Here is a 57,671-nt window from a genome sequence, read left to right on the forward strand (position 1 = left end):
GTGAAAGTAGGACACCGCCAGACTCCCTATAGAAGAACCCGGTTGATTAGTCAGCCGGGTTTCTTACTTTGAGTACTGAGAAGTAAAACAGAAGAAAAAACAATACCGCAGCAGCCAAACGGCTGCTGTTGCTGTATCTAGGTCAGAGAGGGGAAGGCCTGCTGACGCAGTGCTTCATAGAGGACGATGGCGGCGGCGTTGGACAGGTTTAGTGAGCGGATGTGCTCTGACTGCGGAATTCGCAGACATTGCTCGGCGCGTGCCTGTGCGAATGCTTGGGGCAGCCAGTATAAATAAATTAAATTGTTATCAGATCCCAGATTAGAATAGATAGAAAAAATGTGCCAATTATTAGCACTCATTCAGTAATATATCATATCAAAATTATTATTTATTCACTTTGGTTGAAAATAATGAATCAGCAAGATAGTCAGTTCTCATCTAATCAGTTATTTCTTTCGGTTATTTTAATGGTAGCAGGCGCACATCTATGTAATGACCTGATTCAGTCGATGCTGACAGCTACTTATCCTTTATTGGAGGAAAAATATCGTTTAAGTTTCGCTCAGGTGGGTTGTATTAGTCTGGTATATCAGCTTACAGCTTCAATTTTACAACCCGCAATCGGTTATTACACAGATAAGCATCCGAAACCTTATTTATTACCCCTAGGTATGGTTTCAACGACATTTGGCTTGTGCATGCTGGGTTTTGCTAGTCAGTTTTATTTATTATTACTGGCTGCAGCATTTCTGGGAGTAGGCTCATCTACTTTCCATCCTGAGGCATCCCGTGTTGCACGTAATGCTTCTGCAGGTCGGTTTGGCTTGGCTCAGTCGGCATTTCAGGTAGGCGGTAACCTGGGTTCATCACTCGGGCCGTTACTGGTGAGTTTGGTCGTGCTGAGATTTAACCGGCAAAGTAATATTCTGTGGTTTATCGCCATTGGTGTAATTGCTATTTTGCTTTTGTGGCGCATCAGTGCATGGAGTGCTCGTCATCTGGCAGCAAATAAGCATAAGGCAGCAGTAAATTGTACTTTACCTTATGATAAAAATAAGACTATTCTGGCCTTATTTATTCTTGCCGTATTAATTTTTTCTAAATTTTTTTATATGGCCAGTATGAGCAATTATTATAGCTTTTATCTAATTGAAAAATTTGCTCTAACTAAACAGTCTGCAGTGTTATTTCTATTTTTATTTTTGGCCTGCGTAGCAATTGGTACGTTTATCGGAGGTCCGGTAGGTGACCGTATTGGTCGGAAATATGTTATTTGGTTCTCTATTTTAGGTGCTGCACCTTTTACCCTGGCCTTACCTTATGCAAATCTCTGGGGTACGGCGCTGTTAAGCTGTTTGATTGGTTTAATTATATCTTCAGCTTTTTCGGCAATTGTGGTTTATGCTCAGGAGTTGATCCCCGGACGCGTCGGCATGATTGCCGGTCTGTTTTTTGGTTTTATGTTCGGGATGAGTGGAATTGCAGCAGCAGTTTTAGGATATGTGGCCGATAAAACCAGCTTACAACTTATTTTTAAATTTTGTTCTTTCCTGCCATTACTTGGAATACTGACAATTTTGCTACCCGATGTTGAGCAGTATAAAAATTAAATGATAAAAGGCCATTGTTAATGGCCTTTTCTTTTCATTAATATTGCAGAGATTGATCAGATAGTTTGAAATTTTAAAAAAATATTTTAAATAGTATAGAGAATTCAAGTATTGTGTACTAGATTTTAATCAAATTGTTTATATAGAAAATGAGATAAAAAATATTGTAGTGGTACTTTAAACATTCTATTTTTTATAATATTATGATAAATATAATAAATTTATTTAATTGTATAGTATATAAGTATAATTTCAATTATTATGCATTATAAATAGATATTTAATTATTTTAATCCAGTAAATCGAACTTTTGTCAGTTTGCTATTCATTAATAGTATAACAATGCTATCAAATAATTTTGTCATATATGAAATATGAATTTATTTAAATTTAGTATTAATTTTTTTTATTTTGTCAATAATAATTTTGTTTGTTAAGCTATAGCTTTCTAAATTCATTAAAAATGTAAGGTTATGTTTATGAAAAAAATCCGTGAACTGATCGAAGCTGAGTTAAGTACTTTTGTTCAGCTGCGTCATGATATTCATCAACACCCTGAATTAGCTTTTGCAGAAAATCGAACCAGCGATAAAGTTGCCGCTTTGCTGGAGCAGTGGGGATATAAAGTTGAACGGGGTATTGGTGGTACTGGTCTGGTAGCACAACTTCAAGCCGGAAATGGTGACAGACGTATTGGTATCCGGGCTGATATGGATGCATTGCCGATTACTGAAGAAAGTGGTGTTGCGCATACAAGCCAGCATACAGGCAAAATGCATGCATGTGGCCATGATGGACATACTGTAATGCTACTGGCTGCGGCTAAGGTATTAGCCAGCAGAAAATCGTTTAATGGTACATTGAATCTGATTTTTCAGCCGGCGGAAGAATATGGCAAATCTGGTAGTGGTGCTATGCGGATGATTGCTGATGGTCTGTTTGAAAAATATCCGTGTGATGCCGTATATGGTATGCATAATATGCCGGGTTATCCGCAGGGACAGTTACATTTTTATGATGGCTGGATGATGGCTTCATCTGATGTGGCCACTATTACAGTAAAAGGTGTGGGCGGGCATGGCGCGAAACCGCACAATACGCATGATCCGATTGTGGCTGCATCTTCTATCGTAATGGCTTTACAGACAATTGTGTCACGTAATGTCAGTCCGCTGGATTCGGCTGTGGTTACAGTGGGTATGTTTCATGCCGGTGTGGCGAATAATGTAATTCCTGAACAGGCTGAGCTAAAGCTGACTGTGCGTTGCTTCAAGCCTGAAGTACGTAAGCTGTTACAGCAACGTATTGTGGCAATCGCTCAGGCTCAGGCACAAAGCTTTAATGTTGTGGCTGAAGTGGATTATCAGCATGGATATGCTCCTGTATTTAATACCAGTAAAGAAACTCAGTTTGCGCGTCAGGTAGCACGTGAAGTGGTAGCGGAAGAAAATATTGTCGATCAGACTGAACCAATGGCCGGAAGTGAAGATTTTGCATTTATGCTGGAAAAATGTCCGGGAAGTTATTTGTTTATTGGTAATGGTCTGAAAGAAGTGGATGCTGCTTCGGGTTTTGATTTGCATAATCCTTATTATGATTTCAATGATAAAAATATAGCTATTGGTGCGACATACTGGGTAGCACTGGCTGAGCGCTTTTTAAAATAAATCTAATTTGAATATTTTATAAAATAATTGGAGTAATGATATGAATACAGGACAAATAGCTATAGAGCATAATAAGCCACCGGCGAAAGCGATTGCGGCGGCGGTGGCAGGGAATGCATTGGAATTTTATGATTTTATTATTTATTCATTTTTTGCAGTGTATATTGCGCAATCATTTTTTCCCTCAACCAATAATGATAAATACACCAGTTTGCTTGCTGCAGTAGCTGTATATGGTGTCGGTTTTTTTACGCGACCGTTGGGTGGTTTACTTATTGGTGCCTATGCAGACAAGAAAGGTCGTCGGGCAGCGATGATGCTGACTGTAGCATTAATCACGCTGGGAACACTGGGACTGGCTGTTACACCCAGCTATGAGGTGATCGGGATTGCAGCTCCTATTATTGTGGTTATTGCACGTATGGTTCAGGGGCTGGCTTTAGGTGGAGAAGTAGGTCCAGCTTCAGCAATGCTGATTGAATCTGCTCCGCCAGATAAACGTGCTTTTTATGCCAGCTGGCAAATGGCCAGTCAGGGAATTGCGGTAGTGGTTGGTGGTTTGGTTGGTTTTACTGTTTCCAGTATTCTGACTCTGGAACAGTTGAATGCATGGGGCTGGCGCATACCTTTTCTGATAAGTCTGGTATTAATTCCGATTGCTCTGTATATTCGCCGAGCCTTACCGGAAACACTGGAAGAACCGACTCATCACAGCGGTACTCAGATGATAACAATCATATTTTCCCGTTATAGGAACGAGGTGATACTGGGAATTATGGTGCTGATGTCGACGGCTATTACCGCTCAGGTAGGTAATTATATGACTACTTTTGCTATCGATACGTTTAAACTTAAACCAAATATTGCGCAAATCTGCACTACTTCGGGTGGATTGATGATGTTTGTGTTTTCATTACTGGCAGGTATGCTGGCTGATAAATATGGTCGTAAAAGTATTATATTATGGCCACGGGTGGCTTTAATGTTGCTGATTGTGCCGATGTTTTATCTGTTGGTAAAAACTGAAAGTGTGGCGATGCTGTTGCTGGTAACAATGATGGTAACGTTGTTAACAGGGATGAGCGGTGCCAGTAGTTTAGTGGCTATTCCGGAAATGATACCGTTTAAACTACGCGCAACCGCTGTATCACTAATTTATGCAATTAGTATAACTTTGTTTGGTGGTACGGCACAATTTGTGATTACTTGGCTGATCAAGTATTTTGGTGCAGTATCGCCGGCTTATTATGTAGCAGGTACCAGTTTATTATCTGTAATAGCTATTCTGATGATGCCGGAAACACGTCATATAAATGTAAAAGATTAAATCTATCATAATGATATAAAAAATGCCGGCAAACAATGCCGGCGTTTTTTTTATATGCTCATTTAAATGATATTTTTCACTACTTCAACAACCTGTTCGATAGTGAAACCAAATTCCTGAAAGAGTTTCTCAGCTGGTGCGGATTCACCAAAACGATTAATACCAATAATGGCACCATTCGTACCCACGTATTTATACCATGAATCACTGACACCGGCTTCAATGGCAATACGAGGCAGATGAGCAGGTAAGACGCTTTCACGGTAGGCTTGATCCTGCTGATCAAAAATATGGGTATTAGGCATAGATACAACTGTTGTGGCAATACCTTGTTCAGCTAATTTGCTCTGAGCATTGATAGCCAGCTCCACTTCAGATCCTGTGGCAATAAGTACCGCCTGTGCAGCCTTTGTATCGGGTGCTTTCAGTACATAACCGCCACGACGGATATTGGCTAGCTGCTGGTTATCCCGTGGCATAAATGGTAACCCCTGACGGCTGAATATCAGGCAACTGGGGTGATTGGTTGCAGCGGCGGCATCTGCCCACGCTATCAGTGATTCGGCACTGTCACACGGTCGCCATACACTCATGTTCGGAATCAGACGCAGGGTGGCAATTTGTTCAATCGGCTGGTGTGTCGGACCATCTTCTCCCAAGCCGATAGAATCGTGTGTGAATACAAATATCGGGTTGATTTTCATTAGTGCAGCCATGCGCAAAGCATTACGGGCGTATTCACTGAACATCAGGAAAGTAGCTCCGAATGGTTTGATACCACCGTGCAGGCTCAAACCATTCATAATGGCTGCCATACCAAATTCTCGTACGCCATAATGGATGTAATTGCCGCCACTGGTGGCTGTCACGGCAGTACTGCCAGACCAGTCGGTCAGGTTTGAGGGGGTAAGATCTGCAGATCCGCCTACAAATTCAGGTAGAATTTGTGCCAGAATTTCGATGCTGTTCTGACTGGCTTTGCGGGTGGCCACTTTTTCAGCTTTGCTGCATACTTCATTTAATGCATTTTGAACGTGTTCTTCAAAATTTTCCGGCAGTTTACCGTCCATGCGGCGGATAAATTCAGCTGCTTCAGCAGGGTATTGTTGCTGATACCGATTAAACAGATTTTGCCACTGCTGTTCCAGTTGAGTACCGGCTTTAACTGCACTCCAGTCGTCATAGATTTTCTGCGGAATGGTAAATGGTTCATGTGTCCAGTTCAGAGCAGCGCGGGTAGCGGCAATTTCTTCGGCACCTAATGGTGCGCCATGGGTTTTATGGCTACCTTCTTTGTTAGCGGCACCTTTGCCGATTCTAGTTTTACAGCAGATAATCGATGGTTTCTCGGTTTCGGCTTTTGCTGCGGTAATGGCTGCGCGGATAGCGGTTTCATCATGGCCGTCTACATTGGCAACTGTGTGCCAGCCGTAAGAGGTAAAGCGTTCAGGAATGTTTTCGCTGAACCAATTGTCTACATTGCCATCAATTGAGATGTTGTTGTCATCATACAGAACAATGAGTTTGCCCAATTTAAGCGTGCCGGCCAGTGAACATACTTCATGGGATATTCCTTCCATCAGACAGCCATCGCCGACAAATACGTAAGTATGGTGATCAACAATATTCAAGCCCGGTTTATTAAATCGGGCAGCCAGAATTTTTTCTGCTAGTGCCATACCAACGGCATTACCAATTCCTTGTCCAAGTGGTCCGGTTGTGGTTTCTACACCATCAGTGTAGCCGTATTCCGGATGTCCCGGGGTTTTGCTGTGCAGCTGGCGAAAATTTTTCAGATCTTCAATACTGAGATTGTAACCGCTCAGATGCAGCAGACTATACAGCAGCATGGACGCGTGTCCGTTCGAAAGGATGAAACGGTCGCGGTTGTAAAACTTGGGGTTAGCTGGGTTGTGTTGCAGGAATTCGCGCCACACTACAGTAGCCATTTCGGCCATACCCATTGGTGCGCCCGGATGCCCTGAGTTAGCCTGTTCAATTGCGTCCATTGCCAGGAAGCGAATAGCATTAGCGAGATGTGAAGCCATGAAGTTGCCTTTTGATGAGGGGATTGCTGGTTGCAATAGCGATGTGAGTTAATGGACTGTACTCCGCCGCAAGAGACAAAGGTATCCAGTGCGAATTATCCTGAATCTGCACAAACCTTTCAAGGAAAGACTGTTTTTTGTCTGATTCTGATGGTTTGAAACAGTTGATTAATTAAGCTGAGGTATATGCTGGAAATGATTAAAAATATCGTATTTTCAGTAAATAAAATAATGATTGCATAAATTAATCTTATATTTTATGCTAGTGTCAATTCATAAGTATGATTTGATCAGGTAACTTTATCAATCAAAGGAGAATACAGAGTGCAAAAGATTGGTATGATTTTGGTACTGTTGTTTGCTATGGCTTCGGTGTGGGCTGCTGTTAATATTAATACTGCTTCTTCACAGCAGTTGCAATCATTACCGCATATTGGTGCAGTTAAAGCGCAGGCAATAATTGATTATCGCAATGCACACGGTCCTTTTCGTTCTACAAAAGACATTATGCGTGTTAAAGGTATTGGTAAAGCGACTTATGAGAAATTGCAAAATGATATTAGTGTCAGCGGTGTAACGGTTAGTTCAAATATACCGGATGCAAAATACCGTCGAGCCGTACCCGCTACTGCTGTATCCAGATAATATTAGTTAAGGTTACATATAATTAATCACTGAATATATTGGCTTTAATATGATGATAAAAATTTTCGGCCTGCGGTGACAGTTTGCGTTCTTTATGCTTGATCAGATAAATGGAACGTTCCAGATTCATGTCTCTGACCTCTCTGACTACAAGATTTTTATGTTCAAATTGAAATAATGTTAATCTCGGCACTATGCCAATGCCGTAATTAGCCGCTACCAGTCCCATCATGGTGGTGAGCTGGCTAACTTCAACTACATAATTCATTCCAAACAAATCTACAATTTTATCAACGTAATGGCGGATGCTGGTACCTTTAGTAAATCCGATCATGCCATATTCAAGTAAATCTTTTAATTCAATATCTGCTTTGCTGGCCAGTGGGTGATTGATATGACATATGAGATGGAACTTATCTGAAAAAAGAAACTCGGCAGAAATTTCAGTCAGAGAGGGAGATTTTGCGGTTAATGCCAGTTCTGCATGTCCTTGTAATAGTGCTTGCAGACACAGATCCCATTGAGTATCGAGTAATTCAACTTTGACATTGGCATGTTTATGATGAAAAGTAGCCAGCAGCTGTGAAACCCATTGCACGACGATAGACGGCATAACTGCCAGTACCAGTTTTTCTTTATGATTATTGGCATGTGAGCGGATTTCTTTGGTAGTTCGCTCATAGGCGAACATAAGTTCACGTGCCAGTTTGATGAAGTGGATTCCGTCTTCATTCAGCTGAACTTTACGGGTATCCCTGTCAAACAGGCGGTAGCCGATTTCCTGTTCCAGATTGGCAATCAGGCTACTGAATGCAGGCTGAGACAAATGGATCTTCTGGGCTGCACGGGTGAAGTTATCTTCTTCTACCAGCGCCAGAAAGGCTTTTATCTGCTTGATTGATATATTCATATAGCATTATTTGCCGTATTTTAATCCATACTGTTATCTACAATAGCATATTTAGCGTTAATACATATTGAGTTTTATCAAATTTTTCATATGCTGGAAGATTTATCGATTTTGCTTATGAATCGATTTTTATTATCGATTAGACAGGGTGTGCCGTTATGGTGAGAATGCAAAGGCTTTCTTAAATATTTATTCATTCTTTTTAATAACAACCCAAAAAGGGGATTCTTATGCTGGCTTTAATAGGCATATTAACTATTGCAACTTTGCTATTTTGCATTATGAGCAAGCGGTTATCGCCGATAGTGGCTTTGATTATTATTCCTATTCTAGGGGCTGTAATCGCACTATATATCGTACCGTTGTTTCAGGGTGGTCAGGAAGTACTGCCTCATTACACCGCTATACCGAAAATGGTGGTGACAGGAATATCCAAACTGGCACCTATGGCAGCGATGTTTGTGTTTGCCATTATTTTCTTCGGTGTGGTAAGTGATGCCGGGATGTTTGATCCGATTATCGCCAAGATTCTGAAGGTGGTAGGTACTAATCCTAAGAGAATTATTATTGGTACTGGTGTTCTGGCACTGATTGCGCATCTGGATGGTAATGGAGCAGTGACATTTCTGATTACAGTACCGGCCATGCTGCCTTTATATAACAAACTTGGTATTGATAAGCGAATTCTTGCCGGGATTACAGCACTGAGTGCCGGTGTAAATTTCCTGCCATGGACAGGACCGATGATTCGTGCTTCCGCAGCGCTGGAGGTATCTACACATGATCTGTTTACGCCACTGATTCCGGCGCAGATTTGCGGGCTGGCGTTTATGGTGTTTATGGGCTGGTACTGGGGACGCAAAGAAGAAAAACGCTTAGGTCTGGCCGGAGCTGGTGCTGGTGCGGTAATCGGTGGTGAAAATGAAGAAACAGCAACACATTTTGCGCCAAAAGAATTAACCGAAGAAGAGCAAAAGCTGCGTCGTCCACATTTATTCTGGGCGAATATTACTCTGGTGATTCTGGTAATTACGGGTATGGTAGCCACAAAAATATCACCAGTGGTTATTTTTATGGTGGCCTGCTGTATTGCGCTGACATTAAATTACCGCAAGCCTGCTGAACAATCTGCACGGATTAATGCTCATGCTAAGGGCGCGCTGATGATGGCATCTATTTTGTTTGCTGCCGGTGTGTTCACAGGCATTATGGGTGAATCCGGTATGCTCAAAGCTATGGCAAATTCAGCCGGTCATTTTGTACCTGACAGTTTGTCTTCTCATATTCCGTTTATTGTCAGTCTGGTAGCAATGCCGCTGAGTCTGGTGTTTGACCCTGACTCCTATTATTTCGGCATTATGCCGGTGGTGGCCAATATTGGTGGTTTCCCGCCTATTCAGGTGGCTCAAGCTTCTTTACTTGGACAGATGACTACTGGTTTCCCGGTTAGTCCGCTGACTCCGGCTACCTTCCTGTTGTGCAGTCTGTCCGGCGTTGATTTGGCTGACCATCAGAAATTCTCTATTCCGATACTTTGGCTGGCTTCTATCGTGATGGCTGTAGGCGCGATGTTATTCGGAGTATTCCCGATATAAACAGGTTGTTTTTAAGTTGTTGAATGTAAAAAGGGTATGACATATGAAAAAAATCAGAATTGGTTGTGGTGCCGGATATGGTGGTGACCGGATTGAGCCGGCTGTAGAGCTGGCGGAAAAAGGGGATATTCAGTATCTGGTATTTGAATGTCTGGCTGAACGCACGATTGCTATCGGTCAGCGCCAGAAAAAGCATAATCCGGAAACCGGTTTTAATGAATTACTGGCAGCGCGTATGCAGGCAGTATTACCAGCCTGTCTGGAAAAGGGAATCAAGATTGTTACTAATATGGGTTCTGCCAATCCGCGTGCAGCAGCCAAAGTAACTGCCGAAATCGCACGTTCTCTGGGCGCAAAAAATCTGAAAATTGCCATTATTGAAGGCGATGATGTTTACGAACAGGTTATGCAGCAGGATCTACCACTGGATGAGCTGCAAAAACCGGTTTCACAATGCGGTAAGAAAATTGTTTCAGCCAATGCTTATATCGGCGCTGAACCAATGGTACAGGCGCTAGACAATGGTGCTGATATTGTTATTGCCGGCCGTGTTTCTGACCCGTCTCTGTTCCTGTCAATCATGATGCATGAGTTTAAATGGGGTGCAGAAGATTGGGAGCATCTGGGTAAGGGCACTATTCTGGGACACTTGCTTGAGTGTGCCGGCCAGATTACTGGTGGTTATTTTGCTGATCCGGGTTACCGCGATGTGCCTGATCTGGCACGTCTGGGCTTTCCGATTGCCGAAATCAGTGCCGATGGTGATGCAGTAATTACTAAAGTTGAAGGCTCTGGCGGCATGGTTACTCCTGATACCTGTAAGGAACAGATGCTGTATGAAATTCATCGCCCGGATGAATATAAAACACCGGATGTCACCGCAGATTTCACGCAGGTAACCTTTACACAAGTAGGTAAAGACCGTGTTGCAGTTACTGGCGGTACAGGTCGTGCCCGTCCTGAGACGCTGAAGGTCTCTGTAGGTTATGAAGATGGTTTTATTGGTGAAGGTGAGATGAGCTATGCCGGTCCGGGAGCGGTAGAACGCGGTCGTCTGGCACTGGCCATCGTAAAAGAGCGGTTTGAAATCGCACATGCAGAACCACAAGAGGTGCGTTTTGATCTGATTGGTATCGATTCACTGCACGGTGCAACTTTGTCACAAAGCAGCCAGCCGTATGAAGTTCGTGTACGTGTAGCCGGACGTTTCGCAACCAAAGCTGCGGCAGCAGTAGTGGGTAATGAAGTTGAAACTTTATATACCAATGGTCCGGCCGGCGGCGGCGGTGCTATGAAATCTGTAAAAGAAATTGTGGCTATGGATTCAACATTTATTCCCCGTAATCTGGTGACAACCAGTATTGACTATCTGGAGGTTTGATAATGAAGTTACGTGAAATTGCACACTCTCGTACTGGTGATAAAGGTAATACTTCAAATATTTCGGTAATTGCTTATCGGCCTGAAGATTATGAACGTATTAAAGCAGCAGTGACTGCGGAAAAGGTTAAAGCGTTTTTTGCAGACATCGTGACTGGTGATGTTGTGCGCTATGAATTACCGAATATCGGTGCACTGAATTTTGTTATGTATGGTGCTTTGGGTGGTGGTGTTACCCGTACGCTGGCACATGATATGCATGGTAAAGGTTTGAGTGCAGCAATTCTGGATATGGATATTGAGTAATTAATCACTTGCCGGCGGTGCTTTTCAGGGTATCGCCGGCAAATCAAATATTGTCATAGATCTATAACAAAATCAGTTGTTATGTATTTGTCCGGTCTTTGGTTTATCTCAGGTTAGAAGAGTATGAAAACAAAACAGCTCAGTTTAGCGGATGTAAAAAATCATCTTTGGGATGGAATGACCATTATGTTTGGCGGTTTTATGGGAATCGGTACGCCCGCCAGACTGGTACAGGCTATTCTGGATTCAGGGGTTAAGGATTTAACTATTATTGGAAATGATACTGCGTTTGTAGAAACCGGTGTCGGCCCGCTGATTACGAATAATCGTGTCAAAAAAGTGATTACTTCGCATATCGGTACTAATCCGGAAACCGGTAAGAAAATGATTGCCGGTGAGATTGAAGTTGAACTGGTACCGCAGGGTACGCTGGCAGAGCGGATTCGTGCTGCCGGCGCAGGTTTGGGTGGTGTGCTGACACCTACCGGATTGGGAACAATTGTCGAAGAAGGCAAACAGAAAATCGCGGTAAACGGACAGGAATACCTGCTTGAATTGCCATTACAGGCTGATCTGGCCATTGTGGAAGCAAAAACGGCAGATAAGCTGGGTAATCTGGTGTATGAACTGTCTGCTCAGAATTTTAATCCGCTGGTTGCTCTGGCTGCGAAAAAGGTAATTGTTGAAGCAGGTAATGTGGTTGAAGTGGGTGAGATTTCACCTGATGCGGCGACTACACCGGCAGCGCTGGTTGATTATATTGTTTATCCGGAATAAAGGAAGAGTCACCATGAATGCAAAAGAATTAATTGCACGCAGAATTGCGTTGGAATTCAATGACGGGGATGTGGTGAATCTGGGTATCGGTCTGCCGACTCAGGTAGCCAATTATGTACCGGAAGATATTCATATTACTTTGCAGTCTGAAAACGGTTTTCTCGGTCTGGCTGCACTGGATCCTGAAAAAGCCAATCCTAATCTGGTGAATGCAGGTGGTCAGCCATGTGGTATCGCTGCCGGCGGTTGTACTTTTGACAGTGCATTTTCATTTGCACTGATTCGCGGCGGCCATGTTGATGCTTGTGTACTGGGTGGTCTGGAAGTCGATCAGCAGGCAAATCTGGCAAACTGGATGGTGCCGGGAAAAATGGTACCGGGCATGGGTGGTGCAATGGATCTGGTAACTGGTTCGCGCCGGGTTATTATTGGTATGGAGCATTGTACTAAAAATGGTGAATCCAAAATTCTGAAAGAATGTACTTTACCGCTAACAGCAAAAAACAAAGTTAATCTGATTGTTACTGAATTAGCTGTGTTTGGTTTTAAAGACGGACAACTGGTTTTACTGGAACATGCCCCAGGCGTTGATCTGGAAACAATTAAGGCTAAAACTCAGGCTGAATTTACTGTGGCTGAAGATTTCCGTGAAATGGCAATCAGCCAGCGTGGTTTATAGGCTGGTAACAGTCAGATTTAGGAGTTAAATATGGAAAATGCAGTTATTGTCAGTGCAGCGCGTACGCCTGTAGGCAGCTTTAATGGTTCGCTGGCCAGTGTAGGTACGGTAGATTTGGGTAAGCTGGTTATTGCTGAAGCTTTAAACCGTGCCGGTGTTGAAAGCGGGCTGGTTGATGAAGTAGTGATGGGTAATGTGCTGCAGGCCGGGCTGGGACAGAATCCGGCACGACAGGCAGCCCTGGCAGCCGGACTGGCTGATAGTGTACCGGCGTATACTGTTAATAAAGTATGCGGTTCGGGATTAAAAACGGTAGCACTGGCCGCTCAGTCTATTGCTGCGCAGAATGCAGAGGTAGTGATAGCTGGCGGCATGGAAAATATGACGCGGGCACCATATCTGCTGGATAGCCGTGCACGCTGGGGCTATCGTATGGGTAATCAGCAGGTAATTGATACTATGGTACACGACGGGCTGACCTGTGCTACCAATCATTATCATATGGGGATTACTGCTGAAAATATTGCACAGAAATATCAGATCAGCCGGCAGGAACAGGATGAGCTGGCTTTACGTTCTCAGCAGCTAGCTGCGCAGGCGGTTGCAGCCGGTGTATTTGATGCAGAAATTGTGCCCGTAACAATTAAGTCACGTAAAGGTGAGACTGTATTTGCGCGTGATGAATATCCGCGGGCAGAGGCAACTGCTGAAGCACTGGCTAAATTGAAACCAGCATTCAGTGCCGATGGAACGGTGACTGCCGGCAACTCATCAGGAATTAATGATGGTGCTGCTGCTGTGTTGGTGATGGCGGAAAGCAAAGCAAAAGAACTCGGATTACAGCCTCTGGCACGTATTCGCAGTTATGCCAGTGCTGGTGTCAGTCCTGCACTGATGGGGCTGGGACCTGTACCCGCGACACAGAAAGCTTTGCAGAAGGCCGGTCTGGCACTGACAGATATTGATTTGGTAGAGGCAAATGAAGCTTTTGCTGCACAATTCCTCGGAGTAGGTCGCGAATTGCATTTTGATATGGATAAGACCAATATCCATGGTGGTGCGATTGCGATTGGTCATCCGATTGGAGCCAGTGGTACACGCATTCTGGTAAGTCTGTTATATGGTATGCAGGCAAAAGATGTTCAGTTCGGGCTGGCTACGCTGTGTATCGGCGGCGGTCAGGGTATTGCAATGATTGTTGAGCGTATGTAATACAGTTATTTCACTGAATATCCAATTGAAAACAGACTATATATAAAACATATATGGTCTGTTTTTGCTTGAACGAAGAAAGCGCCATTAAGGCGCTTATAAGTTATCGGATCAATCATTAAAACATCGTATTATTATTTTCTGCCTGCTCTGGTACATTTTGAATCACATCCCAATGCTCAACTATTTTTCCATCTTTAACTCGGAATATATCAACTACTGCTTTACCAAGATCATCTTCATTAATTTTAGAATGGACATGTAACCATACTATATCGCCCTCCACAGATGAACGAATTATGATGGCACTTGATTGCGGATTTTGTTTAAGGAAATCTTCGAAATAAGTAATCGCAGGTGTTCTACCATTAGCGACATAAGGATTATGTTGTTTATAATCTTCAGCCAGTGTTTTTGTTGCCTCAGCAAGTTTATGTTTATTAAAGAAGTTATTATAAAAATTGATAACTAGTGTACGATTTTTTCTTCTTGAGCGATATTTCTTTGCTTTAGATCTTTTGCTGCGACAACACCTGTGAAACTCAACAAACAAATACCAATTAAAAAGCTTTTTTTAATTACATTCATACCAACTCCAATTCCTATTTTTATTTTAATTTAGATAAACTCTATCTATAATGCGTTATTAATCTATAATGCATACCGCTTGAATGGTCGCAATTAAACTAAATAAAACAATATAGTTATTTATTCGGATAAGAACTGTTGGATAGACTAATCCGGCCGTGATTATTTCTGCTGCTCTGCTATCATTTGCTGAATATCAGCCTCTGTCAGGTTATGTGTCTGATTGGCGAAAGAATAGCATTCCGGTTTGTTATCAATATAAACCTGAAGATTGAAATCCAGGGCGTCAGGCTGGTTAAGTGTCCATGCGGCTATGTAGTATTGGTCGCTATTTTTTAAGTGATAATACAGATGAGTACCGCACTCTGAGCAAAATCCGCGTTCCGCCCATTCTGATGAATTGTAATTTTTGATGAATTCTGTATTTTCAAACTGAATCTTACCATTATGCATAATTGTCATCAGCGGACCTGCACTCCATTTGCGGCAGGTGCTGCAATGGCAGGCACTCAGTGAGTGGTTATCTGTTTCCAGAGAAAATTTAACTTTGCCGCAAAGACATGAACCTGATTGTTTGCTCATATACTCCCCCTTTATTGCAGATTGAATTATCAAAATTACTTGCCAGTATTGTATTCAGATTGCAGCTATGTAAAGCGCAATGATACAGATAACGCCCACTCCCCAGATACATGAACGGGCAAAAGATTTATCTTTAATGTAACAATAAAAATAACCTAGGCGACTGAGAATAAACAATACGCTCCAGAAGTTAATGGTGAACTGGGCAGCGTTATCAGTTGCATGGGCAATAATGACCGCAGCAGCGAAAGGTGCAAATATTTCGTAACCATTTTGCTGTGCAGCATTAGCACGTGCAGCTTTACCCTGTACTTTAGCCATGAATTCACGGGGCTGATGATTATCATCAGCTTTAAAACCACCACTTTTTTTAGCATAAGATGCTGCAATCCATGGCAGAAGCATGGCTATTAAAACACACCAGTAAGCAAGAGTCATAATGTTGTACCTCGGTAGTATGTGTGTACTGCAATTAAATAAATTATGTGATGAGGCTGGTTAAGTACGGGCAGTTTTATCCTGTCTGTGACTTTACCCTATGGGTAAATTATAAGATAATTTAAAGTTTTTCAAGCTTTTTGTGATTTATAACTATTTTATCTGTTTGTGATGCGCTGATGTTGTCATTCTTTGGAAGGTACGGAGTGATATAGCAAATTTATCAGCGTTTTTTATTGCGGGAACTCAACCATGTTGTTTAAAAAGTTAGCTGATCAGGATGTGTCTGGCAAGACCGTTGTGATTCGGGTAGACATGAATGTGCCTATTAAAGATGGTGTTATTGTTGATGATACGCGTATTCGTGCTTCTTTAGCTTCGATTCGTTTTTGTTTGCAGCAGGGTGCAGCTGTTGTGGTGCTGACACATCTGGGACGACCGAAAGCCGGCGCTCCAAAACCGGAAGACAGTGTTGCTCCGGTGGCGCAGCGATTAGGAGAATTATTAGGTCAGAATGTCAGTGTGGCAGAAGACTGGCGTGAACACAAACCACAGTTGCAGGCCGGATATGTAATCATGCTGCCTAATGTTCGTCTGAATATCGGCGAGAAGGAAAATGACCAAGCTCTGGCTGCAGCTTATGCTGCGCTTGGTGATATCTATGTTAATGATGCTTTTGGTACTGCACATCGTGCAGAAGCATCTACAGCCGCAGTCGCAGAATTTGCACCGCTGGCCTGTGCCGGTATGCTGCTGACAGCTGAACTGGAAGCGTTAACTCATGCAGTACAGAATCCGCAGGCTCCGGTAGTGGCTATTGTGGGCGGAAGTAAAGTATCAACTAAACTGACGATTCTGGAAAGTCTGGCCGATAAGGTGGATCATTTAATTGTAGGTGGCGGAATTGCCAATACATTTTTACTGGCAAAGGGACTGCCTGTAGGGCAATCGCTGGCTGAAGCTGATCTGGTTGATAGTGCACGGCAGATTATGGCTAAGATAGCTGCTAAGGGCGGTGATATTCCTTTGCCTGTTGATGTGGTGGTAGCCAAACGTTTTGCTGCTGATGCAGCAGCTGAAATTAAAAACGTAGCCGATGTGGCCGAAGACGATATGATTCTGGATATTGGTCCGCAATCAGCACAGAGACTGGCTGAGATGATGAAAGAGGCAAAAACGATTGTCTGGAATGGTCCTGTAGGTGTATTCGAATTTGCTGCATTTGCTCATGGTACTAAGGTGCTGGCAAAGGCAATTGCCGATAGTAATGCTTATTCAATTGCCGGTGGCGGTGATACGCTGGCTGCAATTGCTCAGTTTGGTATTACTGATGATATCAGTTATATCAGTACCGGTGGCGGGGCATTTCTGGAGTTTCTTGAAGGTAAGACTTTACCGGCCGTTGCCGCGCTGACTGCACGAGCCTGATTGCTAATTTTATTTATCGGCATCGTTACGGATGCTTTTTTAGGCGAAATTGCTTAATACCGCAATTTCGCTTTTTTCATGTCTGTTGTTTTGATGATGATTCAATGACATAAGAAGTTACCTCCTTTCCGGCAGAAACATATTTTGTTGTATGTGAATAAAACTCGGATTGTGCTGAGATAAGTACATTATTCGGACATCCATCCTGTATTAAAAAACCGAATGTTAATTTTTTGACAATGGATTATTTAAAAGTTAATAATTTAATTTCTTTGTAAGCTTTAATATATTTATGTTTATTTAAGGTATTTTTTGTATTTATTAATTTGTAAATAACTAATTTTAAATAATTTAAAAATATTGCTGCTTGATAAGTAAAGTTTTATGTACTTTGCATGTTGGTTAGCAATATTTATTCACACATTCAGGTTAGGAGTAGTTGATGTCTGGTTCTTCAGGAAGTTGCTGGCGTAATCTGCCACGCTGGCTGCTTGTATTGATATTGCTGGCTGGCGGTCTGGCGCTAGGCTATGGCGGAATTAAGCTATTGATACTGGGCGGTTCCGGCTATTATTTACTGGCTGGTATTGCTTATCTGGTACTTGCGATAATGGTTGGTTTGCGTAAGTCTTATACTGCCTTGTATTCGCTGGCAGTGTTTGTGGCAACGCTAATCTGGGCATTAACAGATGCAACGGAGTTAACTTATTGGGCTCTGATGCCACGTCTGGTTATACCTGCACTGTTTCTTATGATGACTTTGTGGTCAGGCAGTGGCTATCAGGGTGTTTCAGCTTCCGGCCGCCGTTTTTATAATTTTAGCGGTGTTGTTATATTTCTGGCTTTACTGGCCACGCTGATTGCGTCGTTTTATCCGCATGGTCAGATTCGTAATCAGGTTAATATCAGTGAGAATGCTGATGCGGCACATGAAAATGCTCAAAATCCGTCTGACTGGGCATTTTTTGGCAGAAATCAACGGGGTACCCGCTTTGCGCCGTATACTCAGATAAATCCGGATAATGTGCGTAATCTGCAGGTAGCATGGACATTTCATACTGGCCGCCGTACTTCCGGTAAAGCAATCGGTGTAGACGAAAATACACCATTGCAGATTGGTGACAAGCTGTATTCATGCACACCGGAAAATTTGGTATCTGCAATTGATGCGGATACCGGTAAGTTAATCTGGCGCTTTGATCCTAAAGCACGTACTGCGGAGCATGTAACCTGCCGCGGGGTAGGCTATTATGATATGGATAAGGATGATAGCCTGACCAATGCTGAAAAAGCCGCTTATACTCAGTCTGTATGCCGGCGCAGAATTGTTGTATCTACAGTGGATGCACGTCTGTTTACTCTGGATGCAGATAAAGGGACGTTATGTCCGGGTTTTGGTGACAATGGTTATGTGAATCTCAAGGCTTATATGGGGCCGACTGAAAACAGTAAGCGCTATCATCCGACTTCTCTGCCGGTAATGATGGGACATTTAACTGTTGTAGGCGGCTGGGTTCGCGATATAGTTCACGGTGAACCATCTGGTGCGGTACGGGCATTTGATGTACGTGACGGTAAGCTGGTGTGGACATGGGATATTGGTAAACCTGAGGGTCTGGCTAAGCCCGGTCAGAATTACACACTTGAAACACCTAATGTCTGGACTATTCCTACTTATGATAAAGAACTGAATCTGGTCTATTTACCAACCGGCAATGGGCCGCCGGATTACTGGGGTGGTGACCGCAATCATATTAAGGAAAAATTCGGGGCAGCAGTGGTTGCTCTGGATGCCAGCACCGGTAAATTACGCTGGGTACGTCAGCTGGTTCACCATGATGTATGGGATTATGATTTGCCTTCTCAGCCTGTACTGTATGATGTTACCAATGATAAAGGCCAGAAAATTCCTGCTCTGATTCAAACTACTAAAACCGGGCAGATTTTTGTAATTGACCGGCGAAACGGGGAATTTGTCACTAAAGTTGTGGAAAGCCCTGTACCAACAGCTCCGGCAGCCGAAGGTGAACATTTGTCTGCTACGCAGCCTGATTCTGTGGGTATGCCCAATATTGGTAATGAGCCTCTGACTGAACGCAGTATGTGGGGTATCACACCGTTTGACCAGTTATATTGCCGTATTCTGTTTAAGAATTCTGTATACAAAGGCCGGTTTACGCCACCGGGTGCACAGCCGTATATTGAATGGCCAAGTCTGCTTGGCGGCATGAACTGGGGTGGTATCTCAATTGATGAATCACAGAATCTAATGTTTGTGAACGATATGCGCATGGCACTGCGTATGCAGTTGGTTACCCGTGAGGAGGCAAAACAGTTCAAGGTTTCTACTGATGAAGTACCGGGATTTATGGGTACGATTCGGCCGCAGGTTGCCGGTATTTATGGCGGTGTGAAAATCGACATTCTGCAATCTCCGCTGGGTGTACCATGTCAGCAGCCGCCATTTGGTACGCTGAGTGCCATTGATTTGAACACCAAGCAGCTAGTATGGCAGGTGCCAATGGGCACAGTTCAGGATACCGGACCTCTGAATATTAAGACAAAACAGCCAATGCCGATTGGTATGCCTACGCTGGGCGGTCCGACAGCCACTGCCTCCGGTCTGGTATTTTTTGCCGGTACGCAGGATTATTATCTGCGTGCAATAGATGCCAGAACTGGTAAGGAAGTTTGGAAAGCACGCCTGCCAGTGGGTTCAGTTGCTGCTCCGCTGATTTATGTTTCTCCGAAAACCGGTAAGGAGTATGTGGTTATTTCAGCCGGCGGTACCAGCCATTCAAATGATGTTGGCGACTATGTAATTGCTTATGCGTTGCCGGATAAAAAGTAAATCTGACCGGCACTAAAAAACAGCACCTGTCCCGGGTGCTGTTTTTTAAGGAATTAATAAAATTGTTTACTAATTAATTTCAATTATATTCATGATTTTACATACTACTATGAAATACTGTTTGTTAAATATGAATGTATTCTTAACTCAAATAACAAGGAGTTGTGTTATGAAAACTTTTATCCGTGTAGTAACGCTTGCTGCTTTGTCTTCAATGAGTATGGGTGCTTTTGCTGCTGCTGGAACAGAACAGCCGCCGACAGCAGTAGTCACTGAAACGGAAACAGTGGTTGTGCATGAGCAGAAACCGGTTTTGGGTTCGGTAAATCCACATTCAATTTTGCCTCAGTTGAATTTAAGTAATCAGCAAAGGGCACTGGTACAGAAAATTGATCATCAGTATGCCAGCCAGCGTCCGCTTATGAGCAATGAAAATCGTCAGATTCTGGCTAATTTGCAACAGGAGCGTAAAAATCTGGTAGTAAATAAGCAATTTGATGATGTTAAAGCTAAAAATATGATTGCACAGGAACAGCGTCTTTGGGCTGAACAGCAACAGGCACGTGCTGATTATGATTTTTTACAGTTAAAACGCGAACATGATATCTATCAGATTCTGACTCCAAAACAGCAACAGCAATATTGGCGTTTGCGTCAGCAACAGAAGTTGCTGCACTCCAAAGCGCGATAATTTATTGTTACTGTAGTTCGGTTTTGTGATTTAAAACCCCCGCATTGCGGGGTTTTTATTTTTCTCTAGTAAGAAATATTTATCAGAATTTAATCTGTGCCCGTGCCCACAGTGTACGTCCTGGCTCGTTAACACGGTATTGTTGTACGGAATAGGTGTCGAAATCATAAGCAGATTTATTTACTGCTTCGGCATAGGTTTTGTTAAAAACATTGTCGATACCGATTTGTACCAGCATATTTTTACCGGGTTTCCAGCCCGCATTTAATGCCAGTGTCCCAAAGCCGCTGCTCTGACCTAAGTCCATGCCAACAATGTTGCCCTGATTTTTGGCATAGCGGTGCTGACTAGTAACAACACGCCACAAGGCACCGGCGCTGAAATGCTCGTTTTCCCAGTTGAGGTAAGTACGCCATTCCAGTGGCGGGGTTTGTGCCAGTGGTCGTTTATCACTGCGGTTACTGGCATAGGTATAGGCGAGACTGCCGCCAAGATTCCAGTGTGGTGCAAACTGCCAGTTGGTTCTGGCTTCGAAGCCATAGCGGCGCGCATCTATCTGGCGGGCTGAATTTTTGCTATTAATGCTTTCAATCAGAATAAAATCATTGATTTGTCCTGCAAAAATATCAATTGAGCTGCTGATGCTGTTACCCTGATAGCTTAAACCGGCATCGATTTCATGGTTGGTTTCCTTACGTAATTTTTCGCCGTTGGCTTTACTGCGTTCCCAGTAATCAGGAGCACGCTCGGCAATACCATAGCCGAGATAGCTGGTTAGTTTATTGTTGTGGTGTTCCAGACGGATAAAGCCGGCATTCAGTCCCTGATGCTGGCGCAAATACTTTGAGGCAATGGAATTTTTCTGCGGATTAAATAGGGTACTGGTCCAGTCATGACGAAAACCGCCAAAGAGACTGTTATTATCATTTATATTCCATTCACTCTGAATATAGGCACCGTGACGTTTATAAATCTGGTTCCAGATAAAGGGCAGTTTGTAATAATTTTCTGCCTGCTGTTTATTGGTACTCATTACCATAGGCCGGGTGCTGACTTCATCATTCTGCCAGTCTGCACCGATTTCACTGTGTGTATTTCCCAGCTCTATCTGTGCTGACAATTTAGCTGATTTTATTTCACGCGAAGGATTCATTACTGAATACATGCGGCGTACCGGCATGGTGGTATGCATACCATTCATATTTGGCATATCCGATACCATTTTGCTCATACCGGAAGCCATCTTCATTGGTGCAGGAGTACGCAGACTGAAATTATCCATCACATGGTCGATTTTGCTGCGACCATATTCAAACTGTACCTGACTCAGCCAGTTGGTGATATTTTGCTGGCGCAATTTCATTGACCAGCCATGGCGGTCGAACTGGGTGCCGTCCATGCTGCGGTCGGCATAGCGGGCATGTCCGGTGCTGTGTTCATATTGTACAGCCAGCAGGGTGTCAGTAAATGGGGTAAGAGCTGCCTGAGCCATCTGATTATTGCGTTTGAATGCAGAATGAATGGTGTCTCCATTACCGTCTTTGTAATCTTTAGACTCATTGTGACTGGCATTAAGCCGCAGCCAGCCGTACTGATTACCCAGTGTACCGTCGATATAAGCATCACTGCGCCCGAATGATCCTTTTGTAAAGGCACTGTCTAATTTGGCAGTAGGCTGAGATAGTGGTTTTTCATCACGGATAAAACGTACAGAACCGCTAATCATTCCCGGCCCCTGATTAACTGCTTGTGGTCCCTTGGTAATAATGACTCTGTCGTAACTGGCCGGAAACAGATAGGAGGTAGGCGGGTCCATGCGTCCGGGACAGCCGCCCAGTACAAACTGGTCGTCAGCACTGATCAGCAGGCGTGAACCGCCCAGACCGCGTAGCAGAGGATCACCTGAGCTGCCACCTTTACGTGTGACACTCATTCCTGCAACTGATTTAAGTAAATCAGCACCGTCCTGTGCCGGTAAAGGCTGAAGGGCTGTTTTGGGGTTGATTATTTCAACACCCGGTGTATTTTGTTTTGAAGCGACCACCACTATCGGACTTAATTCTGCTGTATGCGGTTCTGTGTTTTCTGATTGTGGCTGGGCACGAACTGTAGAAATAAGACAGGACAGGGCTAAGAAAAAAAGAGATTTGTCACGATAATGCATGGGAGTGCCTGAATGACTGAAATAATGTAATTTATTATATCTTAAAAAATATAAATAAATCTTTGAATAAATTTAATTTTTAACTCAATGTAATTTTATGTATGTTCAGGCGGCTATCCATTGAGATGCAATATAAATAAGCAGACCGATACAACCGCCAACAAGCGTGCCATTGATACGAATGAACTGTAAATCACGTCCGACACTCAATTCGAGTTTATCAACCATCTGTTTACTGTCCCAGCTTTTGACTTTATCGGCAATAAACTGACTGACACGATTTTTATACTGGCGAGTGATGAATTTTGCATACAATGTAATCCGGGTATCCAGTCGCTGCATAAATCGCGGATTTTGCATGGCTTGCTGCTGTATATGGGTAGATAACCGGCCAAGCTGCTGCTGCCACCATGAATTACTCTGGCTGGTATCGTGTTCACTCCATGCCACAAAACTATCCCATAAATCCATTATGCTTTGTTGCAACGCTGTAGAGCGCAGCAGTTGCTGCCGTCCAGCCGCAAGCCGTCTGTGCCAGCTCCGGCTGCGACGTAATTTGCGTTCAGTAACGAGAAGCTGTTTTCGGCAAGCGCGCCAGAAAGAATGCTTCGGGTTCGCCAATACCGCATCTATATAGGAATCTGCCCAATCGAGTGCTTTGCCGGCGACCCAGTCATCAATACGTGCAGTCAGTGTCGTTTTCAGCGAAGCCTTGAATTTATCCCAAGTACTGGGGTCGCTTTTTTCAATTTTACTTACCCATGACAACAGACTCTTTTCAAGTTGTGCCCGTGTCTGTTCGTTTTGCAGCCATTGGCGTATTTGTTGCAGTAAAGATTGTACCAGCAGTGTATCGATACCCTGTTTATGGATTAAATGAAGAAAGTTAGCCAGCGTTTTGCCCAAACGGGCGCCGTTGTACTGGGTGTTTAGCAGCTGACTGCAAAATCCGGCTACTTCACGGGCACTGGCGGTATTTAACAGCAGCGGAATCTGGCGGGTCAGAACAGGCAGCCATTTTTGCTGATTTTGTGGAGCACACAGCCATTGCAGGGTTCTGCTGGCCGGATGCATACGGTAGATGCGTCCGGCAATTGCTTTATCCTGCAAAAAATTATTTTCAATAAAACGTCCGAATTCATTGGCGATTCTTTCCTGTTTCTGAGGCAGAATTGCGGTATGAGGAATAGGCAGACCAAGGGGATGGCGAAACAGGGCAGTAACTGCGAACCAGTCTGCCAGTGCACCTACCATGGCGGCTTCGGTAAATGCTTTAAGATAGGCCAGAGCCGGATATTGTTTTTGCAGCAGGCAGCTTAAAACAAATAAAACACAGGCAATAATCAGCATACTGGTAGCCAGTATTCGCATGCGTCGCAGACGCCGGCGCTGTATCAGGCTGGTAATGGTGGCTGTGTTCATAATATTGATGTGTTTTAGATATCCGGATAAAATTTTTCAGTATATAAGCTTACTGGTTAATTGGTCTTATTGCCGGTGTGATTTCCTGAATTTACTCAACTGAATGAAAGTATCAATCTTAATAAGGGAGAAATAACCGGCAGTTAAAGGTTGGCTATCGTTAGCTGGATTTGATTTTATAATAAATTTTTTACCCGGACCCTATATTGAATAATACATATTATTTAATATTACATGAATATTTTATTAATATGACATTATGCTTTTTTGAATGCTTTTACCGGCAGAATAATGAGTACAGCAATATAATTTAAAATAATATAGAGCGAATAGTTGATCAGCCATACTATTCCGAATTGTTCTCCGGCTGTTGTACCAGATAATTCGCCTGTTAGCGGATATAAAATAGTGAGTGCCAGTAAATAATAGACTGAGCTGTAAATTAAATAATTGAATAAACCGGACCATGTAACTTGATTTTTTCGGGTAACACTATCTTTAATAGCGAGAGCAAAGGCCAGTAATATATCAATCCAGTAAAGTATAAAGCACAGAAACATTACTACAGAGAGTATATCAAGTATATTACCTTCAAAATAAGGAGTCATTAATCCTTTACCAATTATGCTGTTACTGCAAGTCAGCACAAATAGATAAACTGCCGCGAAAATGAGCAATTTTTTAATACTGAATTTACCCGTGCCGGCTTTTTGATCAGTGTTAGCTTTTTTGATGGTTAATGAATTATCGGAAGCAGAAGCTGTTTTACAACGTTTAAGTGATAAAGCCTGACAGATAAGTTTAAATATCAAAATAATAAAAGCACCAATGCTATTAACAAAGGCATAAGTAAAAACAGGATAGCTATTAAAAATAAAGAACATGGGATGTGCGTTTTGCCCTAAGGAAAAGGATAAGGCAAAAATCAGAAAATTACTGATTGAATAACACAATAGTGTAACGGTTGATGGTGTCTTATTCGGACTATTTATATCATTGAAGTATGAAGAAAATATCTGTGTTATTGTTAGCCCGAATACCCATATTAGTAAAAGACCGCAGACATATAAGCAGCCATAAATTAATAGTGATTCAATAAAAGCTATTATGCCATTATTAAAATCGGGGTACCACAAAGGTGGCGGCAGAAGCTTCCAGAAAAGATGAAAAATAGTTAAACAAATTAACGAAAGTTTCAGGGAGTTTTTCGTATTAAAAAATTCAATAAATTGATTTTTTTTATTCAATTTGTTCAGCTCCTGGCGATAACCTTATTTAATTACCTGTAATTTCATCAATCCGGAGTTTTGCATTAATTGTATTTATACAATATGTATAGACCATCTCAGGTAAATTGCAACCTCAAGCCGTAACTTGTGGTTTACGGCGTTTATGCTGCCACCACTTGAATCCGTAACCGGCAATAACCGGAATCAGTGCGTAAATAATCAATGCTGTCCAGCTGCCGTACCAGTGTACAAGTTCAGTGGTACTATTGTCGTTGTTAAGAATAATTTCAGTAGAAGCGTAGTAAATAGCACGCCACCAGCACATAACCAGAAGTCCCAGAAAAACCGGCCAGATTTTGCATGTACGCCCGCGCTGCCATAATAGGAAAAACACCAGAGCCCATATCAGTGTCAGGGTAGTTACTAATAAACCCGTATCAGTTGGCAGATGCAGATAGCGGCAGATAATAAAGGTGATAACAACCCATATGCCGGCAAGTACGGCCATGATGAATTCTTCGGGTTTGTTGAGCATGTTGTTGCTTCCTTAGCGAAAAATACGGCTGGAATGGTTAATATACCGCAGCTGCTATACTTTGTCATGTTCTACTAGCCATGGTCTAAGACTGGTTGTGTCTATATCCCATTTCCATATGCCATTCTGGTTGTGCGGATTAAGTCCGCGCAGGAAGAGATAACGTACGCTGATGCTGGGCGGCAGCTGCCGGCGACTGTGCAGAAATCGTGCACAGGCAATGCTGTAAATGAGTGCCTGAAGGTAGTAGTGATGTTTGGCAATAGCCTCATCCATGTTTTCCTGGGTATAGTCTGACAGACGATTTCCCAAATGGTTGGATTTGTAATCAATAACATATACTTGACCATGCCGGTCTTCGCCTAGAAGATCGATAGCCCCGTTGATAAATCCGTTTACTGTAGCAAAATCCAGCTCCTGTGCCGCCTGAACACAGCATTGCGGTAATCCGGATGCATGGTTAAACCACTGTTGTAAATCTGCGATACTGAAATCGGCAACCCGCAGCATGAAATTCATTTCAGCCACCCGTTGTGCTTTAGGTATATCTGCAATAATGGTTTGTGGTGACAGCTGGCATTGGCGTACGGTATCAGTAAGCGTCTGCATGGTGGTGCTGTGCCGGCTGTCGAAACCATAACGCGCCAGACAGTCGAGAATATGCTCCTGTTCCGTTGCAGTAGCCGGCAGGCTGAATTCGGTCTGTTCCAGTATGGCATGCAGGCAGAGCCCGGCATTGATACCGCGCTCGAATGCGAGCACAGGTGTTTCCGCTTCTGTATCGGGGCTCAGCGGCTGAATCTGTACTTCAGCCTGATCCAGCGCAGGTGCTATTTTTTCTTCTTCCGGAGCAGATTCGCGGTGATTGTAATCATGCCGGCTCAGACTGGTGAAGCTGGTATAGCGTATGGATTGAAAAGTCCGTACTGTCGGTGTTAGCGCACGATAAGGTTGTTCGGGTTTTTTACTGATATTAATACAGGCAGGGTCTACATTACCTTCACACCATTGAAACAGCTCAGAGTTGCCGGCAGCCAGACATTGATGCCATGCAGCACGTAAAGTACTGGGCAGATTGGGTTTATGAGTTTCCTGCCAGAATTGGCGGGATTCTTTCAGGGTATTGTCCGGCTGCCCGTCTAGTAGCCATGCCATGGGGTTACTGGCGGTATTGTTGCAGGCGGCAGTGTACAATATCAGTTGTTCGCGTGCCCGGGTAAATGCTACATAATACAGACGCAAACGTTCGGCCATACTTTCGCATTCCAGTACCTCCCGGTCGTTGTCACTGAGCAAACTATTGGCAATCAGTTCAACTTTATCCTGCTGATGCAGACGTTGCCAGTGTTCCTGATTATTAATGGCCTCTTTACCATCCCATGCAAACGGACAGAATACTACCGGATATTCCAGCCCTTTGGAAGCATGCATGGTCACAATTTTAACCAGTGCTTCATCACTTTCCAGTCGCAGCAAACTACTTTCACCTGCTGACCTCTCATTGCTGATGGCACTGGTCAGCCAGTTCAGCAGGGCGTTGGCCGTCGGCAGGGTTTGTTCAGCATCAGCCAGTAATTCGGCCAGCTGCCACAGATTGGTCAGACTGCGCTCATTGCGCTGCGTAAGTAATCTAATTTCCATGCCGGTCTGGCCGGCAAACCACTGTATGGCAGAATAAATACCATACTGCTGCCATTGTTCGCGGGTTTGCAGTGCCAGCTGTATCCATTCGCTCAGTGTATTTTCATTTTGGTTCAGTTCTGCCAGCTGTGCTGCTGTCCAGCCGAACAGAACACCGCCAAGGATAAAGCGTAATGTTTCAGTGCGCTGCGGTTGCAGCCAGAAACGTAATAGAGCCTCGACAGCCTGTGCCTCAGTACTGGAAAAAACTGAATGGTTTCCAAGAGATACGCTCATGATGCCGCAGCGTTTCAATGCGCCGGCAATCATACGACCTTCATTATGTGAATGCACCAATACGGCAATATCGCCAGCCTGTAACGGCCGGTTACTCAGTAGCAGTTCTCCGCGCTTACCCTGATTAATCATGCCGGCAATTTCATAGGCACAATATTCGGCCGCACGTGTCCGCAGACTGTCTTTATTCGGGATAATTTCCGCTCCCTTATCGCTGACATCTATTTTTTCATGCAGCCAGCGCACCACTACCGCCGGTATAACAGTATTGCCGTGACTGTAATGCAGACGGTTATTTTCTGCCTGTGCCTGTACCTGCGGATAGTTGATACCCTCAAGAATAAAAGGCAGCTTTTTGCCGCTGAACAGGTGGCCAATAGCCTGTACTAGTGCCTGATGGCTGCGGTAATTGGTGGTTAAGGTATAACGCTGCTGTGGCGGGGTATCGGCAGCGGCGCGCAGATAGGCGTGAATATCAGCACCACGAAAACGATAAATAGCCTGTTTCGGGTCACCCACCATAATAAGCGGGCGGTTTTGTTCGGCAAACGCAGTTTTGAAAATTCGGTACTGCAACGGATCAGTATCCTGACATTCGTCTACCAGTGCAATCTGCCATGTTTGCGCCAGTGCTGCGGCCAGTGTTTCAGACATGGGATTATCCGCAGACAGTGCCAACCCCAGATCTGCCAGTAAATCGTCAAAGCTGCGCTGGTGGCTGTTGCGCCGGTGCTGATTCAGACACTGGCGCACGTAGTTAAAACAGTCCAGCTGTAATTGCAGTGATATGCTGTCTTCCGCAGTCAGCATGGCAGTAACAGCTTCTGCCAGTTCGACCAGTGGGGCAATGTTAGCTATCAGCTCATTATTGAGTGTTTGATTTTTTTTGGTGTTTTCCTGTAGCTGGGATGAGGCCAGTTTGGCACACTTTTCCAGTACAGAAGATGAAAAAGTATGGCAGTTTACTTCGCTTTCCATTACCTGCTGCAGGTCGGTGAAAAGCTGCTGATAACTTTTCTGGCGGTAAATATTGCGATTTAGCTGCTGATGTAACTGCCAGAATGAATCCTGAATAAGGCTGAAATGTGTACATACGCTTTGCCATGCCTGTTGCCAGCAGTTATTTATGCCGGCTATATCCGCAACCGGCGGCTGGCGTACCTGTAAATCTACCATGCCGCAGTGCCGTCCCATTTCCTTCATAAGCCGGGCAGGGGTAAGTTTGTAAGCGACAGCCAGCGTGGCCATGCTGCTGTTATTGCTTACCTGCTGCCGCCAGAAGTCTTCGGCAAACCGGCACAGCATTTCCGGATCAGTTTCAATAGTTTCCGTATCAAATGGTGTCTGGCATAAAAAGGCATAATCAGTGAGTACGCGCTGGCAGAATCCGTGAATGGTGTAAACGGCTGCACGGTCAAACTGGGTAATGGCTGCCTGTAGGCGTAGAATCAGGCTGGCATCATCATCCTGACTGCGGGCACAGTCAATCAGCTGTTGCAGTACCGGGTCATTCTGTTCCGCAGGCAGATTATTTTGTAACAAAGCCAGAGCCTGATTAAGGCGGGTACGCAAACGGGTTTTCAGCTCCGCTGTAGCTGCTTTGGTAAAAGTGACTACCAGAATAGCGTCAACCGGCATACGTTCCAGTAACACCAGCCGTGCAAACAGGGCGGCAATGTTAAAGGTTTTCCCGGTACCGGCAGAAGCTTCAATCAGGCTGCTGCCGTTTAAGGGCATGGTAATCGGATTTAATGCTTGGCTCATTATAATTTATCAGCGGTTTCCAACACTGCTGTCATGGGCAGCAGTAATTCTTCAATCAGTTGCCAGAACAGAGGGGTGTCAATCGGCAGTTCTTCATCGCGGCCAAATACCTGAGCTACTTCGGGATAGTCTGCCTGCGGTTTTCCGTTATGGCTGTCTGCATAGACTTTAAACGCGGTGCTGCGTTCTTCGGCACCATATCCGGGTGCACGGTTTTTCTTTTGCCGGTTACGATACCACTTAAGGGCAGTGGTAAGGCTGGTTTTCGGAAAAAAAGGCAGTGGCCGGCTTTGTCCCAGCCGGTAATACTCAAGCCATAAAGCCAGTTGCGCTTGTGCATCAAGTAGGCTCATTGTTGCCAGCATGCGCGGTTTGGCCGGATAAAGCTCATATGTGTCCTGTGCACCTTCGCTTTCAGTAGCGCAGAGGAGTAAATGGCGTAGATATAACTCAATATTATCCGGTGCTGTCGGAGCGTGATTCCGTTCAATAAGCTGCCCGCACTGATGTAAACGACTGATGTTGCCACTTAGCTGTAACTGTTCATGTTCAAAAATAAAGGCAATATCGGCGACAGCGGGACTGAACAGTATGCTGCTGTCCAGAGCCAGTGTCTGATTGCGTAGAACCTGGCTGACGATCACGCCCAGCTCGCCTTCAGGCACCAGTCCGCTTACTGCCAGTGCTGCATCTACCTCAGCAAAGTCCAAATGCTGCCGGCGTGCACGGGTATAGGCAGTATAAATCGATGCACTGTTTTCAATTGCAAACGGTTCTGCTGCACTGACTGGTGTTTCCTGAAAGGGTGCCTGCCATTGTAACTGCTGCTGAAGCCAGTGACGTACCGGATTACGCCAGAACCGGATAAAGGATTCAATATCAACTTCCTGATTCTGTTTTTCCGGTTCAGTTATTTTTGCATAAAATGGCGCAGGCTTATCTGTATTCTGATTCAGGGCTGTGGCGTAATCACTGCGGCAGCTGACTAAATCACCGTTAAAATAGCGATAGGAAAAGGGTTGTAACGGGTGTCGGATGATATGCTGCTGATTAAATACCAGCGGATTACAGCCGGTCATGGCGGCCAGAACATCGGTCAGCTCATAAAGCAGAGCAGAGGGGGCTAGTTCTTCGTTTTTGCGAATATCTTTACCGATATACGACAAATACAGTTTTTCGCGCGCACTTAAAATAGATTCAAGAAACAGATAGCGGTCATCATTACGACGGGCACGATCACCGCGGCGCGGATGCTGTGCAATCAGGTCGAAAGCAGCAGATTTGGTAGTACGGGGAAATTCGCCGTCATTCAGACCGAGCAGACAGATACAGCGAAAGGGCAGGCTGCGCATCGGTACCATACTGCAAAAGGTAATCCCGCCGCGCAGAAATCCGGCCTGACGGGTAGTGGATAAATGATTCTGCAAATATTCGATTGCAATGACTGGCTCAATAGTCAGATTAAATTGTGCCAGTGCTGCCTGTGCCTGCCAGTCTGCCAGACTGGTTTCCAGTTGCTGCATAGCATGGCCGGCCAGAGAGTCCGCATCAGCCAAATCCCGCAGTAACTGTCGTGTACGGGAAATCCATTCGGGAATGGTCGCTGCACTTTGCCAGCAGCTATGATGTTTAATCAGACAGTCTATTAATTGTTGGGCGCGCGCCAGAGTCTCAGTCTGGCAGATATCACCAAACCATGGAAGCTGTTGCTGCCACAGTGCATGATTTTTATTATCCGGCAGCAGCCAGCCCAGTACCGTACGTTCGCGCACCTGCTGCCAGGTAAAGTGCTTACCCTGTCCGCCATATTCATGACGCATATCTGCATCCACGCCCCAGCGCACTCCCTGTTCGCTCCAGACACGGTGAATCAGTTCTGTATCGCTGTCATTTAAATCAAAACGTGCGCGCAGAGCAGATTCATCCAGCAAAGGCAGCACAGTTTCAATATCAAACCGGCTCTGCATCAGTTGCAGCAGTTTTTCGAATAATTGCAATAGTGGTTCATGCAGGCTGATTTTAACGTCGGCAATATTATAAGGCAGAGCAGGCGTGTCGCCCTGCGTTTGTCCGAATACAGCGTGGATAAAAGGCAGATAAGGCTCAATATGTGGTGTAAGTACCGCAATATCCTGCGGCTGCCAGTGCGGATGTGCGGCCAGGTCCTGAATCAGCTGCTCTTTGAGAATTTGCAGTTCACGCAGGCAGGAATGCGCCGCCACAATCTGAATGGAATTGTCATATTCCTGCAGCCGGTAGGGTGGTTCAGGCTGTTTCGGATGTTGCAGGCACTGGATATCGTTTTGCAGACGGTGTAACAGAGTATCTGCCACTTCATCACACTGAGCATAGACAGAAGGCATATACACTACTTCACCCATATCATTGAGTGCATCAAAAAAATCCCGCCCTTGTTTGCCCAGACTGGCCAGTAAAGGATGACCAACCACACTCAGGTCAGTTTCCTGACTATTGAGCAGCATATCTGCTGAGACAACATTGCCCCAGTACTCAGCACATGGGTTTACTGCAAATATATGCACATCAGTATATTGGGCTATTACCTGTAATGCATGCAGAAAAACCGGTGCCAGTGTGGCAATACCAAATACGAAAATCCGCTCCGGCAGATGTTCCGGACCAAGTTTACTCAGAAAATCCTGCATTAAGCCGGCACGATGCGGTAAATCTGATTCATTGCTCAGCCAGCGCCATAATTCTGCCTGCCATTGTTCATCTTCACCCAGATTAGCAGACTTGTTTTCCTGCCAAATATTTATCCAATCATTGCGATAGATTAAATATTGGTCAAACATATCAGCAAGTTTTCCGGCCAGATGGTAAGGTGCCTGTGTACTGCTATCAAGATACGATTGCAGTGCCGCAGCAGTTTGACATAATTGCGGCTGTTTGAATACCGGACTATGAAACAATCCCAGTAAACGCCAGCGCAGTACATCTGCCTGAAACGGATTAAGTGCCGGCGTTTGCGGTAATACCAGATGAGTTAACTGCCAGATATAGTTGGCAGGCAGACTGAAATGCAGATTGGCGGCAATACCGTGTTCCTGTGCCAGATAGTGATTCAGATAGCGGCGCATGCCCTGACTCTGTACCACGATTTCTGTTACTGCCCATGCTGACTGTAGTGAAGTATGCTGATATACACTGGCAAATAAAGCAGCTAAATCAGATAATTGATTGGATTGATAAACATACAGCATAACAGCATCCGGCACCAGTTAAGGTTGTTATTATAGCTGTGCTGGAGCTGATTGAGCGATTAGTCAAACATGATTTTGCGCCTTTAGCTGTTTTTATTGCGTTGACACAAAAGTATATTTACAGAATTTAAACTAAAAAATTTTAATAAAAAATAGTTAATACTAGTCAAAAGCTGGAAAAAATTGGAAAATAGATAATTAAATACCCTGCCATAAATTTGTATGGTAATAAAAGAAGGATATCACAGTGAGATTTGATGGCGTCATTGATGAGTTAGCGGCAACTAAAGGTGTCATGGCGTGTGCTGTCGTGGATTATGAAAGCGGAATGTTTATAGACGGGGTCAGCCCTTCAGGTATGGACCTTGACATTCTGTCCGCCGGCAATACCGAGATTGTGCGTTCAGAAGTTAAGGCTATTGAGCGCCTTTATGGTCAGGACAAAAATGAAGATGTTATAGATGATATTCTCATCAGCCTGCATAAACAATATTATTTATTGAGGCCGATGAAGAACGTAAAAAGTGTATTTATGTTTATGGTACTCGACCGAAAAACAGCCAATCTGGCACTGGCACGGCGCACTCTGAAAGTAGCTGATCGTCATTATCAGGATTGAGTACACCCAAACAAAAATAAGTGTGTACTGTTTGTGTTCTGTGCAACAGCCTCTTTGCAGACAAAGAGGCTGTTGATTTATTGTACTTTCTGTACTTGTTTATCATACCAGCTTAATAGTTCTGGTGCCGGTACATAGCCAATCAGTGGCTGGCTGCGATAACCGTTACTGTGTACAACAAATAATCCCGGCGGTCCGTACAGACCATAGCGTTGCAACATTCTGCGCTGAGCCGGCGTATTATTGGTTACATCAATCTGTAAAAAACGCTTTTCTTCAATTGCCCGTCTGACCGAAGCTTTATTCAGGGTGAATGCGGTCATTTCTTTGCAGGATATACACCAGTCAGCATAAAAATCAATTATTACCGGTTTATCCGGATCCTCATCAAACAACTCTTGCATGGCCAGACGTAATTGTTCCGGTTTATCGAAATAACGTCCGAAATGCTGACCACTTGGCGGAGTTAAAGTAAGAAAACGATGCAGAGGGGTAGCATAGTTCATTATGCTGGCTGATACAAAACCAATCCCGCCAGCCAGAAACAGTGAAGCGGTAATCGCATTAAACCAGCGTTGACGTCCTTGCGAGTGATACCACTGCCAGCCTAAATAGATAGCCGGTATCAGCATCAGCAGAGTATAAATAGTGATTACCAGATAGTAATTCAGAAACGGAGTGGCAATATAGGTGGCTGCACCCAGTAACATCAGGCCAAACAGATATTTGACACCAACCATCCAGTTACCGGCGCGGGGTAGGATATGCACACCGAATACGGAAATCAGAATCAGCGGAATGCCGGTACCCAGAGCCATAACATACAGAGCCATACCGCCCAGTGTGGCATCACCGCTCTGCCCGATATAACCCAGAGCAAAAGCCAGCGGGGGGGCAACGCACGGACCAACAATCAGTGCTGATAATGCTCCCATTACCAGTACAGACAGCAAATGTCCGCCACGAAAGCGGCCGCTTGCTTGCTGAAAAAAAGCCTGCCAGCGTGCCGGGAACTGAATACTGTATAAATCAAACATTGATAATGCCAGAATCACCAGTATGGCTGCGGCAGTCAGTACTACTGCAGGCTGTTGCAGCCAGCCGGTCAGAAAGGCTCCGGTACGGGCTGTGACAATGCCGACAATAGTGTAAGTAAAGGCCAGTCCCTGTACATAGACAAAAGACAGGATAAATGCCCGTAATTTAGACGTTTTCTGCCGGGTACCCATCACAATAGCTGAAACTATCGGCAGCAGCGGATACATGCATGCTGTCAGACTTAAACCCATGCCGGCAATAAAAAAAGTCATTAAGTTGGTAATCAGAGTCGCACGGGAGAGCTGAAATAAACTGTCACCACCTGCACTACCTGACAACTCTGGTGGCGGAGCTTTAGCAGGAGGATTAGTAAAAGTATCCGGCAGACCGGGCTGATTATGCGGCAGCTGGGGCGTAATATGATATTTGCCGGTACGACTGATGGTTAATGTATTTTCAACCGGCGGATAACAAATCCCCGCGTCCGCACAGCCCTGATAAGATAGAGTTAACTTATACGGAACAGTCTGTGCACCTTTGGCACTATAGCGCCAGACGACATCCGCATGATCGTAATAAACTTGCTGTGTACCAAAAAACTCATCGTTTTTCTGCTGCCCCTGCTGGATAAAATGTCCGCTACCAAACATATCAGCCGGTTCGGTATTAATCTGAATTTTATTCTGGTACAGATAATAACCTTCGGCAATAATAAAATATACGTGGATATCCTGATCATGTACAACCAGTTCCGGTATAAAAGCCTGTTCAGGCGGTAATAAATTATTATTGTCAGCAGCCAGTACCGCACTATTCAGACCCAGTAACAAAGCCGGCAGCACAAATAACAGTTTTAGCAGGGACGTCGCACAGACATATAAGCGAGTAGGAATGTGATACATAAAATGGTCACAGTAGCCAGTGTAATTCCAGCCTGGATAATCAACATAGAAAAAGACTACCGGCAGAACAAAACAGGGTAGTCATTTATCCCCCTTTAATGCTTTCTGATTGTGATATCCAGATATAAATTAAGTCTGAATAATCAGTTTACGGGTATTGTATCAGCGCATAGGCAGAATGGTTGTGAATAGATTCAAAATTTTCACTTTCCACCGTAAAAGACTGAATACGTGTATCGGCTTTTAGCGCGGTAGCAACATCACGCACCATATCTTCAACAAATTTAGGATTGTCATAAGCATATTCAGTGACATACTTTTCATCCGGCCGTTTCAGTAACCCGTATAACTGACATGAGCCCTGCTGTTCGACCAGATCAATAATTTCTTCAATAGCGATTGCCTCAGTACATACCAGCATAACAGTAACATGTGAGCGCTGATTGTGCGCCCCGTAAGCAGATATTTCCTTACTGCACGGGCACAGACTGGTAACCGGAATGATAACCTGCAATGTCTGCTGATAAATACCGGCCTGAATTTCGCCACTGAGTACCACTTCATAATCCAGCAGACTGGAAATACCGCTTACCGGAGCCTGCTTTTGCCGGAAAAAAGGAAAGCGAATACTGATTTTACCAGCTGTTGCCTGAAGTTTTTCTAACATGGCGATAGTCAGCTGCCGCAGTGCGGCAAAATCAATACTTTGTTGCTGTGTTTGCATTAACTCAATAAAGCGTGACATATGTGTGCCTTTCTGTTCGGCAGGCAGTGACACAGTCATGGTTAAATCAGCAACAGTATGTTGTTTACCTGCAGCACAAATAATACTCAGCGGCAGGCGTAAGCCTTTCACACCAACCTGATTGATTGGCATATTGCGTTTATCAACACTGCTTTGCACGTCGGCAATAGTGTCCATTCTGATAATTTTCCTTGCAAAACAAATCTAAATCCAGCCGGCGCAGTATGCTTAAACCACATAAACCACCGGCATATAAGGCATAAAATTATACTGTATGCCTTAATTCCGAGCAAATCAGTCGGGATTAGTGTAAAAGAAACAGCATGCTGCCCGATAACCAGAGTGCGTGCTAAACTAGCAGTCTCAGTACTAATGTCGTTACCCGTATAAACAGCTGTCTGAACAGCAAAACCAGTAATCAACCGGAGAAAATATGAAATTTGCCACACAGACCATTCATTCCAGTTATCAGCCGGAAGAGCATAACCGTGCCCTAATGCCGCCTATTTATCAGAACAGCATGTTCGCCATGAATGAAATCGGCGAAAATATTCCGTTTCGTTATGCGCGTATTTCCAATCCGACACGGCAAGTACTTGAAGACACAGTCGCCGAGCTGGAAAATGGCTGTGCTGGTTTTGCCTATGGCAGTGGTATGGCCGGAATCGATGCTGTGTGGCGCACTTTTCTGCGGCCGGGTGATACCATTGTTGCGGTAGCTGATATTTATGGCGGAGCTTATGATTTATTAACTGAAGTATACGCCCAGTGGGGTGTTAATGTTATTTTTGCCGATCTTACCAATCCAGATAACCTTGACCGGATACTGGAGCAGACCAAAGTAAAAATGGTATGGCTGGAAACTCCGAGTAATCCGCTGCTGCGTCTGATAGATATCGCCGAACTGTCTGCTAAAGCCAAAGCTGCCGGTGCCATTGTCGGTATGGATAATACTTTTGCGACACCCTACGTACAGAATCCGCTGAATCTGGGTGTGGATATTGTTTTTCATTCCGCAACCAAATACCTGTGCGGACATTCAGATGTGCTGATGGGTATTGTTGTTGTAAAAGATCCTGCACATGCAAAATTATTACGTGCCTTGAGTATTAATACCGGCGGCGTGGCCGGTCCGATGGACTGCGCACTGGTATTACGCGGTATCAAAACACTGGTTGTGCGTATGGACCGGCATTTGTCCAATGCGGCTGAACTGGCCAGACGCTTGCAGCGGCATCCGGCAGTAGAAAAAGTATTTTATCCCGGTCTGGCGGAGCATGAACATCATGATATCGCCTGTAAACAGATGCAGCATGGTTTTGGCGGAGTGGTTTCCATTTATTTACATCAGAACAGTCGCGAAGCAGCCAATAGTGTGATAAAAAATCTGCGCATGATTCGGATGGCGGCCAGTCTTGGCGGAGTGGAAAGCCTGATTAATCACAGTGCCAGCCAGTCGCATAGCGGCATGAGTAAGGAAGTTAAAGAATCATTGGGCATACGTGAAGGTCTGCTGCGTATTTCAGCGGGTATTGAAGACATTGAAGATATCTGGAATGATATCAATCACGCACTCAATACCTTGATTTAACCTGTGTAAGTGAAGAATCCGTGCACAATTATTATGAAGTATTAAATGTTGCTCAAGGGGCATCTGACGAAGTTATTCGTGCAGCCTATCGGGCTTTGTCACAAAAATACCATCCGGATCGCAATCCGCATAATCCGCAGGCGCATCGGCTTATGGCCGAAATTAACAAAGCATATGCAGTATTGTCAGATCCTGAACAGCGCCATCATCATGATGTGTGGATTGCGCGTCAAAGCCTGCAGGCAAGGGTTTCGCCAGCCTTGCTGGCGCGCAGACAGACAACATTTGCGCCACCAGTCTTATTACCTAACCATCAGGAGAAAATAATTGATCTGCATGATCGCGGCCATGGCTGGCTGTGGATTGTGGGGATTGCTATCCTGATTGCTATGGGCGGAGTATGGTGGAAACTGGCTCATCCCACGGTTAATACTGTTAATGAGCACACCAGCAAATCAGTTACAACGGCCCCTAACGGGCAGTCTTTCCCGCTTAAAGCTGCTTATGTTTCCGGCTATCCAGTTTTGCGTCAGCGTGGCGATAACAATATTGTTGTACATGCCACCTCCTTGCAATCGCCGGTATTTGCCCAATTATATGAATTGCGTGCCGGTAAATTTACCGCTATACGCTCTTTTTATATTCCAGCGGGCGAAACCTTTACCCTGCATAAAATCGGCGATGGCAGTTTCAGCCTGCAATACCAGCGTATTACCGATGGTGAATGGGCTGTAAGTGATGGTATTGAAATCAGGAATACCGAAGCCAGCCGTAAATATCAGGATATTGATATCAGACTGTAATCATACTGTCACCGTTCAGCCGGTGGTACACACACAGGAATAACTGCATGCAGGCTGCCGCAGAAGCCAAGTTTACTGAAGAAGCCGTACTCTGGGTTAAACAGCATACCCCGAAACTGCTGACTTTTGCCATCACTCGGCCTGAAGCCTATCGCTTCAGTGCCGGTCAGTTTTCACGTCTGGGTTTTCGAGACGGCGCAGGTTTTATCTGGCGTGCCTATTCTGTTGTATCTGCCGAATATGCAGATACACTGGAATACTTTGTAGTATTGATTGAAGGTGGACCGATGAGCGCCCGGCTGGCACAATTGCAGGCGGGCGACTCTATACTGCTGGATAAAACTGCTTTTGGCTTTTTCCTGCCGGGACGGTTTACTGATGGCGAGCAACTGGTTATGCTCAGTACCGGTAGCGGCATTGCACCGTTTCTGTCTATGCTGCAACAGCCTGCTGTCTGGGAACGTTTCCGGCATATCGGGCTGGTCCATTCTGTTTCACATGCCAATGAACTGATTTTCAGCCAGCATATAAACGATTTAATCCATCACCCTCTGATTGGCGAATATACAGATCAACTGACTTACCAGCCGGTAGTTACCCGTGAACCAACTGCCGGAGTACTCGGTCAGCGTCTGCCGCAATTATTGCAGAATGGTACGCTGGCAGAAGGTCTGGGTTTGAATTTCAACCATGAACAAACCCGTTTTATGCTGTGTGGTAATCCGGCCATGGTCACCGATACTTTTCAGACCTTACTGGATATGGGCTATAGCATGCACCGTAACAGAGTACCGGGGCAGATTATTATGGAAAACGGCTTTTAATCACCGGATAAAATCAGCTTTTGATATAACAAGTATAAACTTAGCTATAACTTTTAAATTAAACCAAATATTCTGATGTCACCGGCAAATCAAGTTAATATGGTAGTATGAACCTGAATCATTTCGGCAAAAAAAATGCCCAGCTTAATCAATTATTGCAGCAGTCTGCACACTGGCAACGCCTGAGTAATTGTCTGAAGCAGGAGTTACCGGCGAATATGCGAACTCAGTTTAATGTTGCCTGTGTGCGCACCGGCTGTTTAGTGGTGATTGCACATAATAGTATGGCTGCTTCGCGTTTGCGTATGGTGTTGCCGGCATTATTGCCGCAACTGCGGCAGATTGATGCTTCAATTGAAACTGTAAAGGTTAAAGTACAGCCGGCAGAATCAAAACCCGAAGCAGTAAAGCATGCCAGTTTAAGCCCTGTGGCGCGTGATACGCTGGCACGTTCAGCACAGGCTTTAACACATCATCCGGAATTGGCGGCAGCACTGCGCCGTTTAAGTAAAAAAAACGATTAGAATAGGATTTTTGTAAAAATAAGTAAACCAATCATTTCTGATTATGAATCATATTAAGGTTTGGATGTACACATTGATTTTATTATGATTATATTTTAACTATAAATACTTTATTAGTTAGTACATTTTGTTTTGCAAAAATATCATTTAATCTAATTATTATATTTATTTATGATTAAGGTCAAAACATGAGAACACAAAATATACTTTTATGCGGTTATTTACTTATTTTCAATTTAGTTGGGGGGGTAGTAATTGCAAAAACTAATACAGTATTGAGCAATCAATTCAAGGCTGCGCTATTGTGCAAAGCCGAACCTATTGATGCACGTGATTCAGGTATAACTACACAGCTTAATAAACAAAAAATTACTGTAAAAAATCTCGAAAAAGACGGTCTTATTGATCTGGAATATCGCTTTACTAAACCGCTGCAGATTGAAAATACTTCTGTTTCTGTTGTTCGATATCTGGGCGATAGCGGTTCATATTTTTTTGCTATAGCCAAAGGCGATATGGCCAGATTTGCTAAATCTATTGGTGCCAAACCCGTACCGGTTCAGTTAAAAGAGACTCTTTCCTGGGGCGATAATATAAACCAGTACTATCAATATACAACTGACGTAACTACTGATAATCCCTATCCAGACACTATTCTTGTCGGACGAGACAAAACTTCGAAACTGGGTGAATTTTATTTTGGCTGCTTACGATTTGATTATTAATCATTTAAAAAAATCGTAACAATAACATAACCTTTACAGCTAAATTTAACCATTCTCGATATTCCTTAACCACATTATCATCTGCATTGCAGATGATATTTTTTTATAGACACTGCTGTATTAATCACAGCAGCAACAGCATCTTTTACCACAGACAGCACTTGGAAAAAACAGTTTTACCTTTATATTAACCACCATAAACAGCAACCTATAACTTTAAATCAGTTTCTGATGGCTCATAATTGACACACGCATGCAAACAGCCATACAGCAGTGTAGATGCTTGTGTTAAAATTCCCCATTTCACGCTTACTTTTTATTGCGCCTGCAGGTGCCGGACTGTTGATTTATGTTGAAAAACTTAGCTAAAAAAATTCTCGGAAGCCGCAACGACCGGCTTTTGAAACAATATCGTAAAGAAGTATCCAGAATCAATGCACTCGAACCACAAATTCAGGCATTAAGCGATACTGAGCTACAGGCTAAAACTGCTGAGTTCAAACAACGTCTGGCTGATGGAGAAAAACTCGACAGCCTGCTAGTAGAAGCTTTTGCCGTATGCCGTGAGGCCAGTCTGCGTGTACTGGGTATGCGGCACTTTGATGTGCAGCTTATCGGCGGTATGGTGTTGCATTACGGCAAAATTGCCGAAATGCGTACCGGCGAAGGGAAAACACTGGTCGCCACGACAGCCGTTTATCTGAATGCTCTTGCCGGCAAGGGTGTACATGTAGTTACCGTGAATGATTATCTGGCTGCACGTGATGCCGGAATCATGCGCCCGCTGTATGAATTTCTGGGCATGTCGGTTGGCATCATTATCAGTAATATGGATCATGCTGATAAAAAAGCCGCTTATCTGGCTGATATTACTTACGGTACCAATAATGAATACGGCTTCGATTATTTACGCGACAATATGGTAAGTGATCTGAGCGAAAAAGTGCAGCGTGATCTGTCATTTGCAGTAGTTGATGAAGTAGACTCCATTCTGATTGACGAAGCCCGTACACCATTAATTATTTCCGGTCAGGCCGACGACAACGTTACGCTTTATCAGGTAATGAATCAGATTCCACCACAGCTGATTGCCCAGAAAAGCGAAGAAGGTGCGGGCGATTACTGGGTGGATGAAAAAGCCCGGCAGGTAGTGCTCAGCGATCAGGGGCATGAGCATGCCGAGCAGATTCTTACCAAAATGGGATTACTGCAGGAAGGCGATTCCCTGTATTCCACCACCAATATTATGCTGATGCATCATCTGATGGCTGCGCTGCGTGCTTATACACTCTACCAGCGCGACCAGCATTATGTTGTTCAGGATGGTGAAGTAGTCATCGTCGACGAATTTACCGGCCGCCTGATGGCTGGCCGGCGCTGGTCTGATGGTCTGCATCAGGCTGTTGAAGCCAAAGAAGGCGTGGAAATCAACAAGGAAAACCAGACACTGGCTTCCATTACTTTCCAGAATTTCTTCCGCCTGTACGACAAACTGGCCGGTATGACCGGTACAGCCGATACAGAAGCATTCGAATTCCAGAGTATTTACGGTCTGGAAACTGTTATTATTCCGACAAACCGACCAATGGTACGTAAAGATCTGAACGACCAGATATACCGTTCTATTGAAGAAAAATATGAAGCTGTCGTTGCTGATATCAAAGAGCGCCATGGCAAAGGTCAGCCAATCCTTGTTGGTACCACCAGCATTGAAAATTCTGAGCTGATATCTGGTTTACTGAATATAGAACACTTGCCGCACAATGTTCTCAATGCCAAAGAACATGCGCGTGAAGCAGATATTATTGCTCAGGCAGGCCGCCCCGGCATGATTACCGTTGCCACTAATATGGCCGGTCGTGGTACAGATATTGTGCTCGGTGGCAATATCAAACCGCAGATAGATGCCATTAATGCCGACGACAGTCTCACCGAAGCAGCAAAAAAAAGCGAAATCGACAAATTACAGCAGCAATGGCAGATTGACCATGATGCTGTAATCGCTGCCGGTGGTTTACACATTATCGGTACCGAACGCCATGAAAGCCGCCGTATCGACAATCAGCTGCGCGGCCGTGCCGGTCGTCAGGGGGATGCCGGTTCCAGCCGCTTTTATCTGTCGTTTGAAGATCCGTTATTGCGTCTGTTTGCACTTGACCGTGCAACAGCGATTCTTAATCGTCTGGCTCCTGAACGCGGTGTGGCCATCGAGGCCGGAATGCTCAACCGTCAGATTGAAGGAGCACAGCGCAAAGTCGAAAACCGTAACTTCGACATGCGTAAACAGGTACTTGAATACGATGACGTAGCCAACGACCAGCGTAAGGTTATTTATCATCAGCGTGCTGATATCCTTGCCAGTAACGACATTGACGGACTGATGCAGGAAATGCGCCATGATGCTATCGTTGATACTGTAGACAGCTTTATTCCGCCCAATAGCATGGAAGAGCAGTGGGATATTTCCGGTCTAGAAAACAAACTGGCTGCTGATTACAATATAGATGTTTCCATCAGCGACTGGTTTAAAGAAGACAATAGTCTCGATAATGAAAGCATATGCGAACGTTTGCTGGATATTGTTGAAAAAGATTATGCTCATAAAGTTGAGCTGGTTGGCATCGATACCATGCGTAAATTTGAGCGCGACATCATGCTGCAAATTATTGACAGCCGCTGGCGCGAACATCTGGCCGATATGGATTACCTGCGTCAGGGGATTCATCTGCGCGGCTATGCCCAGAAAAATCCGAAACAGGAATACAAACGCGAAGCATTCGAAATGTTTCAGGCCATGTGGAGCAATATACGCCATACCGTTGCTTCAATGCTGATTTCAGTGCGTTTTCAAACGGTCTCCGAAGAAGAGCAGCACGAAGTATTTGCTGCTGACAACGTGGCGGAAGATGAAGATTTCAGCCCCGAAGCTCTGGAAGCACGCGGTCTTATCGTACGCCGCAATGATCCGTGTCCTTGCGGCAGCGGTCTGAAATACAAACTGTGCCATGGTCGTCTGTAAGTGCAAATAAATCCGGATTAACTTCAACAGGTTGCTATGCATATAGCAACCTGTTGATATATTTACTGCTGTTTAGATAAAACTGCCTGGAACAGAGTATTTTTATTAAAGTGAATACTCTAAAACCCATTGAACAGCACATCAAATTGTCTTAAAATTCACATCTTACGTCAGCGGTCAGAACATAAAATGTCCCTGAATGGCAACAGAAAGCTGGCGTGTTTTCGGTTTACGCTAATAATACCGCTTTCCTTAACCATGGATAATTAATGGCAGCCTATAACACACAAAAAGTATTGTCTGTACACCACTGGACAGACGCATATTTCACATTTACCTGCACACGGGACGAATCATTACGTTTTCAGAATGGTCAGTTTGTGATGATTGGTCTGATGGTAGACGGTAAACCCCTGATGAGAGCCTACAGTATTGCCAGTGCCAATTGGGAAGAAGAGCTGGCTTTTTTCAGTATTAAAGTACAGGATGGTCCGTTAACCAGCCGCTTACAGCATCTGAAACCGGGTGACGAAGTACTGGTGAGTAAAAAGCCTACCGGTACCCTGATTGTCGGTGATCTCAACCCTGGCAAACATCTGTATCTGCTGTCTACCGGTACTGGTCTGGCACCATTTCTCAGCGTAACCAAAGACCCGGACATCTATGAACAGTTTGAAAAAATCATTCTGATTCACGGCGTGCGCTATAAAAAAGATTTGGCCTATTATGATCATTTCACTACAGAGTTACCCAATCATGAATATCTGGGTGAATTAGTACGTGAAAAACTGATTTACTATCCGGTGGTTTCTCGGGAAGATTTTATCCACCACGGGCGCCTGACTGATTTAATGAAATCGGGTAAACTGTTTACCGACATTGGCTTGCCGCTGATTAATCCTGCTGACGACCGGGCGATGATTTGCGGCAGCCCCGAAATGCTCAGAGACAGCTGTGAAACACTTAACAGTTTTGGTTTGACTATTTCCCCGAAAATGGGGCAGCGTGGTGACTACGTTATCGAACGCGCTTTCGTTGACCAGTAAAACCTGAACGGGTATTTCACAGGCAGCCATTGTCACACAATGTGCTGCCTGTTTTATACCTGCCTGTAGCTAAATCGTTTATTATCCTTAATTCTGCCGTACACAATTATCCATGCAACATTTAATCTCCCTGCTAATCATCCTGATTCCCTTGTTTATCGGATTTTGCATACCCACGCCGGCACGGGTTGTAAACTGGCTGAATTACGGGCTGGCATGGCTGGTATATCTGATTTTATTTCTAATAGGATTATCACTGGCGCAAGAGCCCAATCTGGGCGCACAACTGGCTAATATCAGTTTAACTGTAGCGGTATTATTCGTCTGCCTGATTGCAGCCAATCTTCTGATATTTATCTGGTTTGATCGCCGTTATCCGTGGCGGCTGAACAGGCAGCAGCAAACAGGTCTGTCCGGCAATACCAGTATTATGGGCAGTCTCAAGCAGGTTGGCTGTTTGCTTGCCGGGCTAATCGCCGGCAATTATCTCTCTTTTGACTGGCTGGGTAGCCCGCTGGCTGCTGTTAATAAAGCGCTGATAATTTTACTTTTACTGGTGGGCATGCAGTTGCGCAGCAGCGGCATTACCCTGCATCAGGTATTTCTCAATCGCCGCGGCATTATCTGTGCCGGATTATTCACACTGGCCAGCCTGCTTGGCGGTTTGCTATTTGCTTTGATTATGGATGTGTCTGTAAGTAAAGGGCTGGCACTCAGCAGTGGTTATGGCTGGTATTCACTTTCCAGCATTATCATGAGTCAGGCTTACGGGGCTGTCTGGGGCAGTATTGCCATGTTTAATGATCTGGCACGCGAATTCTTTGCGCTTATTTTTATTCCCGTACTGATGCGTCGTTATCCTACTACAGCCGTCAGCGTAGGTGGTGCAACCAGTCTGGATTTTACTTTGCCGGTAATACAATCCTCGGGCGGCATTACTGCAGTACCGGTGGCAATCAGCTTTGGTTTTATTGTTAATATTACTTCGCCAGTATTGATGGTGTTTTTTTCATCACTAAAGTTTTAACAGATAATATTAATTATGACAATTATTCCCTAAATATCCTTCACAAAATCGGCATCCAAAAACATAACTATTTTCTTCATCTAATGTATCTTTACCCGTAAATGAGTGATTACAGTATTGGCATTTAGAAATACCTGATGCAAAAGCAAAGCAGTTTAAACAAAAATAATAATCTTTTTCTAATTCGACACAAGAACCTTCTTTTTCACAGTACCCACAACTTACCCATTCTTGGTCTAAATTATCAGAATCAGTAGCATATATAGTTTTTTGATTATTGGCTAAATAGGTATGAATATCATCAGCTACAATTTCATCATCACATTTCGTGCAAATTAGTGTGTTTAATTCTTGGGGTTCTAATTTTATTGAGGATGGAATTTTTAAGAGTATATCTGTTTTACAATTATGACAATTATATTTAATTTGTAATTGCATTGTTTCACATACTTTACAGGTAAATTCTGTAATTAATTTATGGTATATATTTGTTTTAACTGATGACTTAAAGCTGCAAACATTACATGTTTCTTTAGTCTCATAACTTTTTAATTCATCCTGTAAGTTGTCATATTTAATTTGCAGATATGGTTTGTGCTCTAATAGCATTTTTGTAACAATTGTAAGTTCACTATCGAAATCCTTAAAGAATTTTTTCCATTGATTTTGTAATAATTTATCTAAGCAATAAAGAGCTTTATATCGGTTTATGATAATCCTATCTTTGTCTTCATTTTGAGTATCTTCTGAAAAAAAATGAATAATATTATTTCTAAGGTCTTTTAATTCTTCAAAAACTTCATGATTAATTAAATATAAACTATCTTTATCATATTTTTGAAGAATTTTTTTAGCTTTGTCAGAATTAATAGAAATAAATTCTTTGTTAATAAAATTTTCTATCGTTGCATTTTTTTGCTCTTTAAAAATTAGTTTCCAGTCAATTTTAATTATTCGAGCTTTGAGAAAAAGTTCAAAAGCAGAGCACAAGCAAATAATAGAAACCTTCAAATCATTTTCAAAATAATTAACTGATTTTTCTAAAAAATCTATTGAATTATGCACTAATAATTTAAAATGCTCATTTACTAGTTGTTGTTCCTCAGTGTTAAGTGATTCAGTTGTTTTGTCTGAATCAGTTTTAATTTGTTTAATATCCATTTAAATATGATTTCTTTTAAAATGCCAACAATTTTATAAGTATATATAATATTGTAAAGAATATATTTACATATATCATTAAATTTTTTTCAAAATATAGTTTTTATAATTATTGTTTACACAAATAATATAAACTTAATTATTTCCGGCAATTAGATTTATTAAATACCTAATATAATAGTTTTTAATTCTAAAAAATATATATTTTTTAGAATAATATTATACTTAAATTCAATATACTCAAAATTTATTGTTAAAAAAACAATAATTGAAAAAAGTCTGCACAAAATAGGTTATATTTATTAGAATTAATATAATTTATTAATTAATAACATTTATAAGCAATAAAGGTCTGTAGATTTGTTCGAAATCAAAACTTTATTGTATATATTTGTAGTTAAACAAAAAATAGTTTAATTTTTAGTTGTATAGGATAGGATATGTAATTTATATATATCTTAATATTAATTAACTAATGATTTTTGAAGAGGTCGGTAACCAACTTATCATCTGTTTAATCTGATTAGAAAGTAAATAGTATTTTTTTATTGATCTGAGCTATTAAAAGCAAATTAAAAATATAAAGTTTCAAAAAACAAATTTAATTTGCTGCAACTTTAAAAAAATACATATTCTCAAAAATAGACAAAGAAAGAGAAACTTTATGTTTACGTGGTACCGGGCAGTATCAGGGAATGAAAGAAAAACTTTTTGGGCATGCTTTAGTGGCTGGGCACTTGATGCTTTGGAAACTCAGATGTTCGGCCTGGTGATTCCGTCATTACTCGTTTATTTTGCCATAGACAAAGGGCAAGCCGGTTTATTCAGTAGTGCCACGCTGGTAACATCTGCACTGGGTGGTTGGTTTGCCGGAGCTCTTTCAGACCGGTACGGACGTGTTAAAACATTGCAAATCATGATTATATGGTTTGCAATTTTTACATTTCTGGCAGCATTTGTTACCGATTATTATTGGTTGTTGGCACTGAAAGCTTTACAGGGATTTGGTATTGGCGGTGAATGGGCAGCCGGAGCTGTACTGATGGCAGAAACCATTTCCAGCCAGTATCGCGGCAAAGTGATGGCAACAGTACAAAGTGCATGGGCAGTGGGATGGGGATTAGCTGTTATACTGTTTTCCATTGTATTCAGTCTGGCTCCGGAAACTTTCGCCTGGCGCATTATGTTTGCGGTTGGTTTACTGCCGGCATTACTGATTTTCTATGTACGCCGGCATGTACAGGAGCCGGTAAAACAAACTGCCATAGTTCCGAAAAACGAAAACAGCATGCCTATTACCGAAGCACTGTTCGGCATTTTTTCTCCTTCACTGATTCGTACTACTTTACTAGGCGGTTTACTGGGTTTGGGCGCACATGGCGGTTATCATGCAATTATGTCGTGGCTGCCTACCTATCTGAAAGCAGAACGCCACCTTTCTGTACTCAATTCCAGTGCCTATCTGGCAGTAATCATCGTTGCCTTCTGGTGTGGCTGTATGGCCAGTTCAGTTTTACTCGACAAAATCGGCAGGCGTTTTAATGTTGCCTGCTTTGCTATCTGCTGTGTGATTACTGTACGTATTTATCTGTTTGTCCCCTTAACCAATACCCAGATGCTGTTTCTGGGTTTTCCGCTGGGATTCTTTGCTGCCGGCATCCCCTCCAGTCTTGGGGCATTATTTAATGAATTGTATCCGCAGAAATACAGAGGTGCAGGAGTAGGCTTCTGTTATAACTTCGGCCGTATTCTTTCCTCTGTATTTCCGTTTCTGGTCGGGCATATGAGCGCATCAATGTCGCTGGGTTCAGCCATCGGTATTGATGCCAGCTGGGCTTACTCAATAGTAGTTGTTAGCGTATTGCTGTTACCGGAAACCAAAGGGCGTGACTTAAGCGAAATAGATCAGGAAGGTCATATACCTGATAAATAGCAGATTGAGAAAGAGAAATAATATGAATCAACAGCCGATAGGTATCATTGATAGCCATGCTCATGTATTTACCCTGGATTTGCCGATGGTAGCCGGCCGTCGCTATACACCGGCACAAAATGCGCCGCTCGCTGATTATCTGGCGCATTTGGATGCTCATGGCTGCACACATGGCGTATTGATTCAGCCCAGTTTTCTGGGTTATGACAACAGCTTTATGCTCCAGGCTATTGCACAGACTAAACCCCGTCTCAGAGGCGTTGCCTGTGTTGAGCCCTCTATCACAATGCCCGAACTTGAAGCCCTGGATAAAGGCGGTATTGTCGGTATACGCCTGAATATTATTGATGGTGTCCAGCCGGATTTACAAACCGATTCATGGCAAAATCTGCTTGATAAAGTGAAAGAGCTTAACTGGCATGTAGAAGTGCATTGCCGCAGTAATAAACTCAGTGACATGATTGCAACACTGCTCAAACAAGATGTGAAAGTGGTGATTGATCATTTCGGCCGGCCTTCGGATTGTCAGCCTGCCCGCGATTATGGTTTTCAGCAGTTACTCGAGTGGGGGCGTAGCGGAATGATATGGTGCAAACTGTCGGGAGCATACCGGATTAGTGCTGCCGCAGCAGAAGGTCACAAATTCTTTGCTTCTGCCATCCCTTTATTAGTAGAAAATCTGGGTAGCCACCGGCTGATGTGGGGCAGTGACTGGCCGCATACTCAATTTGAACAGCAGATTACCCCTGATTATCTGTCTACGCAGCTGAATATGCTGTTGCAGGATAAACAGTTGACACACAATATACTCTGGGATACACCAGCAAAGCTATTCAGATTTATCTAAAAAGTGCTGATTCGACTAACTGAAATCACTTAGGAAATTAATCAGCTCAGTATGCGAAGAAAAAGACTTTGGCAGACAAAAAATATAAAACTTATTTACCATACACACTATATCTTTAAATATCAATAATTCATTGATATTTTTATTGTGAAGTTATCATGGATTAAGAGAAACAGAATTTAAGTTTTATTGTCTGCAGTCTGCATGGGAGCTCTGGCTATATCTGATTTGATATATAAAGTTAAAGCAATATCTGATTAATCAGGAAAACCGTATGAACAAACTGCTGCTTACCTCTGTCTTATTGTTTTGTATATCCGCCGGTGCCGCTGCCAAAGAATACAATTATGAAACCAGCGATGTGAATGATCTGCCGCCGCAGTGCATTACATTAAAAGCTTTTGTATCCACAGCCAATAATCAGTATGACATGGCCTACAAAGGGCAGAAATCTTTATCTGCTGCCGATAATGTTGTTTCCACCGAAATCAGAGCGGCGTTTCTGAAAGGGACGCCGGAAGAATATCTGAATAATGGCATGCTGCAATATTATAATCTGATAAAAAGAAACGGCCTTGAAAAGGAAATTGCAAAGAACCGGATTTATAATCTGACTGGTTTTATGTCACGTGAGGATTTAATCGATATCGCTAAAAAAATCAAAAATCAGGCCTTAAGCGGTAAACTGGACAGTAAACAGTTCAGACTGAATGATGAAACAGTGATTAATGCCTGTCTTAAAAAGGCAGCTAAACCGCCGGCAGGCAGTGGTGCAGATTATTTCAAAGCCATTGATTATTCTAAACGTACGCCGAAAAAATAAATACTCAACCGCCTGTATGGCGGTTTTTTTATTCAAATTTTATTTTTGCCAGCAGTTTTCAATATTTCTGGATATTAATTCTTTATTCCTAAACGGAAAATAAAAAAATGTAGATAAGTACCTATCCGGAAAATTAATTAAATTTGAATAAATTAGAAAATTCAATGGCTTTTTTTATGTTAAACAATTGTGATAAACCTATATGGGGATTTCCATAATTAACTCCAATTGTCTCAAGTCTATTTTTTTTATTTTCATCAAAATGAAATTTGTTAACATATTGTTCAATAATTTCTTGTGATGAAGTTGAACGAGATAGAAACGATTTCGAGATTTCTAAAAGTAAGTATTCTGTTATTTCTAAGTAATAATTAAAATCTTCATTATTTGGAGTGCAATGAGAACGAATATTTTCTAATGTATTTGAAATAAAATTAGTATCATTTTTGTTATCCAGACTTTTATATAAATCTGGAAATTTTAATTTTAATATAATTAAAAAAATGATTGTAAGAACTGTCCAATGGCCTAAATGAGCATTACTTTCCGTTCTAATAACAACATTGAAAATATTAAAAAAAGCTTCTTGTTCTCTTAAGCTTAATTTGTATTTGTGAACAATGTCTACTAAAAAATCTCTAGTTGATAAACGATAAAGTCCTTTTTTTTGGAAATAATTTTCAAGTGAAAATTTATTCATTAAGTGAATAATATATGGTGCATCTGATGATAGCGGAAGCAGATAATCAAAATCAATAAACCGGCGCAGATAGCCGTTAACATCCAGCCCTTGACCGTACACGGCTCTGATAGAATGGCTAAGCTGAGTTTTATCCGTTGCCAGTACAAAAATAATATTATTCACATTAAATAAATGTTTGGCTTTTTCTAGTACTTCAATCGCAAAATTAGGGCGGCAGCGATCCAGTTCATCAATAAAAATTACCAACGGCTTTTGTTCCTCGCCATTGGCACAAATTGTTGCCAGTTTACTTAATTCTTCTTTAAAGTTTTTCAGAGTACTATGTGAGGCTTCATATTTATTAATCTGTTCTTTCACCAGAGATTCACTTAATGCACCTAAGGTTTTGGCTAGTTCATCAGCATTGGTTAAACCAACTGAAACAGTTTTAACGAGTAGATTAGACAAAGCTGGTACACAAACTTTAATAAGATTGGCTCCATGTTCATAGATAGACTCAAATGCTTCATCGACTTTAGATTTATCCAGCTGCTTTAATTTCTTTATGGATAAACTAATTTCCCCAATCAGCGCAATTAAGGCATCGTCAGTATAATCACTTTCCCATGCGTTAAAATAAATAGTAGTTATATTCCGTTTCTTCAGATACTGCTGCCACATTTTGATAAAGGTGGTTTTACCTTGTCCCCAGCCACCATCAATACACAGTACAATAGACTGTTCAAAGCTGGTAATAAATTGAGTCAGAACGGTGATATTCTCCTCTCTGCCCAGTACATCGTTTTTAAATGGATTATCGGCATCAATTTCGATCGGTTGGCATTTGCTCAGACTAAGTTTACCCATAATATTTTTTCCCCTGTATAGCAATATTCTGCCGGTACTCACCGGTTATTCTGGTTGGTGTAATCAATGATTTGATTATAATATTTCTGAATGGCTGTAATACAGAAATCAATCCGGAAAAGCGCATAAAAATATCCCTGTTAGCGGGTTTTACAACATAGCCAGACATGGCGCAGTATGATTACACCAACTATCTCTTGCCTGCTGTCGGCTAACGCAAAACCACCGGCCGGCAGGGCAGGCTCGGCATAATATGCATAATTGGCTGCTGTGGAATATTAACTTTCTGATTAAATCACTGATTTGTTAGAAAACCCCTATAAAAAGTAAAGTCTGGCAGCAGCCGGTATTTCAGCAGGCAGAAGTGATATAAAGCATTATGTTCAAACTTGCTTTTTACCTGTAATGGCCTTATTTGTAAGCCAAAACCGCTGCCGGTGGTTTTGGCTGTTTCAGCCGTGATTTTTTTGCTGAGTTGAATTTTATTTAGGTTACAAACTTATGGATGTTATTCAGTATCCGGGTAGTGTGTTTAAACTGCACCAGCCATTTCCGCCTGCCGGTGATCAGCCGGCTGCAATCAAAGGATTGCTGGAGGGGCTGGAAGACGGTTTGTCCGGCCAGACCCTGCTCGGGGTTACCGGTTCCGGTAAAACATTCACCATGGCCAATGTGATTGCGCAAAGTGGCCGGCCGGCAATTATCATGGCGCATAACAAAACGCTTGCCGCCCAGTTGTATGCGGAAATGCGTGAGTTTTTTCCGGAAAACGCAGTCGAGTATTTTGTTTCCTATTATGATTACTATCAGCCGGAAGCCTATGTGCCTAGCCGTGACCTGTTTATTGAAAAAGATTCGGCCATTAACGAGCATATCGAGCAGATGCGTCTGAGTGCCACCAAAAGCCTGATGCAGCGTCAGGATGTGGTGATTGTGGCAACTGTATCGGCCATTTATGGTATTGGTGACCCTAATGAATATCACCAGATGATTCTGCACCTGAAAGAAGGACAGAAAATCGACCAGCGCGATATCATCGCGCGTCTGGTAGCTATGCAGTATGAGCGTGGTGATATCGACTTTGCCCGCGGTTCTTTCCGCGTCCGCGGTGATGTGATTGATATTTTTCCCGCGGAAAGCTCTGAGCTGGCTCTGCGTGTCAGCCTGTTTGACGACGAAGTAGACCGTATGCAGCTGTTTGACCCGATATCCGGCAGTCTGCAACAGCGGGTAGGGCGCTATACTGTATTCCCGTCCAGCCACTATGTTACCCCGCGCGAAACTGTATTGCGGGCATGCGAAAACATCAAACAGGAGCTGGGCGACCGGATTAAATGGTTTACCCATGGAGGAAGACTGGTAGAAGCGCAGCGCATTGAACAGCGCACCCGCTTTGATCTGGAAATGCTCTATGAAATGGGCTTTTGCAAAGGTATTGAAAACTACTCGCGCCACTTTTCCGGCAAACCAGAAGGAGAGCCGCCGCCTACATTAATGGATTATCTGCCCAAAAATGCGCTGATGTTTATTGATGAAAGCCATGTGACCGTCAGCCAGATTGGCGGTATGTACAAGGGCGATGCTTCACGTAAGCAGAATCTGGTGGATTATGGATTTCGCCTGCCGTCTGCGCGGGATAACCGGCCGTTAAAATTCCATGAATTTGAGCGGGTAATGCCGCAAACCATATTTGTGTCGGCTACACCGGCGAAATATGAAGAAGAACATGCCGGTCAGGTAGTCGAGCAGGTGGTGCGCCCCACCGGTCTGGTGGATCCGGAAATCATTATCCGTCCTGTGGCCACACAGGTAGACGACTTACTCTCGGAAATCAATATCCGCCGTGAGCTGGGAGAGCGGGTGCTGGTCACTACGCTGACCAAACGCATGGCCGAACAGCTTACCGATTACTACGCCGAGCTGGGTGTAAAGGTGCGCTATCTGCACAGTGACATTGATACCGTCGAACGGGTAGAAATCATTCGTGACCTGCGTCTGGGATTGTTTGATGTACTGGTAGGCATTAACCTGCTGCGTGAAGGGCTGGATATTCCCGAAGTTTCACTGGTGGCAATTCTGGATGCGGATAAAGAAGGTTTTCTGCGCAGTCACCGCAGCCTGATTCAGACCATAGGCCGCGCTGCACGCAATGTTAACGGTAAAGCTATTCTGTATGCCGATAAAATTACCGATTCCATGAAAGCCGCCATAGATGAAACTGAGCGCCGCCGTGCCCGCCAGATATCTTTTAATGCAGAACACGGTATCGTGCCGCAGCAAATTAAAAAACAGGTACGCGACCTGATAGATGGCGTTTACCACGATGAAAACGGCAGCAAAGGGCGAGGTCGCAGCAAACTCAAAGTCGGAGAAATCCGTAACGAAGATGATGCTGTTAAAGAAATCGCCAAGCTGGAAAAAGCCATGCAGGCTGCTGCACGTGATTTACAGTTTGAAGAGGCAGCACAGATTCGGGACAAAATCCGTGCGATTAAAGAAAATCTGTTATTTGGTGCCAGCGAAGCTTAATCACTGGCTTTTTCTGCGCCGGCTGCGGTAAAGTATCTAGTATCATGCCGGAGTAGTCAGAAATACTTAACAACCAGACAGCATACCTGTATGCGGCATTGTCAGGTACACTGAATAACACAGCCGGATCCTGTCAGCCGGCCGGTCAGAACGGGACAGTATCATGCAGCACAAGCAGATCCATACCCACCATCCATCAGCTTTGGCCAGACTGCCCGCACTTATGCTGCAAACGCTAAGCAGTGTAATCATTACCGCTTTATTCTGTACTATATTATTTTACTGGCGCGCCAATAGTGAACTGCCCTTGATGCAGACCAGCTTACTTAATTCTAATGATATTAAGCTTATTCTTGTACTTATCTGTGGCTGTATGCTTTTTGCGTTAATCCCTTCACTATTGGCGGCCGTATTCTGCTCTTGTTTTGTCCGGCGTTTGCCGCGTTTTCTGCTCAGTGCCGCCGCCGCCATTATTGCCTTTTCAGTTGCACTCCTGCAAAACTGGCTATTTAGCTGGCCGCTGGATTGGATACCAATACTGTTTAATGCACTGGCCGTCACCATTAGTGCTTTGTGTGTTAACCGTTTGCAACAGCTGGCATAGAAAAATCAGCCATAACCGCAGCGGTTATGGTCGGCATAGCTATAATACCCTCGTTGCTTATTTGTAAAAATTTGTATTGAAAAATGAAAAATTAATTTAAAACAATAAAGATATAATCATTTGCTGTTACTATAAAATAGCATTGTCATGCTAATGAAAAACAATTTGCTTAATAAACAATAAAATAGTTAATAAAAAGCCATAGAGTCTGATACATACTGTATTTTGCTATTGCTGCCTGTTAGTAAAAGTGCTTAAATTAACTACTTGTTATTGTCAATGATTTAAGTCAAAAACAAATAAATCACTCCAATATTGATTACTTCGTGTGCGAACTTCCAGATAAACATTTAATCAAAGTAGCCTGAAGAGAAGAGAAAAGAGTTTGCGTTATGAAAAACACCAATAGCGATAGCTCAGCAGACGTAGTATTAATCGGCGCCGGTATAATGAGCGCGACACTGGGAACCTTTCTTAAGGGGTTACAGCCAGACTGGCAGATTAATATCTACGAACGTCTCGCTGGTGTGGCTACAGAAAGCTCAGATGCATGGAATAATGCCGGTACCGGCCATTCAGCCCTGTGCGAACTCAACTACACCCCTGAGCTGAAAGACGGCACAATCGAAGTATCCAAAGCAATTAAAATTATCGAACAGTTTGAATTGTCCAAACAATTCTGGGCATCACTTGTCGATGCCGGTATGATTGCCAATCCCAGTGAATTTATCCGCAGTGTGCCGCATATGAGCCTTGTACGTGGTGAAACTGATGTTGCTTTTCTGCGTAAACGTTTTGCTGCCTTGCAGCAATACCGTCTGTTTCAGGATATGGTTTATACCGAAGATAAAGAGCAGATTAGCCAGTGGGTGCCATTAATGATGCAGGGGCGCGATAACAGCGAGCCGGTAGCCGTTACCTGGTCGGATCTGGGTACTGATGTCAATTACGGCGCCTTAAGCCGCATTCTGATTAATAACCTCACCAGTCACGGCTGCCAACTGCATCTGCAGCACGAAATTATCGACTTGAAACAGCAGAATGGCCGCTGGCACCTGAAAATCAAAGATTTAACTAATCAAACCTGCCAACAAGTATCTGCCCGCTTTGTATTTATCGGCGCCGGTGGCGGCTCTCTCAGACTGCTGCAGAAAAGCCAGATTGAGGCTAGCAAAGGCTACGGCGGTTTTCCCGTATCCGGTCAGTGGTTGGTGTGTAAAAATCCCGAAATTGTCAGACAGCATAATGCCAAAGTATATGGCAAAGCATCAGTCGGCGCCCCGCCAATGAGTGTGCCGCATCTTGATAAACGGGTTATCAATGGTGAAGAAGCATTGCTTTTCGGCCCTTTTGCCGGTTTTACCACCAAATTTCTTAAATGCGGCTCATTTAAAGATCTTTTTCAGACACTGAATTTTGCCAATATTCGCCCCATGCTCACCGTCGGCGTGCATAACTTTGCTCTTGAGCATTACCTGATACAGCAGGTACGGTTAAGCTTTGCCGACCGCATGCAGGAATTACGTACCTTTTATCCTGAAGCCCGTGATGAAGACTGGCAGCTGGCCGTTGCCGGCAATCGTGTACAGGTAATCAAAAAAGATCCGCAAAAAGGTGGCGTGCTGCAGTTTGGTACTGAGTTGGTGAAATCTACCGATGGTACACTGGCAGCCCTGTTAGGCGCATCTCCGGGTGCTTCTACTTCCGTATCCATTATGCTTGAATTACTCGAACACTGCTTTGCGGATAAAGTCAGCAATGAATGGGCGCAAAAACTGCACGAATGGATACCGGGTTATGGTCAGAAACTGGAACAAAACCCGGATCTGGTACAGCGTATTCGCGATTGGACGATTAAATCGCTGAATTTACATACTCCGCAACAACAAATTATAAACAGCTGAATAAACCCGGACTAACAACATTTATTATCTCTAAACCTTCTAACCAGATTCTTGCCGAATTTGGTTTTTTTATGCTTGCTGATTATTTACTTAATTTCTGATTTCAACATTTATACTGTTTAATAATCAATATGTTATTATTTTGTTGTCGTTACTATCCAACACAATGTGTTTTAAAACTATTACCAAAGCTTAAAATATAAATAATGCTTGCTCTGAGGAGTAATTTTATTTAGTATAATTTTAAAGAAAAGAACATAGACATACAAAATATATAATTATAACTAATATTTATAACTATATAACGCAGTAATAAACGCCACTGTATTTTAAAAAATGCAGTGGCGTTGTTTTTGTATCAGGCCACTTGCAACAGGTATGATTTATACGGTTAGATAAAATTTTTTCTTGATAGCAGGACAGAGCCTGCATTCACTGTCATTCCGGCATCTTGAGCAATATTCAT

General features: G+C 43.4%; 42 protein-coding genes and 2 pseudogenes. 29 read left to right on the forward strand and 15 right to left on the reverse strand.

What is annotated here, in order from left to right:
* Positions 1-413 precede the first annotated feature (413 nt).
* The 3 genes from H3T84_RS00005 (at position 414) to H3T84_RS00015 (ending at position 4,607) form a co-directional block, all read left to right on the forward strand.
* Positions 414-1,613 carry an MFS transporter gene (locus tag H3T84_RS00005; protein ID WP_198216917.1) on the forward strand — a complete coding sequence of 400 codons (1,200 nt, stop codon included), beginning with the start codon at positions 414-416 and terminating at the stop codon, positions 1,611-1,613.
* Positions 1,614-2,092: 479 nt separating this feature from the next.
* Positions 2,093-3,280 (forward strand): M20 aminoacylase family protein, encoded by a 1,188-nt coding sequence (locus H3T84_RS00010; RefSeq protein ID WP_198216919.1) that lies wholly within the window; start codon positions 2,093-2,095, stop codon positions 3,278-3,280.
* A gap of 40 nt (positions 3,281-3,320) precedes the next feature.
* Complete coding sequence (locus H3T84_RS00015; RefSeq protein WP_198216921.1) at positions 3,321-4,607, forward strand: MFS transporter; 1,287 nt, start codon at positions 3,321-3,323, stop codon at positions 4,605-4,607.
* Between the two features lie 62 nt (positions 4,608-4,669).
* Here H3T84_RS00015 and tkt read toward each other — a convergent pair whose 3' ends face one another.
* Positions 4,670-6,655 carry a transketolase gene (gene tkt, locus H3T84_RS00020; RefSeq protein WP_198216923.1) on the reverse strand — a complete coding sequence of 662 codons (1,986 nt, stop codon included), beginning with the start codon at positions 6,653-6,655 and terminating at the stop codon, positions 4,670-4,672.
* A 324-nt stretch (positions 6,656-6,979) separates the two neighbouring features.
* On the opposite strand from tkt, the gene H3T84_RS00025 reads away from it, so the two are divergent.
* Positions 6,980-7,300 carry a ComEA family DNA-binding protein gene (locus H3T84_RS00025; protein ID WP_244895671.1) on the forward strand — a complete coding sequence of 107 codons (321 nt, stop codon included), beginning with the start codon at positions 6,980-6,982 and terminating at the stop codon, positions 7,298-7,300.
* Positions 7,301-7,322: 22 nt separating this feature from the next.
* Here H3T84_RS00025 and H3T84_RS00030 read toward each other — a convergent pair whose 3' ends face one another.
* Entirely contained in the window at positions 7,323-8,210 is an 888-nt protein-coding gene (locus tag H3T84_RS00030; protein ID WP_084550722.1) for a LysR family transcriptional regulator, read from the reverse strand.
* A 230-nt stretch (positions 8,211-8,440) separates the two neighbouring features.
* Here H3T84_RS00030 and H3T84_RS00035 point away from each other — a divergent pair, with 230 nt between their 5' ends.
* From H3T84_RS00035 to H3T84_RS00060, 6 genes are all read left to right on the forward strand, one after another.
* Entirely contained in the window at positions 8,441-9,805 is a 1,365-nt protein-coding gene (locus H3T84_RS00035) for a CitMHS family transporter (protein ID WP_037475502.1), read from the forward strand.
* Positions 9,806-9,848: 43 nt separating this feature from the next.
* On the forward strand, positions 9,849-11,186 hold the full coding sequence (locus H3T84_RS00040; protein ID WP_037475501.1) for an acyclic terpene utilization AtuA family protein: 1,338 nt from the start codon (positions 9,849-9,851) through the stop codon (positions 11,184-11,186).
* A gap of 2 nt (positions 11,187-11,188) precedes the next feature.
* On the forward strand, positions 11,189-11,491 hold the full coding sequence (locus tag H3T84_RS00045; RefSeq protein ID WP_025329974.1) for a hypothetical protein: 303 nt from the start codon (positions 11,189-11,191) through the stop codon (positions 11,489-11,491).
* A 123-nt stretch (positions 11,492-11,614) separates the two neighbouring features.
* Positions 11,615-12,268 (forward strand): acetate CoA-transferase subunit alpha, encoded by a 654-nt coding sequence (gene atoD, locus H3T84_RS00050; protein WP_025329975.1) that lies wholly within the window; start codon positions 11,615-11,617, stop codon positions 12,266-12,268.
* Positions 12,269-12,281: 13 nt separating this feature from the next.
* Positions 12,282-12,947 (forward strand): 3-oxoacid CoA-transferase subunit B, encoded by a 666-nt coding sequence (locus tag H3T84_RS00055; protein WP_037392084.1) that lies wholly within the window; start codon positions 12,282-12,284, stop codon positions 12,945-12,947.
* 30 nt (positions 12,948-12,977) lie between these two features.
* A complete protein-coding gene (locus tag H3T84_RS00060; RefSeq protein ID WP_100125070.1) occupies positions 12,978-14,159 on the forward strand; it encodes an acetyl-CoA C-acetyltransferase in 1,182 nt (393 codons plus the stop codon).
* A 118-nt stretch (positions 14,160-14,277) separates the two neighbouring features.
* On the opposite strand, the gene H3T84_RS00065 is transcribed toward H3T84_RS00060, so the two are convergent.
* The 3 genes from H3T84_RS00065 to H3T84_RS00075 form a co-directional block, all read right to left on the reverse strand.
* Complete coding sequence (locus tag H3T84_RS00065; RefSeq protein WP_198216926.1) at positions 14,278-14,712, reverse strand: ester cyclase; 435 nt, start codon at positions 14,710-14,712, stop codon at positions 14,278-14,280.
* 197 nt (positions 14,713-14,909) lie between these two features.
* Positions 14,910-15,329, reverse strand: coding sequence for a GFA family protein (locus H3T84_RS00070; protein ID WP_037391632.1), 420 nt, complete (start codon positions 15,327-15,329; stop codon positions 14,910-14,912).
* Positions 15,330-15,383: 54 nt separating this feature from the next.
* The gene (locus H3T84_RS00075) at positions 15,384-15,767 is read right to left on the reverse strand and encodes an MAPEG family protein (RefSeq protein WP_037475497.1); all 384 of its coding nucleotides are present in this window, start codon (positions 15,765-15,767) and stop codon (positions 15,384-15,386) included.
* 252 nt (positions 15,768-16,019) lie between these two features.
* Between H3T84_RS00075 and H3T84_RS00080 the strand changes: the two genes are divergently transcribed.
* From H3T84_RS00080 to H3T84_RS00090, 3 genes are all read left to right on the forward strand, one after another.
* Complete coding sequence (locus H3T84_RS00080) at positions 16,020-17,195, forward strand: phosphoglycerate kinase (RefSeq protein WP_198216934.1); 1,176 nt, start codon at positions 16,020-16,022, stop codon at positions 17,193-17,195.
* Positions 17,196-17,637: 442 nt separating this feature from the next.
* Positions 17,638-20,046, forward strand: a complete 2,409-nt coding sequence (locus H3T84_RS00085) for a membrane-bound PQQ-dependent dehydrogenase, glucose/quinate/shikimate family (protein WP_198216936.1) — start codon at positions 17,638-17,640, stop codon at positions 20,044-20,046.
* A 169-nt stretch (positions 20,047-20,215) separates the two neighbouring features.
* The gene (locus tag H3T84_RS00090) at positions 20,216-20,737 is read left to right on the forward strand and encodes a Spy/CpxP family protein refolding chaperone (RefSeq protein ID WP_198216944.1); all 522 of its coding nucleotides are present in this window, start codon (positions 20,216-20,218) and stop codon (positions 20,735-20,737) included.
* 82 nt (positions 20,738-20,819) lie between these two features.
* On the opposite strand, the gene H3T84_RS00095 is transcribed toward H3T84_RS00090, so the two are convergent.
* The 6 genes from H3T84_RS00095 to recC form a co-directional block, all read right to left on the reverse strand.
* Positions 20,820-22,901, reverse strand: a complete 2,082-nt coding sequence (locus H3T84_RS00095) for a TonB-dependent receptor domain-containing protein (protein WP_198216946.1) — start codon at positions 22,899-22,901, stop codon at positions 20,820-20,822.
* Positions 22,902-23,006: 105 nt separating this feature from the next.
* Positions 23,007-24,323 carry a DUF445 domain-containing protein gene (locus H3T84_RS00100; protein ID WP_198216948.1) on the reverse strand — a complete coding sequence of 439 codons (1,317 nt, stop codon included), beginning with the start codon at positions 24,321-24,323 and terminating at the stop codon, positions 23,007-23,009.
* Positions 24,324-24,580: 257 nt separating this feature from the next.
* Positions 24,581-25,207 (reverse strand): hypothetical protein, encoded by a 627-nt coding sequence (locus H3T84_RS00105; RefSeq protein WP_037475483.1) that lies wholly within the window; start codon positions 25,205-25,207, stop codon positions 24,581-24,583.
* A 478-nt stretch (positions 25,208-25,685) separates the two neighbouring features.
* Positions 25,686-26,087 carry a hypothetical protein gene (locus tag H3T84_RS00110; RefSeq protein ID WP_037475481.1) on the reverse strand — a complete coding sequence of 134 codons (402 nt, stop codon included), beginning with the start codon at positions 26,085-26,087 and terminating at the stop codon, positions 25,686-25,688.
* A 54-nt stretch (positions 26,088-26,141) separates the two neighbouring features.
* Positions 26,142-29,768, reverse strand: coding sequence for an exodeoxyribonuclease V subunit beta (gene recB / locus H3T84_RS00115; protein WP_198216950.1), 3,627 nt, complete (start codon positions 29,766-29,768; stop codon positions 26,142-26,144).
* Positions 29,768-32,992 (reverse strand): exodeoxyribonuclease V subunit gamma, encoded by a 3,225-nt coding sequence (gene recC / locus H3T84_RS00120; protein ID WP_198216952.1) that lies wholly within the window; start codon positions 32,990-32,992, stop codon positions 29,768-29,770. Before recC ends, recB begins: the two co-directional genes overlap by 1 nt.
* A gap of 247 nt (positions 32,993-33,239) precedes the next feature.
* Here recC and H3T84_RS00125 point away from each other — a divergent pair, with 247 nt between their 5' ends.
* The gene (locus tag H3T84_RS00125; protein WP_037475473.1) at positions 33,240-33,611 is read left to right on the forward strand and encodes a hypothetical protein; all 372 of its coding nucleotides are present in this window, start codon (positions 33,240-33,242) and stop codon (positions 33,609-33,611) included.
* Positions 33,612-33,688: 77 nt separating this feature from the next.
* Here H3T84_RS00125 and dsbD read toward each other — a convergent pair whose 3' ends face one another.
* Both dsbD and folE2 read right to left on the reverse strand, forming a co-directional pair.
* Positions 33,689-35,551 carry a protein-disulfide reductase DsbD gene (gene dsbD / locus H3T84_RS00130; RefSeq protein WP_198216954.1) on the reverse strand — a complete coding sequence of 621 codons (1,863 nt, stop codon included), beginning with the start codon at positions 35,549-35,551 and terminating at the stop codon, positions 33,689-33,691.
* Between the two features lie 148 nt (positions 35,552-35,699).
* Complete coding sequence (gene folE2 / locus H3T84_RS00135) at positions 35,700-36,473, reverse strand: GTP cyclohydrolase FolE2 (RefSeq protein ID WP_198216956.1); 774 nt, start codon at positions 36,471-36,473, stop codon at positions 35,700-35,702.
* A gap of 256 nt (positions 36,474-36,729) precedes the next feature.
* On the opposite strand from folE2, the gene H3T84_RS00140 reads away from it, so the two are divergent.
* From H3T84_RS00140 to H3T84_RS00175, 9 genes and pseudogenes are all read left to right on the forward strand, one after another.
* Positions 36,730-37,887, forward strand: coding sequence for a PLP-dependent aspartate aminotransferase family protein (locus tag H3T84_RS00140; protein ID WP_198216958.1), 1,158 nt, complete (start codon positions 36,730-36,732; stop codon positions 37,885-37,887).
* Positions 37,888-37,907: 20 nt separating this feature from the next.
* A complete protein-coding gene (locus H3T84_RS00145; RefSeq protein WP_037475008.1) occupies positions 37,908-38,690 on the forward strand; it encodes a J domain-containing protein in 783 nt (260 codons plus the stop codon).
* 47 nt (positions 38,691-38,737) lie between these two features.
* Positions 38,738-39,514 carry a ferredoxin--NADP reductase gene (locus tag H3T84_RS00150; protein ID WP_198216961.1) on the forward strand — a complete coding sequence of 259 codons (777 nt, stop codon included), beginning with the start codon at positions 38,738-38,740 and terminating at the stop codon, positions 39,512-39,514.
* Positions 39,515-39,621: 107 nt separating this feature from the next.
* Positions 39,622-40,038 carry a DciA family protein gene (locus H3T84_RS00155; RefSeq protein ID WP_198216963.1) on the forward strand — a complete coding sequence of 139 codons (417 nt, stop codon included), beginning with the start codon at positions 39,622-39,624 and terminating at the stop codon, positions 40,036-40,038.
* 188 nt (positions 40,039-40,226) lie between these two features.
* On the forward strand, positions 40,227-40,763 hold the full coding sequence (locus H3T84_RS00160; RefSeq protein WP_198216965.1) for a hypothetical protein: 537 nt from the start codon (positions 40,227-40,229) through the stop codon (positions 40,761-40,763).
* 349 nt (positions 40,764-41,112) lie between these two features.
* A pseudogene (secA, locus tag H3T84_RS00165) lies at positions 41,113-43,564 on the forward strand (preprotein translocase subunit SecA); the annotation flags it as partial.
* Positions 43,565-43,671: 107 nt separating this feature from the next.
* A pseudogene (locus H3T84_RS12355) lies at positions 43,672-43,782 on the forward strand (SEC-C metal-binding domain-containing protein); the annotation flags it as partial.
* A 269-nt stretch (positions 43,783-44,051) separates the two neighbouring features.
* Positions 44,052-44,828 (forward strand): ferredoxin--NADP reductase, encoded by a 777-nt coding sequence (locus tag H3T84_RS00170; protein ID WP_198216975.1) that lies wholly within the window; start codon positions 44,052-44,054, stop codon positions 44,826-44,828.
* 112 nt (positions 44,829-44,940) lie between these two features.
* Positions 44,941-45,855: a lysine exporter LysO family protein gene (locus H3T84_RS00175; RefSeq protein ID WP_198216977.1), complete on the forward strand. Its 915-nt coding sequence runs from the start codon at positions 44,941-44,943 to the stop codon at positions 45,853-45,855.
* Between the two features lie 9 nt (positions 45,856-45,864).
* Here H3T84_RS00175 and H3T84_RS00180 read toward each other — a convergent pair whose 3' ends face one another.
* On the reverse strand, positions 45,865-47,016 hold the full coding sequence (locus tag H3T84_RS00180) for a hypothetical protein (protein ID WP_198216979.1): 1,152 nt from the start codon (positions 47,014-47,016) through the stop codon (positions 45,865-45,867).
* A 664-nt stretch (positions 47,017-47,680) separates the two neighbouring features.
* Between H3T84_RS00180 and H3T84_RS00185 the strand changes: the two genes are divergently transcribed.
* The 3 genes from H3T84_RS00185 (at position 47,681) to H3T84_RS00195 (ending at position 50,619) form a co-directional block, all read left to right on the forward strand.
* On the forward strand, positions 47,681-48,949 hold the full coding sequence (locus H3T84_RS00185) for an MFS transporter (protein WP_198216981.1): 1,269 nt from the start codon (positions 47,681-47,683) through the stop codon (positions 48,947-48,949).
* Between the two features lie 22 nt (positions 48,950-48,971).
* The gene (locus H3T84_RS00190; protein WP_198216983.1) at positions 48,972-49,796 is read left to right on the forward strand and encodes an amidohydrolase; all 825 of its coding nucleotides are present in this window, start codon (positions 48,972-48,974) and stop codon (positions 49,794-49,796) included.
* Positions 49,797-50,070: 274 nt separating this feature from the next.
* Complete coding sequence (locus H3T84_RS00195; protein WP_198216985.1) at positions 50,071-50,619, forward strand: hypothetical protein; 549 nt, start codon at positions 50,071-50,073, stop codon at positions 50,617-50,619.
* Positions 50,620-50,752: 133 nt separating this feature from the next.
* On the opposite strand, the gene H3T84_RS00200 is transcribed toward H3T84_RS00195, so the two are convergent.
* Entirely contained in the window at positions 50,753-52,168 is a 1,416-nt protein-coding gene (locus tag H3T84_RS00200) for a P-loop NTPase fold protein (RefSeq protein WP_198216987.1), read from the reverse strand.
* A gap of 501 nt (positions 52,169-52,669) precedes the next feature.
* Between H3T84_RS00200 and uvrB the strand changes: the two genes are divergently transcribed.
* The 3 genes from uvrB to mqo all read left to right on the forward strand — a co-directional run bounded on the left by uvrB (position 52,670) and on the right by mqo (position 57,205).
* The gene (uvrB, locus tag H3T84_RS00205; RefSeq protein WP_198216989.1) at positions 52,670-54,697 is read left to right on the forward strand and encodes an excinuclease ABC subunit UvrB; all 2,028 of its coding nucleotides are present in this window, start codon (positions 52,670-52,672) and stop codon (positions 54,695-54,697) included.
* Positions 54,698-54,860: 163 nt separating this feature from the next.
* Complete coding sequence (locus tag H3T84_RS00210) at positions 54,861-55,301, forward strand: hypothetical protein (protein ID WP_198216996.1); 441 nt, start codon at positions 54,861-54,863, stop codon at positions 55,299-55,301.
* 392 nt (positions 55,302-55,693) lie between these two features.
* Positions 55,694-57,205 carry a malate dehydrogenase (quinone) gene (gene mqo / locus H3T84_RS00215; RefSeq protein WP_198217004.1) on the forward strand — a complete coding sequence of 504 codons (1,512 nt, stop codon included), beginning with the start codon at positions 55,694-55,696 and terminating at the stop codon, positions 57,203-57,205.
* Positions 57,206-57,671 lie beyond the last annotated feature (466 nt).

The organism is Snodgrassella sp. M0110, assembly GCF_016101465.1.
Taxonomy (GTDB): domain Bacteria; phylum Pseudomonadota; class Gammaproteobacteria; order Burkholderiales; family Neisseriaceae; genus Snodgrassella; species Snodgrassella alvi.

What these genes read in the sequence shown, in the direction of transcription:
- H3T84_RS00180 (WP_198216979.1), bottom strand. Translation starts at nt 47,016, where the DNA reads ATGGATATTAAACAAATTAAAACTGATTCAGACAAAACAACTGAATCA.
- H3T84_RS00105 (WP_037475483.1), bottom strand. Translation starts at nt 25,207, where the DNA reads ATGTTCTTTATTTTTAATAGCTATCCTGTTTTTACTTATGCCTTTGTT.
- H3T84_RS00090 (WP_198216944.1), top strand. Translation starts at nt 20,216, where the DNA reads ATGAAAACTTTTATCCGTGTAGTAACGCTTGCTGCTTTGTCTTCAATG.
- H3T84_RS00040 (WP_037475501.1), top strand. Translation starts at nt 9,849, where the DNA reads ATGAAAAAAATCAGAATTGGTTGTGGTGCCGGATATGGTGGTGACCGG.
- H3T84_RS00080 (WP_198216934.1), top strand. Translation starts at nt 16,020, where the DNA reads ATGTTGTTTAAAAAGTTAGCTGATCAGGATGTGTCTGGCAAGACCGTT.
- H3T84_RS00200 (WP_198216987.1), bottom strand. Translation starts at nt 52,168, where the DNA reads ATGGGTAAACTTAGTCTGAGCAAATGCCAACCGATCGAAATTGATGCC.
- H3T84_RS00190 (WP_198216983.1), top strand. Translation starts at nt 48,972, where the DNA reads ATGAATCAACAGCCGATAGGTATCATTGATAGCCATGCTCATGTATTT.
- H3T84_RS00030 (WP_084550722.1), bottom strand. Translation starts at nt 8,210, where the DNA reads ATGAATATATCAATCAAGCAGATAAAAGCCTTTCTGGCGCTGGTAGAA.
- H3T84_RS00100 (WP_198216948.1), bottom strand. Translation starts at nt 24,323, where the DNA reads ATGAACACAGCCACCATTACCAGCCTGATACAGCGCCGGCGTCTGCGA.
- mqo (WP_198217004.1), top strand. Translation starts at nt 55,694, where the DNA reads ATGAAAAACACCAATAGCGATAGCTCAGCAGACGTAGTATTAATCGGC.
- H3T84_RS00185 (WP_198216981.1), top strand. Translation starts at nt 47,681, where the DNA reads ATGTTTACGTGGTACCGGGCAGTATCAGGGAATGAAAGAAAAACTTTT.
- H3T84_RS00095 (WP_198216946.1), bottom strand. Translation starts at nt 22,901, where the DNA reads ATGCATTATCGTGACAAATCTCTTTTTTTCTTAGCCCTGTCCTGTCTT.
- H3T84_RS00160 (WP_198216965.1), top strand. Translation starts at nt 40,227, where the DNA reads ATGAGAACACAAAATATACTTTTATGCGGTTATTTACTTATTTTCAAT.
- H3T84_RS00055 (WP_037392084.1), top strand. Translation starts at nt 12,282, where the DNA reads ATGAATGCAAAAGAATTAATTGCACGCAGAATTGCGTTGGAATTCAAT.
- H3T84_RS00060 (WP_100125070.1), top strand. Translation starts at nt 12,978, where the DNA reads ATGGAAAATGCAGTTATTGTCAGTGCAGCGCGTACGCCTGTAGGCAGC.
- H3T84_RS00070 (WP_037391632.1), bottom strand. Translation starts at nt 15,329, where the DNA reads ATGAGCAAACAATCAGGTTCATGTCTTTGCGGCAAAGTTAAATTTTCT.
- H3T84_RS00085 (WP_198216936.1), top strand. Translation starts at nt 17,638, where the DNA reads ATGTCTGGTTCTTCAGGAAGTTGCTGGCGTAATCTGCCACGCTGGCTG.
- uvrB (WP_198216989.1), top strand. Translation starts at nt 52,670, where the DNA reads ATGGATGTTATTCAGTATCCGGGTAGTGTGTTTAAACTGCACCAGCCA.
- H3T84_RS00140 (WP_198216958.1), top strand. Translation starts at nt 36,730, where the DNA reads ATGAAATTTGCCACACAGACCATTCATTCCAGTTATCAGCCGGAAGAG.
- tkt (WP_198216923.1), bottom strand. Translation starts at nt 6,655, where the DNA reads ATGGCTTCACATCTCGCTAATGCTATTCGCTTCCTGGCAATGGACGCA.
- H3T84_RS00005 (WP_198216917.1), top strand. Translation starts at nt 414, where the DNA reads ATGAATCAGCAAGATAGTCAGTTCTCATCTAATCAGTTATTTCTTTCG.
- H3T84_RS00150 (WP_198216961.1), top strand. Translation starts at nt 38,738, where the DNA reads ATGCAGGCTGCCGCAGAAGCCAAGTTTACTGAAGAAGCCGTACTCTGG.
- H3T84_RS00045 (WP_025329974.1), top strand. Translation starts at nt 11,189, where the DNA reads ATGAAGTTACGTGAAATTGCACACTCTCGTACTGGTGATAAAGGTAAT.
- H3T84_RS00010 (WP_198216919.1), top strand. Translation starts at nt 2,093, where the DNA reads ATGAAAAAAATCCGTGAACTGATCGAAGCTGAGTTAAGTACTTTTGTT.
- H3T84_RS00075 (WP_037475497.1), bottom strand. Translation starts at nt 15,767, where the DNA reads ATGACTCTTGCTTACTGGTGTGTTTTAATAGCCATGCTTCTGCCATGG.
- dsbD (WP_198216954.1), bottom strand. Translation starts at nt 35,551, where the DNA reads ATGTATCACATTCCTACTCGCTTATATGTCTGTGCGACGTCCCTGCTA.
- H3T84_RS00175 (WP_198216977.1), top strand. Translation starts at nt 44,941, where the DNA reads ATGCAACATTTAATCTCCCTGCTAATCATCCTGATTCCCTTGTTTATC.
- recB (WP_198216950.1), bottom strand. Translation starts at nt 29,768, where the DNA reads ATGAGCCAAGCATTAAATCCGATTACCATGCCCTTAAACGGCAGCAGC.
- H3T84_RS00210 (WP_198216996.1), top strand. Translation starts at nt 54,861, where the DNA reads ATGCAGCACAAGCAGATCCATACCCACCATCCATCAGCTTTGGCCAGA.
- H3T84_RS00195 (WP_198216985.1), top strand. Translation starts at nt 50,071, where the DNA reads ATGAACAAACTGCTGCTTACCTCTGTCTTATTGTTTTGTATATCCGCC.
- atoD (WP_025329975.1), top strand. Translation starts at nt 11,615, where the DNA reads ATGAAAACAAAACAGCTCAGTTTAGCGGATGTAAAAAATCATCTTTGG.
- H3T84_RS00110 (WP_037475481.1), bottom strand. Translation starts at nt 26,087, where the DNA reads ATGCTCAACAAACCCGAAGAATTCATCATGGCCGTACTTGCCGGCATA.
- folE2 (WP_198216956.1), bottom strand. Translation starts at nt 36,473, where the DNA reads ATGGACACTATTGCCGACGTGCAAAGCAGTGTTGATAAACGCAATATG.
- H3T84_RS00170 (WP_198216975.1), top strand. Translation starts at nt 44,052, where the DNA reads ATGGCAGCCTATAACACACAAAAAGTATTGTCTGTACACCACTGGACA.
- recC (WP_198216952.1), bottom strand. Translation starts at nt 32,992, where the DNA reads ATGCTGTATGTTTATCAATCCAATCAATTATCTGATTTAGCTGCTTTA.
- H3T84_RS00015 (WP_198216921.1), top strand. Translation starts at nt 3,321, where the DNA reads ATGAATACAGGACAAATAGCTATAGAGCATAATAAGCCACCGGCGAAA.
- H3T84_RS00155 (WP_198216963.1), top strand. Translation starts at nt 39,622, where the DNA reads ATGAACCTGAATCATTTCGGCAAAAAAAATGCCCAGCTTAATCAATTA.
- H3T84_RS00035 (WP_037475502.1), top strand. Translation starts at nt 8,441, where the DNA reads ATGCTGGCTTTAATAGGCATATTAACTATTGCAACTTTGCTATTTTGC.